The sequence below is a fragment of the Streptomyces sp. NPDC048636 genome, assembly GCF_040650655.1.
Taxonomy (GTDB): Bacteria; Actinomycetota; Actinomycetes; order Streptomycetales; family Streptomycetaceae; genus Streptomyces.
Genome location: NZ_JBEZHR010000004.1, coordinates 346,029 through 403,699 on the forward strand (window position 1 = coordinate 346,029; position 57,671 = coordinate 403,699).

At 69.6% G+C, this 57,671-nt stretch carries 36 protein-coding genes (2 of these 36 cut by a window edge); 16 read left to right on the forward strand and 20 right to left on the reverse strand.

What is annotated here, in order from left to right:
• The 9 genes from AB0C66_RS14385 to eccD all read right to left on the reverse strand — a co-directional run.
• Positions 1–11,125 carry the 5' portion of a lonely Cys domain-containing protein gene (locus AB0C66_RS14385; RefSeq protein WP_362437090.1) on the reverse strand. The gene continues 13,625 nt to the left of window position 1, outside the view, so 11,125 of the gene's 24,750 nt are visible here — the first part of the coding sequence; the start codon lies at positions 11,123–11,125; its stop codon lies beyond the left edge, outside the window.
• Between the two features lie 104 nt (positions 11,126–11,229).
• Positions 11,230–11,571 (reverse strand): hypothetical protein, encoded by a 342-nt coding sequence (locus AB0C66_RS14390; protein WP_362437092.1) that lies wholly within the window; start codon positions 11,569–11,571, stop codon positions 11,230–11,232.
• 5 nt (positions 11,572–11,576) lie between these two features.
• The gene (locus AB0C66_RS14395) at positions 11,577–12,065 is read right to left on the reverse strand and encodes a YbaB/EbfC family nucleoid-associated protein (RefSeq protein ID WP_362437094.1); all 489 of its coding nucleotides are present in this window, start codon (positions 12,063–12,065) and stop codon (positions 11,577–11,579) included.
• Positions 12,066–12,087: 22 nt separating this feature from the next.
• Positions 12,088–15,426: an AAWKG family protein gene (locus AB0C66_RS14400; protein ID WP_362437096.1), complete on the reverse strand. Its 3,339-nt coding sequence runs from the start codon at positions 15,424–15,426 to the stop codon at positions 12,088–12,090.
• Between the two features lie 71 nt (positions 15,427–15,497).
• Positions 15,498–16,046 (reverse strand): type VII secretion system-associated protein, encoded by a 549-nt coding sequence (locus tag AB0C66_RS14405; protein ID WP_362437098.1) that lies wholly within the window; start codon positions 16,044–16,046, stop codon positions 15,498–15,500.
• A 125-nt stretch (positions 16,047–16,171) separates the two neighbouring features.
• Positions 16,172–16,492, reverse strand: a complete 321-nt coding sequence (locus tag AB0C66_RS14410; RefSeq protein WP_362437100.1) for a WXG100 family type VII secretion target — start codon at positions 16,490–16,492, stop codon at positions 16,172–16,174.
• A 56-nt stretch (positions 16,493–16,548) separates the two neighbouring features.
• Entirely contained in the window at positions 16,549–16,890 is a 342-nt protein-coding gene (locus AB0C66_RS14415) for a hypothetical protein (RefSeq protein WP_362437102.1), read from the reverse strand.
• Positions 16,891–17,164: 274 nt separating this feature from the next.
• On the reverse strand, positions 17,165–18,640 hold the full coding sequence (gene eccB, locus AB0C66_RS14420) for a type VII secretion protein EccB (RefSeq protein ID WP_362437104.1): 1,476 nt from the start codon (positions 18,638–18,640) through the stop codon (positions 17,165–17,167).
• A 22-nt stretch (positions 18,641–18,662) separates the two neighbouring features.
• Positions 18,663–20,063: a type VII secretion integral membrane protein EccD gene (eccD, locus tag AB0C66_RS14425; protein ID WP_362437106.1), complete on the reverse strand. Its 1,401-nt coding sequence runs from the start codon at positions 20,061–20,063 to the stop codon at positions 18,663–18,665.
• Between the two features lie 430 nt (positions 20,064–20,493).
• Between eccD and eccCa the strand changes: the two genes are divergently transcribed.
• Together eccCa and AB0C66_RS14435 are read left to right on the forward strand one after the other, a co-directional pair.
• A complete protein-coding gene (gene eccCa, locus AB0C66_RS14430) occupies positions 20,494–24,465 on the forward strand; it encodes a type VII secretion protein EccCa (protein ID WP_362437108.1) in 3,972 nt (1,323 codons plus the stop codon).
• 50 nt (positions 24,466–24,515) lie between these two features.
• Positions 24,516–27,827 (forward strand): right-handed parallel beta-helix repeat-containing protein, encoded by a 3,312-nt coding sequence (locus tag AB0C66_RS14435; RefSeq protein WP_362437110.1) that lies wholly within the window; start codon positions 24,516–24,518, stop codon positions 27,825–27,827.
• Positions 27,828–27,872: 45 nt separating this feature from the next.
• Here AB0C66_RS14435 and AB0C66_RS14440 read toward each other — a convergent pair whose 3' ends face one another.
• Entirely contained in the window at positions 27,873–28,862 is a 990-nt protein-coding gene (locus AB0C66_RS14440) for a LacI family DNA-binding transcriptional regulator (RefSeq protein ID WP_362437112.1), read from the reverse strand.
• Between the two features lie 46 nt (positions 28,863–28,908).
• A complete protein-coding gene (locus AB0C66_RS14445; RefSeq protein ID WP_362437114.1) occupies positions 28,909–29,955 on the reverse strand; it encodes a LacI family DNA-binding transcriptional regulator in 1,047 nt (348 codons plus the stop codon).
• 428 nt (positions 29,956–30,383) lie between these two features.
• Between AB0C66_RS14445 and AB0C66_RS14450 the strand changes: the two genes are divergently transcribed.
• From AB0C66_RS14450 to AB0C66_RS14495, 10 genes are all read left to right on the forward strand, one after another.
• On the forward strand, positions 30,384–31,100 hold the full coding sequence (locus AB0C66_RS14450; protein WP_362437116.1) for an AraC family transcriptional regulator: 717 nt from the start codon (positions 30,384–30,386) through the stop codon (positions 31,098–31,100).
• A gap of 109 nt (positions 31,101–31,209) precedes the next feature.
• Positions 31,210–32,313, forward strand: coding sequence for a mandelate racemase/muconate lactonizing enzyme family protein (locus AB0C66_RS14455; protein WP_362437118.1), 1,104 nt, complete (start codon positions 31,210–31,212; stop codon positions 32,311–32,313).
• A gap of 40 nt (positions 32,314–32,353) precedes the next feature.
• Positions 32,354–33,895, forward strand: coding sequence for an ABC transporter substrate-binding protein (locus AB0C66_RS14460; RefSeq protein WP_362437120.1), 1,542 nt, complete (start codon positions 32,354–32,356; stop codon positions 33,893–33,895).
• Between the two features lie 10 nt (positions 33,896–33,905).
• The gene (locus AB0C66_RS14465; protein ID WP_362437122.1) at positions 33,906–34,853 is read left to right on the forward strand and encodes an ABC transporter permease; all 948 of its coding nucleotides are present in this window, start codon (positions 33,906–33,908) and stop codon (positions 34,851–34,853) included.
• Positions 34,853–35,725, forward strand: coding sequence for an ABC transporter permease (locus AB0C66_RS14470; protein WP_362437124.1), 873 nt, complete (start codon positions 34,853–34,855; stop codon positions 35,723–35,725). The genes AB0C66_RS14465 and AB0C66_RS14470 overlap by 1 nt, the downstream gene beginning before the upstream one ends.
• Positions 35,722–36,492, forward strand: coding sequence for an SDR family oxidoreductase (locus tag AB0C66_RS14475; protein ID WP_362437126.1), 771 nt, complete (start codon positions 35,722–35,724; stop codon positions 36,490–36,492). Before AB0C66_RS14470 ends, AB0C66_RS14475 begins: the two co-directional genes overlap by 4 nt.
• Positions 36,489–38,582 (forward strand): ABC transporter ATP-binding protein, encoded by a 2,094-nt coding sequence (locus tag AB0C66_RS14480; RefSeq protein ID WP_362437128.1) that lies wholly within the window; start codon positions 36,489–36,491, stop codon positions 38,580–38,582. The genes AB0C66_RS14475 and AB0C66_RS14480 overlap by 4 nt, the downstream gene beginning before the upstream one ends.
• Positions 38,579–38,764, forward strand: a complete 186-nt coding sequence (locus AB0C66_RS14485) for a hypothetical protein (protein ID WP_362437130.1) — start codon at positions 38,579–38,581, stop codon at positions 38,762–38,764. Before AB0C66_RS14480 ends, AB0C66_RS14485 begins: the two co-directional genes overlap by 4 nt.
• Positions 38,748–40,013: an ROK family protein gene (locus AB0C66_RS14490; protein WP_362437132.1), complete on the forward strand. Its 1,266-nt coding sequence runs from the start codon at positions 38,748–38,750 to the stop codon at positions 40,011–40,013. The genes AB0C66_RS14485 and AB0C66_RS14490 overlap by 17 nt, the downstream gene beginning before the upstream one ends.
• 75 nt (positions 40,014–40,088) lie before the next feature.
• Entirely contained in the window at positions 40,089–41,084 is a 996-nt protein-coding gene (locus AB0C66_RS14495) for an STM4015 family protein (RefSeq protein ID WP_362437134.1), read from the forward strand.
• Positions 41,085–41,195: 111 nt separating this feature from the next.
• On the opposite strand, the gene AB0C66_RS14500 is transcribed toward AB0C66_RS14495, so the two are convergent.
• The 4 genes from AB0C66_RS14500 to AB0C66_RS14515 all read right to left on the reverse strand — a co-directional run bounded on the left by AB0C66_RS14500 (position 41,196) and on the right by AB0C66_RS14515 (position 44,857).
• Positions 41,196–42,140: a DUF5996 family protein gene (locus AB0C66_RS14500; protein ID WP_362437136.1), complete on the reverse strand. Its 945-nt coding sequence runs from the start codon at positions 42,138–42,140 to the stop codon at positions 41,196–41,198.
• A 261-nt stretch (positions 42,141–42,401) separates the two neighbouring features.
• Complete coding sequence (locus tag AB0C66_RS14505; RefSeq protein ID WP_362437138.1) at positions 42,402–43,190, reverse strand: ABC transporter permease; 789 nt, start codon at positions 43,188–43,190, stop codon at positions 42,402–42,404.
• The gene (locus AB0C66_RS14510; protein WP_362437140.1) at positions 43,187–44,143 is read right to left on the reverse strand and encodes an ATP-binding cassette domain-containing protein; all 957 of its coding nucleotides are present in this window, start codon (positions 44,141–44,143) and stop codon (positions 43,187–43,189) included. The genes AB0C66_RS14505 and AB0C66_RS14510 overlap by 4 nt, the downstream gene beginning before the upstream one ends.
• A gap of 48 nt (positions 44,144–44,191) precedes the next feature.
• The gene (locus AB0C66_RS14515) at positions 44,192–44,857 is read right to left on the reverse strand and encodes a DUF4097 family beta strand repeat-containing protein (RefSeq protein ID WP_362437142.1); all 666 of its coding nucleotides are present in this window, start codon (positions 44,855–44,857) and stop codon (positions 44,192–44,194) included.
• 223 nt (positions 44,858–45,080) lie between these two features.
• Between AB0C66_RS14515 and AB0C66_RS14520 the strand changes: the two genes are divergently transcribed.
• Positions 45,081–45,884 (forward strand): helix-turn-helix domain-containing protein, encoded by an 804-nt coding sequence (locus AB0C66_RS14520; protein ID WP_362437144.1) that lies wholly within the window; start codon positions 45,081–45,083, stop codon positions 45,882–45,884.
• Here the strand turns inward: AB0C66_RS14520 and AB0C66_RS14525 are convergent.
• Entirely contained in the window at positions 45,872–47,032 is a 1,161-nt protein-coding gene (locus AB0C66_RS14525; RefSeq protein ID WP_362437145.1) for an amidase domain-containing protein, read from the reverse strand. The two genes, AB0C66_RS14520 and AB0C66_RS14525, sit on opposite strands and share 13 nt — an antisense overlap.
• 302 nt (positions 47,033–47,334) lie before the next feature.
• On the opposite strand from AB0C66_RS14525, the gene AB0C66_RS14530 reads away from it, so the two are divergent.
• Positions 47,335–48,318 (forward strand): peptidase, encoded by a 984-nt coding sequence (locus tag AB0C66_RS14530; protein ID WP_362437147.1) that lies wholly within the window; start codon positions 47,335–47,337, stop codon positions 48,316–48,318.
• Positions 48,319–48,530: 212 nt separating this feature from the next.
• Positions 48,531–50,546 (forward strand): tetratricopeptide repeat protein, encoded by a 2,016-nt coding sequence (locus AB0C66_RS14535; RefSeq protein WP_362437149.1) that lies wholly within the window; start codon positions 48,531–48,533, stop codon positions 50,544–50,546.
• 37 nt (positions 50,547–50,583) lie between these two features.
• On the opposite strand, the gene AB0C66_RS14540 is transcribed toward AB0C66_RS14535, so the two are convergent.
• From AB0C66_RS14540 to AB0C66_RS14555, 4 genes are all read right to left on the reverse strand, one after another.
• Positions 50,584–51,924 carry a cytochrome P450 gene (locus AB0C66_RS14540; protein ID WP_362437151.1) on the reverse strand — a complete coding sequence of 447 codons (1,341 nt, stop codon included), beginning with the start codon at positions 51,922–51,924 and terminating at the stop codon, positions 50,584–50,586.
• A gap of 63 nt (positions 51,925–51,987) precedes the next feature.
• Positions 51,988–53,853, reverse strand: a complete 1,866-nt coding sequence (locus AB0C66_RS14545; protein WP_362437153.1) for an acyl-CoA dehydrogenase — start codon at positions 53,851–53,853, stop codon at positions 51,988–51,990.
• A 13-nt stretch (positions 53,854–53,866) separates the two neighbouring features.
• Positions 53,867–54,397, reverse strand: coding sequence for an EF-hand domain-containing protein (locus AB0C66_RS14550; RefSeq protein WP_362437155.1), 531 nt, complete (start codon positions 54,395–54,397; stop codon positions 53,867–53,869).
• Positions 54,398–54,657: 260 nt separating this feature from the next.
• A complete protein-coding gene (locus tag AB0C66_RS14555; protein WP_362437157.1) occupies positions 54,658–55,260 on the reverse strand; it encodes a DUF4232 domain-containing protein in 603 nt (200 codons plus the stop codon).
• Between the two features lie 628 nt (positions 55,261–55,888).
• Between AB0C66_RS14555 and AB0C66_RS14560 the strand changes: the two genes are divergently transcribed.
• Positions 55,889–57,671, forward strand: partial view of an FHA domain-containing protein gene (locus AB0C66_RS14560; protein ID WP_362437159.1) — the 5' portion only. The gene runs 842 nt beyond the window's last position; the window shows 1,783 of its 2,625 coding nt (coding positions 1–1,783); it begins with the start codon at positions 55,889–55,891; its stop codon lies beyond the right edge, outside the window.

Below are 57,671 nucleotides of genomic sequence, written 5' to 3' on the forward strand. Positions count from 1 at the left end.
GCGCGGGCGAGCGAGGAGGGTCGTACGGCTGCGGTTCGACGGACTCGGAGCCGGGGAACCGCAGCTCCATCGTGGCCGGCACGGTGGCCGAGCTCCGGGGCCGGCCGTGCAGAACTCGGCGTATCCAGCCGGTCAGCCGCTCGGCCGGATTGCCCTCCAGGCCGGACAGGTTGAGCAGCCCGGCCTGGATGAGCCCGCCGGGGACGTTCATGGGCCAGTCGGTGCTCAGCGCGGAGGTGACCGAGGCGACCAGGTCGTAGTCGACGTTGTCGAAGTCGGCGGCGCTCCCCGCCTTGATCCGGGAGACATCGCCGACGGTGTGGCTTGACTTGCCCGTGACGGCCTGGTCGTCGGTCCGCATCAGCCGCAGGCCCTGTTGGTCCGTACCGGGGGCCGAAGGGCGGGTGTACCGGGAGTTGGGGTTGACCGCCGTCTGATGTGTCCGTTTGCGGGTGAGGGCCGTCGACCGTGTGTTGGTGCGCTCCTGGATCACTTCCAGACCACCGTCGACGGTCGGGCGGCCGCGCATCCGGCGCAGGGCTTCGGGGTGCGTCGTGGGCTCGGCCCGCACGGTCACCTCGACCAGTCGGGCACCGCCGTCGGCGACATGCAGGAAGTGGATGGTGATACCGCCCGAGCCACGTCCGGGCAGCGCGTGCAGCGTCGTGGGGTTGGTGAGACGGGCGATCTCGGACGCCACCCCGGGCAGGTAGGAACGGTGTCCGGGCCGGGTGGCACCCGGCGCCTCCCTCTCCACCAGCGCGGTCAGCTCCTCGTGCAGCCGGTCCGGCCGCTCCCGGAGCCTGGCCGGGTCGGTGAACTGACGGACCGACAGCACACTGCCGACGCCGAGTTCGCGGGTGCGGGCGAACCGGTCGGGCAGGGGGACGCTCGGCTCCGGCAGCGTCAGGGGCGGCAGGCCCGCCATGTTCCGGTACCACTGGGCGTTGCGGGCCAGCGACTCGACGGGGACCAGGTAGGTCACCGCACCGGGCAGTTCGATCGCCAGCGTCACCGGCTTGTGGCCGCCCAGTCCCAGCGAGTTGAGGAACAGATTGCCCGAGCCCCGGTGGACGTCGACCACCAGCACGCCATCGGCGGTCACCACGAAGTGGTCCCCGTCGTGGTAGCTGACATGGGTGATCTTCGTACCGACGGCCTTGGTGCCGGAGCTGTCCGTGTGCCGCCGGTAGACACGCTGTCCGCTCGGATTTGCCTGGTAGCCAAACTCGTTGGGCTGCCATTGCAGCGCGGTGAGGTTGAAACCGGCCTGCCCGGTACGGCCCACCTGCCGTTGCCGACTCGTCGTGTCCGCCGGGCTCACGAACCGGTCGGTGTAGACGCTGACGGGGTCGTCGACCACAAGCTCCGGGTTGGCCAGATAACCCCGCACATCGATCTTCACGATCTGGTCCGCCAGCATGCCGGACAGTGGCAGACCCTCGACGACCCTCCTGCCCCCGCGGAACATGTCCCAGGCCCAGGAGACGAGCTGGGCCGGGCTGAACCCGGCGTCCTGCACCTCGGGGGCGAGAGTCTTCGGGTCGTTGGGCGACGCGCCCGCGACAAACGTCGAACCCCACTTGTAGGCGGTGGCCATCCAGGTGTACGGCAGATGTGCGGCGCGTACCACGGGTCCGCCCGTCCCACGGGCGAAGGCCCCGGCCCGGTTCAGGGCACCGGCGAAGGACTCGGGGACGACGCTCTTGGCCGCGACCGCGGTCCGTTGGGTGCCACTGGCGATCAGGCCCGCGGCACCATGTGCGGTCCGGGTGAACGCTCCGGGTCCCGGGGCGCCCGGATAGGTTCCCGTATAGATCTGCTCCAGGGCGTCCACCAGCGCTTCCCTGGCCCGGAAGGTGTCCACCGTCGCGCCTTCCGGCAGCCGGGTCACCTCCGGCAGCGGGCCGCCGTCCTCGTCGACCAGGCCCAGCTTGCGGAAGTCGTCCTCCACCGCCGGGCGGATCACATGCCTCGGCGCGGAGGTGACGGGTGCGCGGTTCGGGTGGGGTTTGCGGGTGCGGTAGAGCGGAACGAGGAGCTTGACGGTGCCGCGCCCGGTGAGCGGGGTCCCGGCCGGATTCCACAGCACCGTGGCAGTGCCGGTGTCGCTCTCTGTGTCGGCGCCGGTGTCCGGGGGTGGCTCACCGTCCTCCGTACGGTCGTCGGGACGGGGCACGCCCTCGTACGCGGCCAGGGAGTACAGGGCCGGTACGGTCCAGAGCCCGCTGCCGCCACTCGCGACGATGAGTTCGTCGAGGCCGATCGCCGTACCGGCCGTCTCACCGGACGACTTCTGGCCCGAACCCCCGAAGCCGGGGCCGACATTCACCGTGGTGTCGTTCGGGGCCGGAATGGTGAATCCACCACCGGCTCCGCCGCCACCGCCCCATGACGTGCCGTGCTGTCTGCTGCCACTGGACCCGGCCGAGCTGTACCCCATCGTGTTGACATCCGGCAGCACACGGGTGTGCTCGGACGGCTGGTCCGTGTCACGGGCGACCGAGAAGACCAGCCGCAGCCGCCGGACACTGCCGGTGATGGTGTTGGGCTTCTCCAGCCAGAGGGAACGCTTCCCGTCGGAGGCGTCCGGCAACGAGGTGGCCAGCCCGAACCGGGTACGCAAGGTCCCCAGCTTCCGCAGATTCGCCAACTGCGCCTTGCGCAGCCGCTCGTCGATCCGGATGGGGAAGGACGGCGCACGGTGCTCGGCGGGTGGCAGGAAGCCCTCCGCCCGCAGCCACTCCGTCGCCTCGTCGAAGAGCGGATCGGCGCCTTCGACCCTCAGGGGCGTCTCGCCGTGTCCGATGGCGGTCAGGGTCTCCAGATGGTCGGGCAGTTCCCGCAGTTCATCGGGGCCCGGCCGGTGGCCCCGCACGGTCTCGCGCTGAGCCGCCAGCAGGCGCAGGGCGTCGTCCCAGGGCCCGAAGCTGCCACTTGTCCTCCCGCCTCGGGCGAGGTGGAGCGTCACCCTGTAGGTGACCCTGCCCGGCGTGCGCAGACTGCTGCTGTTGGTGTAGATGCCCTGCATCAGCGCGGCGCTGCTCGACCCGCTCAGCCCGTCGGTCATCTGCCGGTTGATGCCCACCTCGCCGAAGAGGTTGCCGGCGAACCTGGCCGTGGCGTCCGGGTGGCCCTCGCGGTGGTCGACGGTGAACGCCGGCCCGCCCGAGCCGGTGACATCGATCCCGCTGGTGTACTCCGCCGAGTGGCCCACGTCCACGCCGCGCGACGGCCACGTTCCCAGGCTGAACTTGCCCTCGGGGGTTATCGAGGTCGGTTCGGCCTGTTCGATGTCCGCGGCGAGTTCGAGCACGCCGATCGCGTTGCCGTCGTCATCCATCAGGGTGGGCGAGAACACCCCGCCACCGGCCTGGAGCTGTGCGGCACCACGCAGCATCTGCTCGGACAGGAACTCCTCCAGCTCCTCTGCCGAGCCCGTGCCGAGCCTGGCCAGCGGGCTGAAGTCGTCATGCTCGAGGAGCTCGGTCAGCAGCCGCCGCGGCTCCCCCACACTCTCCACGCCCCACAGCGGGACGTCGTCGTCCACGTCCGCCGACTCGGGCAGATCGGCCGGGTCGATGCCGTTGTCGAGGGCCAGGTGTTCCGGCACCCACACCGTGTCCGAGCCGTGCGACCGCTCCGGCAGCCAGTTGCCGCGGTCCTCGCGGGGGGTGTCCACCCGGACCTGCCATCGCCCCTCGAAGTCCACCGGGTGCGCGGGATCCTGGGCATGCTGCCACCCCGTCACCGTGAGGGTCTCACCGACCGAGTTGGATCGGGACAGCTGATTGTGCGTCGCGGACACCACGACCGTGACATCGCCCCAGCGCACCGGCCCCGGATCGTTCCGCAGCCTGATCAGCGTCCACGGCAGGGCGACACCGCGCACATTCGATGAACCGTCACTGGCCGAGGACGACTGGCTTCCGCCGGGACGGTGCTCTATCTGCACCTCGGGGAACCCCACCGCGTCCGGCGTGTACTTCGCCGACCTCTGGCCGTTCGCGTAGGCCAGCCGCACGTCGACGGTCCGGGTGCGGCCCCCGTGCCACACGGTGATCCGGTGTCCCTGGCCGCTGCGCAGATACGGCCGGTTCCGCTCGATGTCGGCCGCGCTGAGGACATCGTCGAGCTGGGTGCGCAGGGACCGGCCGTCCTCGCTGTCCACGTCGGCCCCGAGTGACTCGATGATCTGGCGGTACAGCCCCTCCAGGACGGAGTCGGAGGTGGGCTCGGTCCGGACCAGGCCGATGTGTCCGTCATGCCGCGCGCCGTAGGTCCCGATGAACTCCGACAACGGCGGCGCCGTGGTCAGCTCGTCCTGGTTCTGGTCCTGGTCCTGGTCCTGGTCGTCGGTGGAGGGATCGTCGGGGAGCCGCACTCCGTTGTGCCGGCGCCCACCGGGCGGGTGATCCGGCGCCGCGCCGGGCGGGGGTGGCGAGGCGGGTTCGTCGACGGTCACGTCATCGTGGGACAGGCCCCCGGTCCGCGCGGCGTGGAGCACCTGTCCCAACGCGTTCTCGGTCACCGTCGGGTCCCAGCCCCGCTGCCGGGCGAACGCACCGACGAGCGGTTCCAGCACCCGCCAGGTCAGCGGTCCCGTGTCCGGGTTCCCTGGGGCGGTCGACCGCAGCCGCTCCAGGGCCACGAACCCCCGGATCAGCTCCTGGAACTGCGCTGCCCGGTCGGGGTTGGTGTCGATGTCGACGCCATGGGTCCGCCGCAGCGCGCGCACCCATCGCAGCACCCGGGTGGTCCTGCGCGCCAGCTGCGGGGGCAACCCCGCCATATCGGCCAGTGCGGTGAGCGCCTCCGCCCGCGGCTCGGGACGGAACTCCAGCCAGCGGAAGGCCGGCTGGTCCGGGTCGTCAAATTTGATCAACCGCGGCGGCCACTGGCCCTCCGCCTTGCTCGACCCCTGCTCAGCATCGGTCGAGAACACCGTACGCCCCGTCTCGTTCGCGACGTCCTGTGCACCGGAGACCGCCTCCAACGGGTCCTTGCCCGGGGCCAGTCCGCCCAGCTCACACCAGAGCGCCCAGACCGGCGCCTCCTGCGGCATACGCCGCAGACTCTTGCGCCGCGTGAGCATCCGGCCGATCTCCTTGGGCCGCACCGTCTGATTGAGGCCCGTGCTCTTCCGCGGCAGCACGGCACGCCCATGCTGACCGTGGCCAACGATCAGATAGGCGTCGCGGAGCGGTCGCGGCAACGGCCGCAACGGGCTCTCACGGTTGCGGTCGACCCCTGGCAGCCCCTCATACAGGTCGGAGTAGAACTCCACCGCCGACAACGGACGCAGGTCATCCTCCCGGATGGCCATGTCCGTCTCGTTCAGGAAGGCCCGCCCCGTCAGCTCCTGGCCATCCGCCATGAGCAGCGTGAACGACTGGACATCCGCATCCGGGAACACCGCCCCGTCATTCGCCGTCACCTCGGCCGAGGGATCATCCGCGACCAGACCCGGATCGCTCGGTATCCAGATCCCCTGCGGGACAGAGCCCGGATGAGGGCTCTTCGTCAAGAACAGTATGTGCCTGCCACTGCCATCGGGCTTCGGAACCAACCTGAACTCACCGTCGGTGGCCCACACCCTCACCCCGGCCCGGTCCGCCACCAGCCTCGGTTCCATCCCCTGCCCCAGACCCGGGACCAGCAACAGCACCTGGGCATCCGCGGGACGCTCCGGGTCGTGCGCCACCAGTTCCGCGAACTCCTCGTCGTCCACCTCCACCGGATTCCCGTGACCATCACGCACCACGATCCGGCCCGAGTCCGCCCGCTCCGCCAGCGCCACATACGGCTCCGCGCCCCAAGGAGCCGACGGCAGCTCACTCGATCCCGCCACCGCCAGCCGGTCCACCAGCAGATCCAGACCCGTCCGACCCGTCCAGTTCCGGCCCATGAACCGGTCACCTGCCGAATTGCGCATCGCCGTCGGGCCCGACACCGCGCCCCCGATCTGCAACCCGTACGCCGCGATCTTCGCCAGATTTCCCGCCCGGCCCCGGCGCGCGGCGCTCCCCACCACCGACAGCGCGTTGAAGTACAGCTCGGGGGTCAGCGAAACCGAGGGATCCAGATGCAGCACCCAGCGGGCTATCCCCTCCAGGTCCATCGGCCCCGAACCGAATCGGGGATCACTCACGCGCGCCGATTCCAGCACCGCGAGCGACTGAAGCATGGGTTCGTAGGTCGGCTGACTGCCCACATCGGGACCGAACGTGTGACGCAGCACCGCCTCCAGCCGGGCCCGGAGAGATCCGGGCCACTGACCGGGCGGCGGCGGAGCGGGGAGCGGGGCCGGCGAGGCCGGGTCTCCGCCGGTCGCGTCAGGGTGGGATGGGCTCCCGGTCTGAGCCTGGTGGAGCATCTGTCCCAGTGAGTTCCCGGTCACGCTCGGGTCCCAGGCGCCGGGCTGCGGCTCCAGCAGCGATGACAGGAGCCCAGCCGTGTCCGTGGGAGCGATAGGCGTCATGGAGGGGGCGGGAGCGTGCGGTTGAGGGACGTGGACGCGCTCCGTCCGGTCCCACAGCGCCCGGAAGCCCTCGTAGATCTCGTTCTCCGCGCGTGTCGCCTCGACCGGATTGGCCTGTCCGGTGTGCTCTGCCCGCGGGTCGCCGCCGTACAGCCGCTCGAGGAGCGGCAGCAGCTCCGGCTCGTTCCTGCGCACCCAGTCCGCCCCGTTGTTCCGCGGCTGCTTCGTGTAGGCGTCCCTCCCCCGGTTCGTCCCCAGGTAGGTGTTGGTGAGCTGGGCGAAGAACTCCTGTACGTCGTGGGACGAGTAGTTGGCCCGTGTGCGGTTGCCATCGGCGTCGAAGCTGTACAACGGACCGTCGGGCCACGCTCCGCGGGGCCCCTCTGCCAGGTTGACCCGATACGCCGCCTCGATGAGCTGCTGGTCCGCCTCGCTCAGCCCGTACCTGTGGATGGTGTGCGCGAACTCGTGGGTGGTCGTGGAGTACCCGTCCGGATACGCCGAAGTGTCACTGGTCACGCTGGTGACCTCACCGATGAGGTTCTCCTCCGTGACGGCCGTCGTGCGGCCCCCGCTGCCCCGGACCTTGTCCCACGACCGGCCGTCGAGGCTGGTCGCCGCCCCCTTCATCTTGCGGAAGGCGTCCAGGGAGGTCATCGCCAAGTCCTTGGGAACCACCACCACCCGCGATCCGCCCTTGAGCAGCTTGGCCGCCACCTCCGGGTCACTCAGCATCCGCGCCACCCGCGCCAGCACCTCGGATCGCGCCGAGACCGGCTGATTCACCCCCACGGGCAGCTGCACCATCACCTGAGCAGCGGTCTCGGCGAACTCCGCGGAGGGCAGCTTGTCCCGCAACACATCCACCAGCGCACGGTTGGACGCGAGCCGCTCGCGTTCGGCAGCTGACACCTGGGACAGTTCCCTGGCCCGTTCGGCGCGCGACATGGTCGGCAGTCGCCATGCCAGGTCCCTGAGAGGGTCGGCCACGAACGGCTGGGCCGCGTTCAGGGAATCGTTCAGCTTGGTGAGGGCGTGGTCCAGCCAGGCGGTTTCGTAGTCCTCGAGGTCGAACGCGTCCTCCCACTCATCCTGGTGTGCCTCCAGGCGGTCCGGATCCCGCGTCAGCTCGCTCACGATCTGGTGGACCCGGGCGCTGAGCCACGGTAGGTCTCCGGACGAGGCACCCTGCCGGTACGCCTCGCCGCGCAGCATCTCCAGCTCATCGACCGGCAGTTCATTGGTGAATGGTGTTTCCAACAGACCCCAGATCAAGTCGAACAGGTCCGCCACGCGTCGTTCCGCATCGATGCCCAGGGCCAGTGAGTACGCGGTGTCCGCCAGCGACTCGGTGCGGCCGGGGACGGTGAAACCCTGGATGTCGGTCGTGGTGACATAGGGGGCGACCGCGGTGCCGACGGTGATCTCCACCCCATGGATCACACCGGTCAGCACCCGGCCGTCCGGGCCCGCACGCAGAGCCCCACCCGGCGCTCCGGGGAACCCCTGGGCGATGGCCGCGTTGATGGTGTCGGCGTACCGCCCAGCAGCCGCGGGCAGGTGGAAGTCAATACGGTCGAGAGCACGCGGGTTCCTGAACTGAACCTGGCCGCGCGCCGGGCCGGCGAGGACCACGGGATGGCCGAGGTCCCGCATGAGCGCGCTGAACCTCCGGCCCACCTCCAGCTTCGCTGTGTCGGAGGGCCCGACGCCCGGCGACGCGGTGGAGGGCTGGGGCGCGGCCGAGGGGGTGGCCGCCGAAGGGGTGGCCGCCGAGGGGGTGGCCGGGGACTGTGCCGGGACATTCCCGGGGGGCGGCGGGGGCGGCGCGGGGACGTCCGCAGGTGGCGGCGGGGACGGCTGATCCGGGTCCCCGGTGGCCAGGGTGTGCTGCGCCGGGGGCGGCGTGGGGTCGATCGCCTGCGGATCAGGAGTGCTGGAGGTGGGGTCGGCCGATGTGGTCGTGACCACGGTGGGCGGCGTGGCGATCGACTCGGCGTCCTGTCCCGGTTCGGTCAGTCCCTCGATGGTCCGGAGGTGTTCCGGCGAAAGGAGTGGGCCGTTCACGGCCTCGGGGTCCACGTCGATTCCCGCGTAACGCAGTATCTGACGCAGGGCGGTGGCGTCGTTCCGGGCCTGGCGACGGTTACGCTCGGGCGCGCCCAGCGCCGGGTCGTCGGGGGTCAGCCGGAGGTGGAACTGATCCGATGGGACAGGGTTGGCCGACGCGATGGCGGTCAGCTCGATGGACTCGGGATGGCCGGGGTCGTGCACAAGGTTCAGACCGATGTGGAGCTGGTCGTTGGAACCCGGCAGCGAGAGCCCGTGGTTGACCTGGCTGTCCAGCAGGCCGTGCATCCGCTCCTGCAACCCCGGGAGCTGGTCGACGGAGAACCCCTCACCGAACCGCACCGGAAGGTCCAGGGACAGGTCACGCACGGCACGGCCGTCATCGGTCGGGATGTACCGGACCTCGGTGCGGACCACCGTGTCCTGCTGGGGCTGGGGTGTGGCTGTGCCGTCCGGGGTGTGCTGAACCGCATCGGGCGCGGCGGGGAGCTGCGTATGGACCGATATCGGGGGTGTGTGCTGCCGCTGGGGCCGCCACTGGTCGGGGCGGACAGGGTCCCGGATCGGCTCCGTCGTCGCCGGATGGTGCGCGACGGGCGGTGCCGCCGGGTCGGCGGACGGGGGCGGGACGGTGTCCGCCTCCGGCGTCGTCTGCGGCGCCCCCTCCGAGGGGAGGGTTGCGGGCTGCGGGCCGGAGGACACGGTGGTCTGGGTGTGCGGCCGGGCCACGGGGTCCACGCTGCCGGGGGCAGGGGTGGTGGCATGGCTGGAGGGGTTGTGGGCTGCCGTCTGTTGGTCCTGGACGGCCTGGGGAGTCGCGGCGCCCTCCGGCAACGCGGTGGTGTCCAGGTCCGGCAGAGGGGTCGTATCCAGGTCCGGCTGGGGCGTGAGATCCGGCAGTGGCGACGGCTTGGGGAGCTGGGGCAGCGGGCCGGTCTGCGGCGACACGTTCGCTGTCCCGGTGGTGTTCTGATCAACCACATCGGGAACGATGTGCTCCGTGTCCACGTCCTGGAACGGTGTGATGTCGGGAATGGGGGAAGGCGTGGGCAGTGGCAGGGGATCGAAACCGTCGGACTTGGGCGTGGTCAGCGGTGTCCCTGCGGAGTTGATGTGCGTGTTCTGCCCGGTCTCCTCGTCCGGCTCCCCGTCAGTGATATCCGTGATGTCCGAGACATCCGAGTGACCATCGAATTGCGAGTCCACTGTCGAGGACCCATCGGTGTCCCAGTCGGTGTCCGAGTCGCTGTCCGGGATGTCGATACCGATGTTCGGGTCGGTGTCCGGAACGTGGCTGGGGATACCGGAAACGGTCGGCGGGACGGCCGTGATGGGCGTGGTCGGAGGAGTCGGCGCGGGGGTGGGGACGGGGGTCGGGGTGTTGAGCGCGGATGGGGCGTCGGGCGAGTCCGTGGTCGGGAAGCCGACGCTCGTCGGGGGGCCGGCCAGCGGAGGCGGGGTCGAGGTGAGGGGCGTCTCGCGGGGCGGGGTCGAGGTGAGGGGCGTTGTGGTCGGTGATGTCGAGGTGGGGAGGGTGAACGGTGTAGGGCCCGTGCTTCCGGTGGCCGGGGGCGGGGTGCTCAGCGAGAGCCCCTCCGGGCCCACGTCCACGGACGGAGGGGGGACGGACGCTCCCTTGCCCTCGGACGGGCCGGATGTCCCGATGATGTGCGGAGAGTTGTCGCTGTCGCCCAGCGACGAGCCAGAGTCCCACAGCGAGTTGAAGAGGTTGACCCCGCTCCCACCGCCAAGGAAGCCCTTGTTCAGACCCTTTCCGAGCCCTTCGCCGCCCTTGCCCAACGCCTCTTCCGAGACGGCGCTGACACCGGCACCCACAAAGTCATTCCACTTGACCTGCCAATTTCCGTCCAGAAGGCCATTGGTGAGGACGACCGCACTGCCCTCGCCGAGACCCTCACTGGTGAAAGCCCGGAACAGATCCCCGCCGAATTCCCGCCACTTGTTGTCGCCGAAGTTCTTGAATGCGCTCTTGAACGCCTTTCCGATGACGTCGGAAAGCCCCCCGGCGAAGAGTCCGGCCAGGGCACCGACCAAGGCGGCCCGGCCGACATCCGACCAGTTGATACCCGACGGACGGCGGCCGCCGTCGGTCATGCCCATATATGTCAGCTGCGCCGCGATGCTCGTCAGCGCCTCCTCCAGTGCCTCGGTGAGAGGCGCCAGCGGGGTTGACCCGAACAGCCGCTGGGAGATCGTCAGCAGCGCCACCGTGGTGCGGGCCTTCGCCACGGCCCCCTCGCTGAGGGACAGACCACCGGTGAAGAAGGACATGGCACTGATGATGGCGAGCTGCGCGATCAGCAAGGCGAGTTCAAACATGCTCTCGACCTTGGCCACCCCGATATTCGAGGCGTGCTTGGTCTGATTCGCCGCGTGCTCGGTCGTCAGTGTGTCGCCCAGCTCGGTGAGCATATCGGCGAGGCCCTCAATGACCTGCCCGGACCGCTCCGCGACCGTGGTGGGCAACGCGTCCTGCGCCTGGTACGCCAGATCGTACAACCAGTCACGGACGCCATATATCTGGTCGGCCAGGTCATTCAGCCGAAGGTTCATCTCGAACGCGAGGTCCGACGAGGCCTCAAGCGGCCACTCACCCGTCAGCACCCAGTTCAGAACACGTTCTTCCTGCGTGAACGAAACAAAATCCGGCAACTGCATTACGTAGAACTTCCGCCGTCGAAGCCCTGGTCCGTCGCCGCCTGCCCCGCTTGGATGTCCTCCATGATTCCTGACTGAGTCTTGTCCACCTGCTGCTGTTCCTGGGTCCGTCCCCCAATGATTCCGTACAGTGCCTCTGAAACGGACCCCAGCATCCCCTGGATGTCACCGACGGACTGCTGCCAATTCGGACCCACATCTGCCGCGAAGTCATCTGTGAACCCGTACCAGTTGGTGATGGAGCCGAGAAAGTCGTCCAGGATGGAGGTGAGCTCGTCGGACGCGGATTCCACATCGGACTTGAATGCTTCAAGCCGATCCTTACGGTAGTTGAAAGCCATCGCCGCTACCTCCTTTCCTCATCCTCATGGATCTCGTCACGCAGCCCGTCGCCCGCCTTGCGGCGTGTCGCCGTTCCCCGCTCCACCGTGCTGACCAGCGGACCGAAAATCCTGTCCCAGTCGATATCCACACCCTCCATGGCGGGCCTGCCGTCCTGGGTCTTGTCGGCCAGCGGCTGGAAGGTGTCCAGCACCAGGCGAGCCATCTGTGCATACGCCTGTCCGGCGGCCTCCAGCAGCGACGCCGACAGCTGAGCGGCGCCCATCGTGCGGTACTTGCCGTTGAGGAACTTCACCTCGCCAAGCTGCCCCTGGGCGTTGACCAGGACTTCCACACTGCCGTCACGCGACCGGGCCGTGGCCGATGCCGTACTCAGCTGCTCCTGTGCGCGGGCCGCCGCCTTCTGTGTCTCTTCCAGGTTGGCCCTCGCCTTGGCCAGCCTTTCGCCGATCGCTTCCCGCTTGCCGGGGCTTCCCATGTGCTGATCACTCATCGTTCGACTCCCCCCGTTTCGCTCAACGCCCGATCACGGCCGGTGCGCCGCCCTCGTCCGTGCCCCAGACGTCCTCGTCGTCGCCCATCCAGGAGGCCCGTTCACGGTCGGCGCTCTGGGTCTGCTGCTGACCTCCTCCCCCGGCGCCGCCCATCGGCGGCATGAAGGGCATTCCGCTGGAGGTGGTGGCACCGCCGCGCTGGGCGACGGGGATCCGCTCTTCCTCGTCCTGGTATCCGGAGCCGTTGCTCCTGCGCGCGGCGGGCATACGAGAGGTGCTCTGGCCGTCGTCCATCACGGCGCGGACGCGCTCGCCGTCGTTCGAGCCGCCACCCGAGCTCATGCCGTTGATGCGGGTGCCCTGGGGCAGCATCGGCATACCGCTGCCCGAACCATGGCCCGAACCGGATCCGGACGAACCTCCGGAGCCCGCGTTCTGGTCGTACAGCTCCTCCTCCTCGCTCCCGGGGGTGTACTCGGGCGAGTACTGCGAGCCGCCTTGGTCGGAGGGGTCCCCGATCCCCGATCCACCGCCGAGTTCATTGGGCACGGCCTGCCCCTGCTCGATCGGGGTGGTGACGGTGCTGCCGTCGGGCTGGTGATAGGTGACGGTGCCGTTGTCCGGGTCCAGGACGCTGCTGCTGCCGTCGGGGAAGTCGGTGGTGAGGGTGCCGTCCTGGTTCAGGGTCGTGGTGCTGCCGTCGCCGTTGGTGATCGATTCGCCGGGGTTCAGGCTGTCGAGGTCGGTCGTTCCGTCGGGGTGGGTCGTGGTGACGTCGCCGCCGGGCAGGTCGACGGTGCTGGAGCTGCCGTCCGGGAAGTCGGTGGTGACCGATCCGTCGGGGTTGAGTGTGGTCGTGCCGCTGTTCGGGTCGGGCAGTCCGCCGCCGTCACCGCCGCCGAGGCCGATCTGCTCGGCTTGCTGCTGGGCCTGATCAACCAATTGCTGTTGCTGATCTTCCAGCTGCTGCTGTTGCTGCTGTTGCTGTTGTTCCAGTTGTTGCTGTTGCTGCTCGGCCTGCTGCTGCATCTGCTGCTGTTGCTGTTCCAACTGCTCTTGCTGTTGCTGAGCCTGCTGCTGCGCCTGCTGTTCAACCTGCTGCTGCTGCTTTTCGGCCTCCTTCTGCATCTGTTCGGCCTGCTCTTGCTGCTGCTGGGCCTGCTGTTGCGCCTGCTGCTCGACCTGGTGTTGCTGCTGCTCCAGCTGCTCCTGCTGTTGCTCCAACTGGTTCTGCTGGTCCGGGAACGGGCTCTCGGTCTGCGGCCGGTGCTCCAGCTGTTCAGCCTGCGCCTCCTGTTGGGCGGCGATCTGCTCGGCCTGATTCTCAGCCTGCTCCTGCTGTTGCTGGATCTGCTGCTGGGCCTCCTTCTGCTGTTTCCGCCGCTGCTTCTCCAATTGCTGCTGAGCCTGCATCTGCTGCTTTGCCAGCTGTTCCTGCTGCTGTTGCATATGCTGCTGGGCTGCCAACTGCTGGTGCTGAAGCTGCTCCTGCTGCTCCTGCTGTTGCTTCTGCTGCTCCTTCGCCAGCTGCTCCTGCTGTTCTTGCTGCTGTTGCTGCATCTGCTGCTGTTGCTTCACCTGTTCCTGCTGAAGCTGCTCCTGCTGCTTCTGCTGCTCCTGCGCCAACTGCTCCTGCTGCTCCTGCGCCTCCTTCTGCGCCTGCGTCTGTTCCTTGACCTGCTGGGCCTGCTGCTGTGCCAGCTGCTCCTGCTGCTCCTGCTGCTGTTTCTGAAGCTGCTCCTGCTGTTGCTGCTGTTGTTGCTGCATCTGCCGCTGTTGCTTCAGCTGCTGCTGCTGAAGCTGCTCCTGCTGCTTCTGCTGCTCCTTCGCCAACTGCTCCTGCTGCTCCTGCGCCTCCTTCTGCGCCTGTTCCTGCTGTTGCTGCATGCGCCGCTGGGCCGCCAGTTGTTGCTGCTGAAGCTTCCTCTGTTGCTCCTGCTGCTCCTTCTGCATCCGCCGCTGCGCTTCCAGCTGCTGGTGCTGAAGCCTTTCCTGCTGTTCCTGTGCCTCTTTCTGTTGTTCCAGGGCCTCCTTCTGCATCCGCCTCTGGCGTGCCCGCTGCGCAGCCGCCTGGTCCTGAGCAAGGCCCTCACTCAGGCTGCTGGTGGTCTCCGTCTCGATGGAGTCCGGGAATTTCTGGTTGTTGAAGGAGTTCTGAATGTCGATGACGGCTCGTTTACCGGCCTCCACGAGCTGTTCGAGTACGGACCGCTGCCACCGCTTGATGGCCTCTTGGCCGATCGTCTTCCAGGTGGCCTTGTCGCCGAGCGGACCGTAGTTCCTGTCACCGCCGTAGAAACCACTCTTCTCGACAAAGTGATCGCCGATGACGTCCCCCGCCAGGGTGACCGACTGCACGTCGTAGCGCACCTTCAGGAGGTTGTTCTGCCATACCTCGTCGGTGACATCGAGCAGGACGTCATGCAGCCAGCGCAGGGGATTGCCCTCGTACAACTGCCAGCTGTACCAGGTGTTGTACAGATTTGTCGCCGCCGTCTCGATCGTCTGCCGGAAGGAGCGGAGGTCGGAGCCGAACTTCGACTCCAGGGACGAGGTGAGCGGAACCTGATGGCTGTAGGACTCATAGTTCTCGGCGAGCTTGTGAATCAGGTCCTTGAAGACCCCGGCCGCCTTCCCCCTCCAGGCCGCGCCCTGGTCACCGAGGTCCCGTTCCCAGTTCCGCAATTCCATGTGCTGGAGCTTGAAGAAGTAGGCGACCCGGTCGAACGCCGCTGCCGCCCGGTCGAAGGAATCCAGATCCACCGCATCGGCGAGGTGTTCCAGCCTGAGATCACCGTCCCAGGAGAACCCGACTGTGTTCCCGGTGCGGAGGAGCCGGTACAACGCCATGCCGCCGCCGTAGCTGTACCGCGACAGGTCGACATTGCTCCATGTCACGTCCGAGGACTGTCCCTCGAAGTCATGGCCGAGGCTACTGCCGAATTCCGCGCCGTGGACCACACCGCCGGCCGGGGGCTCATCCGTGCTTGTGGTGCCCAGCATCGTGACGCGACCCCGCATCATCTCCACCTCGGTGCCCGGTGGCGCGTCACCGATCGGGCCGTCGTTCCCGGAGAAGAAGGGGACCACGAAGTCGGTGTCCTCGATGCGCCAACCGGAGTTCTCCGTCCGCCACGACATGTCGATCCCGGCCTGGGTGATGGCCGTGGTCGGCTCGCCCTCGAATTCCGAGATCTCGACCCGCATCAGCGGGATGTCGTCGTTGCCGAGAAGCTCGTTGAAGAGGGTCCCCCGGAGCGGCAGATCAGCACCGGTCAGCACCCTGACGGCAATGCGCCAATAGTCTTCATCGGGAGCGGAGTACGCGGGGGGAACGTTGTCGTTTCCAGACTCGGCCACGGGACAGGACCTTCCGGGGGCTTCTCAGTGAGACGGGCGGGCGGCGATGAGGGCGGACTGCGACGAGCCGGTCAGACCGTCTCGGTTTCATCGCTGGTGGACGAGGTGCTGCTCAGGTCCTCATCCACGTTGTCGAAAATGTCCAGGAACTTCTGGCCGTTGATGCTGCCCAGATTGTCGTGCTGTGCGTTGAAAAGCTGGTGGATGGTGTCCCGCAGGTTCTCCGCGATGTCGCCGAAGAGCTCGGACTGCCCCTCGAAGATGGACACAAGGCTCTCCGCCGTGCTTTGCACCGCCTTCTGGAGACTGGCGCCATGTCCTTCGAGATAGCCGTCGTCCGCCATACATCCCATGGCCAGCGGCCTGAGCAGGCCAAAACTCGGACTGTCCGCCGAGACATCGGACTCACCGATCAGGCTCTTCATCGAAGGCGCGGCGCCCCCGTCGTTCAACTGGATCTCATGGACCTGGTCCCGGAAGGGCAGGACACGGCTGTCCAGGAATGTCTGGAGTCCGGCCTTGTCCAGCGTCATGGCGGGGGAATCCGGATCCGGACACCTGGGTATGTAATCAGGATCCGGTGCCCGTTTTCCCGAACCCTGTTCCGTGTCGTCAGCCACAGCGATGCTCCTTCCGTTGCGGATATACCGCCCGCCACCGAGGGAGGCGGGCCGGGGCAGCGGCCCGAGGGCCGGTGGCGGGCGGTGTCGCCCTGCGGCCGTGGGGGACGGCCACGCAGGGCGGGTCAGCGGCCGATCTTCACCGAGTCCCACATCTGGGTCAGCGAGCTCTCGCTGTACTGGTAGTTGCCGGAGACCGAGGTCAGAAGCGTGGAGTGCTTCGTCAGCAGGTCCTCCATGGCCTTGACGGCGTGGTCCCAGGCCCGCTGCTTCTGGTCATAGACGTCCCGGTCATCACCGACCCAGGAGTTCCTGAGCGCGTTGAGTTCCATCTCCAGGTTGGAGAGGGTGGTCGCGATGGCCCGCGTCTGCGTGATCATGTCGTCCGCGGCGTTGCTCATCTGCGAGTAGTCGACGTAGATAAAGCCGTCGGTGAAATCACTCATTGCCAGTTCTCATCTCACTTCGGGGAGGGACTGAGGGTGAGGCGCGTCGTCCGGACTCAGCCGGCCAGCGCGTCGAAGACGGAGTTCGACTGCGCATAAGCCTGGTTGATCGAGTCGTTCGAGGATCCCTGCTGCCTGCCGTGCTCGGTGAGGGTCTCGTTCAGGGTCTCGATCATGTCCTGCACGTTCCGGAGGATGACGTCGGCCTTTTCCTCCCAGGAGGTGACCAGATCCCGGAAGGCGCCGCCGTCGCTTCCCTGGTAGTGCGTCATGAGGTTGGTCTTGGTGGTTTCGACGTCCTGGCGGCACCTGAGCACACCGTTGAACGCCATTTCCAGCGCCTGTACGCCATTTCGTGTGGCGGATTCCTCCGACTGCTGCATGCCGTTGACGGCCATGCGTACCCCTTTCATCGTCCGGTCCTGAACGGCCGCCGGTCGACGGGGATACTCGCCGGCGGCGATTCAGGGATTTGGGCCTGCCATGGGCCAGGTTCCACCGCAATCACCGCTTGAGTTGGCCCCCGCGCGCTGACCGATGTCGGTTCATGACCTGTGCACGGGAAATGCCCGTACCGATGGCGGCTTTCGCGTCGAGCCTGTCAGGCGCGCAAAGCGGCTACAAGGGACATGGCGCGGGATTAATAGTGCGCGGCACCGGATTTATTGCGCATCAGTTGCCGCGCCCGGCCGACCGGGAGCAGTGCGGCGCGGTCACATGGGCCCGTCCCTTCTGTGCCGCCTCCGGGGACAGATCGGGGCCGGAGGGGAGCATCGAGAGCATCAGGGAGGGGAGTTCCCGCATGCTGCCGCTGTCGTAGCCCAGGGCCTTGACCGTGTCCGTGTCCACCAGCCGGTGTTTCACACCCGCGTCCGTGACCAGGTACAGCGTATTGCCGACCTCGCCGCCGCCCGCACCCAGCGCCCGTACCAGCGCACCGCGGCCCGGCGGTGCGGTGACCCGCTCCACGGGGAGGCAGGCCGGGGCCGCGGCCGCGCCCGAGGAGTGCTGGGCGGCCGGGCCGAGGTCCGGTTCGGTGACCAGCGCGACTCCGAACCGGGTGCCCTTGGTGCCCGGCGCCACGCGGGCGCAGGGGATCCGTCCGTGGGCGACGGTGACCGCCTTCGGCGGCGAACTCGGAACCGTACCGGGGCCGTTGTCCAGCGCGTCCTCGGCCGCGAGACTGCCTTTCAGCGCCTGGGAGGTCAGCGGCAGGGCGGTCGGTTCACGGCCGCCGTACGCCTTCTCGCGGGTCTGCGGATCGCCGAGTACCAGCGCGAGACCGGTCGCGGTGAGCGGCGCGAGACCGTCCTCGCGCAGCAGGTAGTAGCGGGCCGTGGAGCCGGGCACCGCGAGGGCGAAGGTCTGCCCGATCCGGGTGGCGCGGCCGCCCAACTCCGCCCCGCGGCCACCGATTCCCGGGTTGTCGGGCGGCGCGAGGTCGGGACCGGCCGGCAGTGCGCTCAGGAAACCGGCCGATACGGGCACCGGCTTGGTGGTGGCGTAGCCGAGGGCCTCCATGACACCGGAAGCGTCGTCGAGCCGCAGTCGACTGCCCTGCCACAGCAGATAGCGGGTACGGTCCGGGCCGGTGACGAGCACCCCCTCGCCCTTGCCGAGCGCGCTGCCACCGGCCTCGGTGGCGATCGCGAGCGTGGTGCTCGCCTTGCCGTCCTCGGCTGCCGACGGAGCGGAACACACCTGCCACGGCTCGTCGGACAGATCACCGGGGCCGGGCGGGGAGTCGGGGGCGCCGTCGATGCCGACGGGTGTGCCGTGCGGGGTGCCCTTGAGGGAGTCGGTGCCGACCGTGGTGGTCGTGAGGTCGGTGCCGCCCAGCAGCAGGGCCGAGGCGTAGTTGCGAACGGGGCGCAGCCTTCCGTCGAGGTACAGATAGCGGGCGCCGGTCTGCTTGTTGACGATCAGTTGGCCCGGACTGCGCCAGGAGTCCGTGGTGCCGGGCGAGATGAGGCCGAAGACAAAGGCACCTGCGCTGATCAGGACGGCGATGATGACGCCGATGGCGATACCGCGGTTGGTACGGCCCTGGGGGCTCTCGGACGCGTCCGGGTCGGAGCGCAGCATGCTGGAGGTCAACCGGCCCATGAGGAACATATGGGCCTGGACCTGGTCGCGTTTGTTCTGCATCAGCGGCTCTTCTCCTCAGGTGTCATCCGCCGTGGGCACGGAGGGCGCCGTAGACGCCGAGCACCCAGAGCGACAGGGGCAGCATGCTGATCGCCATGAGGGAGTGCAGCAGCTCCGCGGCGCGGCCCCAGTACGGGACGAGCCGACGGCCCGGGACCGTCCAGGAGGCGATGGCGAGGGCGGCGGCGGCCGCGAGCACCGCGCCGACCAGCAGGAGCTTGCCGGTGGGACCGGACGAGGCGGCCGCGTCGTGGGTGAGCAGGGCGCCGCCCCATACGCCGGGGACGACGAGCGAGAGGCGCTGGAGGGTGTTGCCCAGACCCCTGCTGTGCAACAGGAGCAGCACCGACAGGGCCACCATGGCGAGGATCTCGGGGAGGTCGGAGGCGCGGCCGAGGCCGAGCAGACACCCGGCGCAAATGGTGCCCGCCGCCGCGTAGAGGCCGGTCATCCAGCCGTCGGCGACGACGGCTCGAGCGGCGACGGCGGAGGGCGAGTGGGGTTCGATGCCCTCCTGGAGCTGCTGGGCGTTGGTGGGCAGGGGTGGCAGTCGCAGTCCGGACAGCCGGAAGGACAGTGTGGGCACGAACGCCCCGAAGATGACGGCGGCCAGCGAGACCAGTCCGGCGGTGTGCGGGGCCGACAGATCGGCGGTCATCATCAGGACGGCCGCGAGCACACCCGCGGTGGCGACCGCCACCGCGGCGAGGAAGAGCGCGGCGAAGGCGACGACCAGGGCGACGGCGAGCATCGCGCCGCCTGCCGCGGCGGCGCAGGCGGCGAGCAGCCGGGCGCCCAGCACCTCGTACGGGTGTGGTCCGCCCAGGTCGCCGCCGGGCAGCAGCCAGCCGGCCAGGGCGAAGTAGGGCACGGCCACGAAGCCCAGTGCCGCGCCCGCCTCCGCGTCGCCGACCGCGCGGCTGGCCGATCCGGCGCCACCGAGCAGCAGTGCCCCGGCGGCGGCCGCGGCCAGTGCCCGCAGTTCGGCGGAGGGGCCGGGGATCGCGAGGACGGCGAGCCCGGCGGCGAGGGTGACGGCCAGCAGGCCGAGCAGGAGACGGCGGCTGGTGGTCGCCGTCCAGCCGAAGGGACGGTCCGCCATGGTGGTGGCGATGCCGTCGACCAGGTCGTCGAGCTGGACTTCGGGAAGGGTGTCGGTGCGCGGCCTGAGGTAGAGGGTTTCCCCGTCGAGCAGGCCCAGGGATTCCAGGCTGCTCTCCTCGGCGACCGGTTCGCCACCGAGGCGCTGGAGGACCCATCCTCCGTGCTCAAGGCCCTGCTCGGCAAGGTCGTCGCCCGCGTACCGCACCAGTGTGGGCAGCAGGTCGATGACGGGGACGTCGGCGGGAACCGCGAGGTCGATGGTTTTGGCGGGCGCGCGCACGGTGACGCGGCAGAGCCCTGCCGTTGCGGTGTCTGTCATGGGGGTACTCACGCTTCATCGGGAGACGCTGAAGGTCTCCGGGGAGAATCGGTCGTCGGAGATGCGCCCGGGAGACGGTGAGGGTCTCCGGGGGAACCGGTCGTTGGACGTGTGCGCGGCGACGCGGCACACTACATGCGGAACCGCTGCTGGAGTCGCGGCCGTCGAACTGAACCGTTGAGACGGATCGTAGACTCTTCTCCACCGGCCCGGGTTGCTGCCCCCGGCCCGGTTCTGCTGCCGGCCCTCGTGGCCGCGCCACTCACACCTTGTCCGGCTTCTCCTGCCGTACGGGTCCAGCCCGTTCGCCGTCTCATGACATCCCGCCACGCCCGCGTGCGACGCCGCACTGGCACCGGATGCACGGACGTCGGGCACCCGGAAATCCCAGCACCACGGCAGCACACCGTTTCCGAAGGAGATCTCTCACTTGAGTACCGTCCTGTTCCGCAGGCCCGCGCGTCGCCGCGGTCCGGACATGCCCGAAGGAGAGCTGAGTCTCCAGGAGCCGCCCACACTGGCGGAGATGACGCCCGACAGCTCGGCGGTGTGGAACTACCTGCCGATGGCGATGATGTCGGTGTCGATGATGCTGATGTTCATGCGGCCGGGCTCCAAGGGCGCCTTCACCTATCTGGCGCTGGGGCTGATGCTGGTTTCCTCGGTGGCCATGATCCTGGGGCAGTTCATGCGCCGCGCCAGCGAGCGCAAACAGCGGCTGAAGGGTGAGCGGCGGGACTATCTGCGCTATCTGCGGCAGACCCGCAGGAAGGTGCGGACCGCCGTGGTGGAGCAGCAGCGGGCGCTGCTGTGGCGCCACCCGGAGCCGGACGCGCTGTGGTCGCTGGTGGGCACCACCAGGCTGTGGGAACGGCGGCCCGGCGACGAGGACTTCGCCGAGGTGCGGGTGGCGGTCGGCGACCAGAAGCTCGGACTGCGGCTGGCTCCGCTGTCCACCAAACCGGTGGAGGATCTGGAGCCACTGACCGCACACGCGCTGCGCAGTTTTATCCGCGCCTATGCCTCCGTCCCCGACCAGCCGATCGCGGTCTATCTACGCACCTGGTCGAAAGTGCTGTTCCGGGGCGATACGGAGCGGATCCGCGCGCTGAGCAGGGCGTTGCTGGCCCAGCTGGCCGTGGTGCACTCGCCCGAGGATCTGTGGATCGCGGTGGTCACGGCGGACGAGCGGCGTGCCGAGTGGGAGTGGGTGAAGTGGCTGCCGCACAACTTGCACACGCAGGACAGCGACGGCGCGGGCGCGGTGCGGATGGTCGTGTCGTCCGTGAACGAACTGGACGATCTGCTGGGCGTGGAGTTCCAGGAGCGGCCACCGTACGACCCGGACGGGGTGCCGGGGCGGGAGGAGCCGTACACGGTGATCGTGCTGGACGGGGTCGCTCCGCCCGGCGGACACCGGTTGGACGGGCCGGGCTGCCGTAACGCGGTGGTGCTGGATCTCGCCGGGGAGCTGACCTGGCGGCCGGGGCGCACCACGCTGCGCTTCGAGGTCGCGGACGACGCGATGAGCCTGGTACGTACGGACCGTGAGCGCAAGGAACAGCTGACCCCGCTCGGCCGCCCCGACCGGCTGACCACCACGGTGGCCGCGTCGCTGGCCAAACGGCTCGCCCCGTACCGGATGGGGGTGGCCACGCAGTCCGCGGAGCCGCTGGCGACGGATGTGGAGCTGACGACCCTGCTGGGGATCACGGATCTGTACCGTCATGAGCCGCCCTCGTTGTGGTCCCGGCGCACCGGCTCGGAGCGGCTGCGGGTGCCGATCGCGGTCGGCTCCGACGGGACGCCGGTGGAGCTGGACATCAAGGAGTCCGCACAGGGCGGCACCGGCCCGCACGGCATGCTCATCGGCGCCACCGGCTCCGGCAAGAGCGAGCTGCTGCGCACCCTGGTACTGGGGCTGGCGCTCACCAACTCCTCCGAAACACTCAACTTCGTCCTGGTGGACTTCAAGGGCGGCGCCACCTTCCTCGGCCTCGATGAACTCCCGCACACCTCCGCGGTGATCACCAACCTCGCCGACGAGGTGGCACTGGTCTCCCGGATGCAGGACGCCCTCCACGGCGAACTGATGCGCCGCCAGGAACTGCTGCGCGCCGCGGGCAACTACACCTCCGCCCTGGAGTACGAGAAGGCACGCGCCGACGGAGCGCCACTGGCCCCGCTGCCGAGCCTGTTCGTGGTGGTCGACGAGTTCAGCGAGCTGCTCGCCGCACACCGCGAGTTCATGGAACTGTTCGTCATGATCGGACGGCTCGGCCGCAGCCTCGGAGTACATCTGCTGCTCGCCTCACAGCGGCTCGACGAAGGCCGGATGCACCAGCTGGAAAGCCATCTGTCCTACCGGATCGGTCTGCGTACCTTCTCGGCGATGGAAAGCCGCGGTGTGCTGGGCGTGCCGGACGCGTACGAGCTGCCCCCGACGCCGGGCAGTGGCTTCATCAAGACCGGTGTGGAGGCGCTGACCCGCTTCCGCGCCGCCTATGTCTCCGGCCCGTACCGGCACCGCGGCGGCTCCGCCGCCCACCAGGCCCGGGTGGCCAGCCAGGTGGTGCCGTGGACGGCGGGCTGGGTGGTGCCACGCCAGCTGCCCGATCCGCCGGAGAACCAGCCGGACGGACCGGAGGAGGAAGAGAGCGGCGCGTCGCTGCTGTCGGTGGCGGTGGACCGGTTGCGGGACGCCGGGCCGCCCGCACACCAGGTGTGGCTGCCACCGCTGGAGGACCCGTCGCCGCTGGACGAGTTGCTGCCGCCGCTCGCACCGCATCCGGAGTACGGGTTCACCCTCACCGACCTGACCGGACGAGGACGGCTCTCGGTGCCGGTCGGGGTGGTGGACCGGCCCTTCGACCAGCGCCGCGACGACATGGTGGTGGATCTGTCGGGCGCCGGTGGCCATGTGGGTATCGCGGGCGGCCCGCAGAGTGGCAAGTCCACACTGGTGCGGACGCTCATCACCGCTCTCGCCCTCACCCACACCCCGCGCGAGGTGCAGTTCTACTGTCTGGACTTCGGCGGTGGCACTCTGGCCGGGCTCACCGATCTGCCACATGTCGGTGGTGTCGCGGCCCGGCTGGACCTCGAGCGGGTCGGCCGGGTGCTGGCCGAGGTCTCCGCGGTGCTGGCACACCGGGAGCGGTTCTTCCTGGAGAACGGCATCGACTCGATGGCCACGCTGCGGCGGCGCCGTGCGGCCGGAGAGTTCCCCGAGGAGAAGCACGGCGATGTCTTCCTCGTGGTGGACGGCTGGGCCACGGTACGTCAGGACTACGACCAGCACCTCCCCACGTTCAACGCCATCGCCGGCCGGGGGCTGAACTACGGCGTCCACCTCATCGTCACCACCGCCCGCTGGGTGGAGCTGTCGGCGGCCGTCCGCGACCAGGCCGCCACCCAGCTGGAACTGCGCATGGGTGACCCGATGGACTCCAACATCGACCCGCGCAAGGCGCGAAGTGTGCCGCGCTCCCCCGGGCGGGGGCTGACCGGCGACTCCAAGCTGCACTATCTGGCGGCGCTGCCCCGGATCGACGGCGGGACCGACACGGAGGACCTGTCGGAGGGCATCGCGGGGCTGGCGTCCGCACTCCGCGAGCACTGGACGGGCCCGCCCGCACCCCCGGTGCGGATGCTGCCGACGCTGCTTCCGGCCGCCGAACTGCCACCCCCGGACGGCGATGTGCGGGTGCCGCTCGGTATCGAGGAGGACCGGATGGACACGGTCTGGCACGACTTCAGCGCCACCCCGCACATGATCGTCGTCGGGGACACCGAAAGTGGCAAGACCAACCTGCTCCGGCTCACCGCGAAGGCCATCACCGCCCGGTACACCCCGGCCGAGGCCCGCATCATGGTGGTCGACTACCGCCGCGAACTGGTCGAGGCGATCCCCGACGACTACCGGCTCGGCCACGCCGTCTCCATCGACGCGCTCAGGGACCTGGTCGGCGGTGCCGCGCGGGCCGTCAAAACACGGGTACCGGGCCCGGACATCACCCCCGCGCGGATGCGGCTGTGCGACTGGTGGACCGGGCCGCGGCTGTTCGTCCTGGTCGACGACTACGACATGGTCGGTGGCGGCGGTCCGCTCAACCAGCCCTTCGAGCCCCTGACGGACTTCCTCGCACTGGGCTACGAGGTCGGCCTGCACATGGTGGTCGCCCGCTCCGCGGCGGGGGCGTCCCGCGCGCTCAACGATCCACTGCTGCGGCGGCTCCTGGAGGTCAACACCCCCGGGATCCTGCTGTCCTGCCCGCCGACCGAGGGCTACCTCTTCGGCAATGTCAAGGGCCGCAATCTGCCTCCCGGACGCGGTCAGCGCATCGCCCGCCGCAAGAGCGTCCAGGTCCAGACGGCCCTGCTCACCCCGGAGGGCTCATGAGCCGACCTACGGTCCGGGAAGCGCACCATGAGATTCCAGGAGGTCCGAGAGTGTCACGGCAGGTACTGACGGTCTGCCCGGATCAGCCGGAGAGCTACCGGACGATCGGTGAGGCGCTGGCCGCGGCGCGCACCGGAGCGGTGATCCGGGTCCGGCCCGGCCGTTACACCGAGAACCTCACCGTCCGCACAAGGGTGACCCTCGTCGGCGAAGGCGACCCGGGCAGTGTCGAGATCTGCCCGCGCCGGGGCACCGCGCTGACCCTGGTCGCCGACGCGGTGATGCTCACCGATCTGACCCTGCGCGGCGGCGGCGAGGATGTGGCGGTCGTCGACGCGCCACGCGGTCAGGTCGCCATGGACAGCTGCACGGTGATCGGATCGGGCTGGACGGCGGTGCTGGCCCGGCAGAGCGGTTCGCTGGCCATGCGCGGCTGCCGGATCACCAACCGTGAGGGCGCGGGCATCGTGGACACCTCGGAGAACGGCAGTGTCATCGAGGACTGCCTCATCGAGAACCTCGGCACCTCCGCCGTCGTCCTCGGCGAAGGCGCCCGGTCGACGGTGCGCAACTGCCGGCTGCGCGACGCCCGCGGCAACGGCGTACTGGCCAACGGCGAATCCCAGGGCTCCATCGAGTCCTGCGACATCACCACGACCGACAAGCCCGCGATCGCGCTGGAGGGCAACAGCACCACCCGCGTCTCCCGCTGTACCGTCCGCGACACCTCGGTGGGCGTCTACCTCACCAGCGCTTCCCGCCCCACCCTCGAGGACGTCGCGGTCTCCGGCACCTCCGGCCCCGCCATCGCCCTTGCCTCGGGGGCCGATCCGCTGCTGCGCCGGTGCACCACACTGCGGACGAAGGACAGCGGTGTGGTGGTCTCCGAGAGGTCCCGGGGCACCTTCGAGGACTGCGAGTTCACCATGGCCGCCGGTTCGGCGATCCGGGTCACGGGCTCCAGCTCGCCGTCGTTCCTGCGCACCGCCGTCCGGGGCTGCTCCGACGCCGCCGCGGCCGTGCTGCTCACCGAGGAGTCGACCGCGGAGTTCGACCGGCTGGAGGTGACGGAGTCGGCGGGCAGCGCGGTGGCCATCCGCGCGCACGCCAATCCGCTGCTGCGCGGCGCCCGTATCACCGCGTCCGGCACACATGGCTTCGAGGTGGCCGACGACGGGCGCGGACGGCTGGAGTCCTGCACCGTGGAGCGGGCGGGCGGCGACGGGATACGCGTCGCCGACGGCGGCACCGCCCAGATCGACGGCTGTGTGCTGCGCACATCCTCGGAGTCCGGGCTCTCGGTGGGCCGTGACGCCGTCGCCACCGTACGCGACTGCGAGATCGACACCTGCGGCGCCTCGGGCGTGGCCGTCGAGGACGGGGGCGAACTGTCCCTGACCCGCTCCCGCATCGCGCAGGCAGGGGCCCACGGTGTGCTCCTCGCCGCGGGCGCGCGTGCGGAGCTGCGCCAGTGCGAGATCACCGGGAGCGTCGGCGATGGCATCAGGGCCGACACCACCGGGCCGGTCGGCGTCATCGGCTGCACCGTACGCGGCAGCCGTGGCGCCGGTCTGACCCAGACCCACGGCGGCGACCGGCTGGAGGTGCTGGAGCTGACCAGCGCCGACAACGGCGAACCCGATCTGTGGGGCGCCGAGGCCGCCGCCCGGGCGGCCGACCGGCCCGGTGGCGGACCGCGTCCGGACCGCGACGAGCCACAGGAGCCGCTGGACGAGCTGGAAGCCCTCATCGGCCTCGTGGGCGTCAAACACCAGGTGCGCACCCTGGTCAACCTCAACCAACTGGCCCAGCGCCGCGTGCGGTTGGGTATGCCGGTGCCGTCGATGAGCCGCCATCTGGTCTTCGCGGGCCCTCCCGGGACCGGCAAGACCACCGTGGCCCGCCTCTACGGCTCCATCCTGGCGCAGCTGGGGGTGCTGCCGGAGGGGCATCTCGTCGAGGTCTCCCGCGCCGATCTGGTGGCGCAGGTCATCGGCGGTACGGCCATCAAGACCACCGAGGCGTTCAACAGGGCGATCGGCGGAGTGCTGTTCATCGACGAGGCGTACACCCTCACCTCCGGGGGCTCCTCGAACGACTTCGGCCGGGAGGCGGTGGACACCCTGCTGAAACTCATGGAGGACCACCGCGAGGACGTGGTGGTGATCGCCGCGGGGTACTCCGCCGAGATGGATTCCTTCCTGGGCTCCAACCCGGGCCTGGCCTCCCGTTTCACCCGCACCATCGAGTTCGAGAACTACTCCGTCGAGGACCTGGTGACGATCACGGAGAGCATGTGTGGCTCCCACCAGTTCGAGCTGGGACCCGGCACCTCCGAAGCCCTCGCGGCACACTTCGAAGCCATGCCGAAGGACGCCACGTTCGGCAACGGCCGGGCCGCCCGGCGGGTGTTCGAGGAGATGGTGGACCGTCAGGCGTTCCGCCTCGCCACCATGGCCGAACCAGCCCAGCGCGATCTGACACTGCTGCTGCCCGAGGACGTCAGCGACGCGGCGCGGGTGAAGGAGGCGGAGGCCGAGGACCGGGACACCATGCTGGCGAAGCTGACGGCCATGATCGGCCTGAACGCCGTCAAACGCGAGGTCACCGACCTGGTCAGCCTGCTGACCACGGCCAAGCAGCGGGAGGCCGCCGGGCTTCCCGCGCCCCGTATCAGCCAGCATCTGGTGTTCTCCGGCCCGCCCGGCACCGGTAAGACCACCATCGCCCGGCTCTACGCCCAGCTGCTCCACTCCCTGGGCGTGCTGAACCGGGGCCAGTTGGTCGAAGTGGCCCGCGCCGATCTGGTGGGGCGGTACGTGGGCCACACCGCGCAGCTCACCAAGGAGGTGTTCGAGAGCGCGATGGGCGGTGTGCTCTTCATCGACGAGGCGTACACCCTCACCCCCGAGGGGTCGTCCTCCGACTTCGGCCGGGAGGCGGTGGACACCCTCCTGAAACTCATGGAGGACCACCGCGACGAGGTCGTGGTCATCGTCGCCGGTTACACCGACGAGATGAGCCGCTTCCTGGCCTCCAACCCCGGCCTCGCCTCCCGCTTCTCGCGGTACGTGGAGTTCGAGAACTACACCACCGACGAGCTGGTCACCATCATGCAACGGCAGGCCGAGGAGACCGGCTACAGCTGTCCACCCGAAACCCTGGAGGCACTGCGCGCCGCCATCGAGGGACTCCCCCGCGACCGGTCCTTCGGCAACGCCCGGCTGGCGCGGCAGCTGCTGGAGACGATGGTCACCCACCAGGCCCGCAGGCTGTCGACGCTGCGCACCCCGAGCATCGAGGACCTGCGCAGTCTGCTGCCGGAGGACCTGCCGACGGAGGGGATGGCCACCACACGCTGAGGTGGCGGCCAGGGTGCGCGCCCTTCCGGGACCGGCCCCGCCGGATCAGCCGGAATGGCCCGAGGATTCCCGTTCCACCACACTGAACGGCACGTCGTAGCGGCGCGGAGGTTCGCTGTCGCCCGCGATACGGCCGAGCACCCACGCATGGGCCTGCCGGGCCATGTCGGCCACGTCGGTCTCGACCGTGGTCAGGGTCGGCGTCGCGTAGGAGGACTCCATCGCGCTGCCGATCCCGATGACCTCGACATCCGTCGGCACGGTGAGCGAATGATGCCGCAGCGCGTGCAACGCGCCCAGCGCGAGGGCGTCATCGAGGGCGACCAGCCCGTCGAACGGCACCTCGGGGCCGACGAAGGCGGCCATGGCGTGGTAGCCGGCACCGCGGGTGGCCGTTTCCGCCACCACGCCCAGATGTGCGTCGGTGAGCAGGTCGGCGATCGACCCGCCACCTCGCGCACTGGCCGAACCGATCGGCAGCGGCAGGCCGAGCAGCTCCCGGGTCCCCAGGATGGCCACGCGTCGGCGCCCGTGCGCACGCAGCAGGGCCACAGCGGCTTCCGCCATCCTCGCGCAGTCCGCGATGACCTGGTCGAAGGGCAGGGGCAGTGCCCGTATGCCCATCAGCACGACCGGAGTCGCCGCGACCGCCCCCGCTGCCGCCTCGCCCAGCGCGACCGGTGCGAGGATCGCGCCGTCGGCGACGCCCGAGTCATTGCGCAGGATCCCGAGCTCACGCTCGGGGTCACCACCGGTCGGTTCGAGCACCACGTCCTTCCCGCCGGTTTCCGCGACGTCGATGAGTGCGGCGGCGAGGGCGGCCTGGAAGCCCGACGCGAGCTGGGGCAACGCCAGTGTCAGCACACCGGTGCTCTCCGAATTGAGCCGCCGCGCGGCCGGGTTCGGCCGGTAGTCGAGCTCTTCGATGGCCGCCAGAACGCGTCGGCGGGTGCTCTCGCGCACCTGCCCCACACCGTTGACGACCTCGGAGACCGTCTTGATGGAGACCCCGGCTGCCGCCGCGACGTCGCGCATGCGGGTGACACGTCCCGGTCCCGCCCCCCGTACCGGGCCCGCGTCCTCACCCCGTGACACGTGTGGACTCCCTCTCGATCAGGCGGAAGTCGACCGTGGAACGCCGTGGCGGCACCTTCTCGGCAGCCGTCCGCTCCACACGGTCGGCGATCAGGGCCACGGCCTGTTCGGCGATCGCCTGCCCGCCCGGGTCCACGGTGGTGAGCGTGGGGTAGCTGTACGCACTCTGCTCGATATTGCCGAACCCGACGACGGCCAGGTCCTCGGGCACCCGGCGCCCCGCTGCGTGCAGCGTGCGCAGTGCGCCGAGGGCGAGTCTGTCCCCGAGCGCGAAGAGGGCGTCGACCTCCGGCAGATCCAGCCGCAACGTCCGCAGCGCACCGGCGTCGGACCCGAAGGCGACCACATCGGTCGAGACGATGTGGCTCTCCGGAAGAGTGATCCCCGCATCCGCCAGACCGGCCATGAACCCCCGGTACCGGCCGTCGTACTCGGCGGGCCACTGGGTGTCCCCCGGTCTGATCACCGCGGGCCGCCGCCGTCCGGTGGCGAGGAGGTGCTGTGCCACACACCGCCCCGCTGCGAAGGTGTCCGCGGTGACCGAGTCGATGGCGTCCGACCGTACGGAGGCGCTGGCCAGCACCAGGGGTGCCGTACCCGACATGGCCCGGAAGTCCTCCTCGGTCAGGGAGACCGCGGCCAGGATGATGCCGTCCACATGTCTGAGCTGAGGACTCGACGGGACGGAACGCTCACGTTCCAGATCACCCTGCGTCTGCACGACGACGACGGACATCCGGCGGCGCCACGCCGCCGCGAGCACGGCGTCGGCGAGCTCCCGGAAGTAGGGCACGGTCACATCCGGCAGTGCGAGGCCGATCACCTGTGTCCGGCCCGAACGCAGCCTTCTGGCAGCCACATTGGGGTGGTAGTCGAGCCGCTCGATCGCCTCCGCCACCCGGGTACGCGTCGACTCGCGGACCGGCACACTGCCATTGACCACGTTCGAGACGGTGCGGATCGAAACCCCCGCCAACGCGGCCACATCACGCAGGGTGGCCGTGCGGTGCGCCCGTTCCGCTGCGGACCGCATCGGCCATGCACGCTCCACGGACGTCAAGCGCGCCCCTTTCTCCCGAGTAGCGCCACCACCATAAGCGACGCCGGACCCGCCACGACCCGGTGGGTGACGGTGCGGCGTCGGCCCCTCAGGGCCACCGTCCCGCATCCGGAGGGTCAGTGCTCCTTCTCACGGTCTTCCGCGTTGCGTTGACGATCCGTGAAGCCGTGTCTAGGGTCTGCCAACGGTTACCGTAACCGTTGCAATCCTCCAGGGGAGCCACCCCGATGAGCAACCAGACAGACGCAGGGGCCCTGAAAGAAAGGTCCTCGATGATCGATGTATCCGCAGCTGCGAGCAGTGGGAGCTGGCGCGCCCTTCATGTGGAGAAGCGAACACTGCCCGAGGGGTCACACATCATCCACCTGCCGGCCCCACCGGGGATCAGGATCAACATTCACATGAACGTGGTGGGCATCCGCGACTATCAGCGGCCGGCGAAGAAGGAGATCATCGCTCTGCCGGACCAGGTGTGCATCACGCCTCCGGAGCAGGAGCGAACCGTGATCGTCAGGTCGGTGGAGAACAGGACCACCACACTGGCCAGCCTCACGGTGCCGGTCGAGTGGTTCAGCCACCTCTCCGAGGACGGAGGTGATGAACCCAGCACATCAGAACTGCAACGGCTGCGGGCCGAGGGCAGGACCGATCCCGTCCTCGCCGCGGTGGTAAAGGCAACCCTGACGGCACACGAGGCCGGCGCGGACGATCTGTACGCGGGCTCGGCCGCGCAGTTCATCGCCGCGCACCTCACCGCCCCCCGTGCGGCGAACGACACCAAGCCGGCCGGTCCGCTCGGCCAGGGGCAACTGGACACCGTCATCTCCTACATGCGGGAGAACATCACAGACCCCATCACGCTCGACGATCTGTCCTCCCTGATCTCCTACAGCCGTTCACACTTCGCGCGCTGCTTCAAGGCGACCACCGGATGTACGCCCTACCGGTACCTCACCAACATGCGCATCGACATGGCGCGCGGATACCTGGAGAGCGGTGGCGACACCATCCTCCACATCAGCCGACGCTGTGGCTTCTCCGACTCCAGGAACTTCGTCCGAAGTTTCCACCGAACCACTGGATGCACACCGTCGGAGTACCGATCGGCGCGCGCCTGAGGGAGACCTCCCCGATCGGCCCCCTCACCCCCCTCACGTGGATCCCGGCACGGAGGTTGACATCGCCCAGACTTAATTTCTACTGTTTAGCAACCCCGAGGAGGACGCCATGAGCCGGACCTTGGAGCTCCTGGAGTCGCGGGTGAACGACCGTACGCAGTGGCATTTCGTGGTGCTCAGGGATGCCGATCACCTCGCGGTGGGCGAGTGCTCCGACTCCCTCCATCCCTCGAAGTTGGTGGCCGAACTGGCTCTTCTCGCTCCGCGGTTGCGCGGGCGGGACCTGCTGGCCGAGCGCACCGACATCGTGGACACGCTCGCCCGGCGGGTCGGTACACAGGCCCGCCCGGGGGCGTTCATCACCGCGACACTCATGGGCGGTGTGGAGCAGTTGCTCCTCGACCATGCCGCACAAGCGGCGGGTCAGCCGGTCTGGAAGTGGCTCGGCGGCTCGGCCCCCGACCCGGTGAGTGTCTATGCCAACATCAACCGCGTACCGGGCGGACGCGAAGCGTGGGAAGTGGCCGCGACCGCGCTCCGGGCGGTGGCGGCCGGCTACTCGGCGGTGAAGTGCGCACCGTTCGATGTCGCGGAGAGCGGTCAGCCGCTTCCCGCCACCGGGCTGGGCCGACTACGGGCGATCCGCGAGGCGGTCGGTGACAGCGTCGAGCTGAAGGTGGACTGTCATGAACGGCTTTCCGCCGAGGAGGTGCACGCCCTGCTGCCCGCGCTGGAAGATCTCGGCATCGGATGGCTGGAGGACGCGGTCGCCATCGACCATGTGGAGGAGCTGCGTGCGTTGCGGGCCGCCACGACGATCCCGCTGGCGGGCGGCGAATTGATGTTCCACCCCGCGGAGGCCGGTATCGCCGTCTCCGAGCACCTGGTCGATGTGCTGATGCCTGATGTGAAACACGCGGGCGGCATCACACAGGTGCTGTCCATCGCGCGATCCGCACCACAGCTCGCCATCTCGCCGCACAACCCCTCGGGGCCGGTCGCCACCGCGGCCAGCGCCCAGCTGATGGCCGTCTGCCCCAACGCCACCGAGTTGGAGTACCAGTTCGGCGAGACGACCTGGCGGTCCGATCTTGTCGGGGGTCTCGAACACGTCGCGGACGGCCGACTGCACCTCGATGACCGCCCGGGCCTCGGCCTCACTCTCGACACAAGACACCCCAGTCTTCGCGTCCTGTGGTCTTCCACCCTGTAGAGGGAGCGTGATGTCCATGCCCCAGCCACTGTTCCGGCGCGTGCCCGTGCGACGAGGCGCGCTCGCCGTGGCGGTCCTGACCTGCACGGCGCTCACCTCGAGTTGTCGATTGGCCGTCGATGAGGAGGGGGCCGGAAGCCCCGGTGGAGGCGGTGTGCTGAACATCGTCCAAAGCGCCGACGTCGCCCCGAACACCTTCCTGTCCCAGAACAATCCGAACTTCGCGGTCATCAGGACCGTGTTCAACACCCTGACCGAGTACGACCACACCACTCTCAAGCCCAAGCCGCAGCTGGCGACCGGCTGGAAGATGTCCGCCGACCACACATCGGTCACACTGCGGCTGCGGGACGATGTGACCTTTCACTCCGGGCGCGCGTTCTCCGCCGATGACGTGATCTTCACCATCAAGGCGATGCGACGTGACGATGTGACCTCGCAGTTCAAGCATGTGGCCAAGGCGATCACCACCATGAAGGCCGACGATGACCACACAGTCACCCTTCATATGGCGAAGCCGGTGTCGAACCTGTTCAACCTGTTCGAGGTCATGCCCATCGTGGACAAGGCCACCTTCGACGATCTCCTGGCCGGGAAGAAGTTCATCGGGACGGGCCCCTTCAAAGTGGCCAAGTACACCCCCGGTGCCGGACTGGAGCTCAAGAAGAACGACCACTACTGGAAGAGCGGACGACCGTATCTGGACGGGGTCAACATCAACGTCCAGAGCCAGTCGCAGTCGATGAAGTCCTCCCTCAGGTCCGGCCAGAGCCAGCTGGCCCTTGATCTCGCGCCGCTCGACACGGTCTCCCTCAAGGGCGACCCGAACTTCAAGGTCGTCGCCTCCGACGCCGCCGATGCCGCGTATTACATCGGCTCCAACGTCACGACCCCGCCCCTGGACAAGCCGGAGTTCCGGCAGGCCATCGCGTGGGCCATCGACCGCGACCGCATCCTCGAACAGGTGCTCGCCGGTATCGGTCAGACCAGCTCCCTGCCGTGGTCGCCCTCCTCCCCGGCGTTCGACAGGAGGAAGGCCCACACCTACCACCGCGATATCGACAAGGCCGGAAAGCTCATCGCCCGGGCCGGTGCCAAGGGCGCGTCGGTGAACATCGCCTTCAACTCGGGTCTGCCGACGAACCAGTCCATCGCCGAGATTGTGCAGTTCGATCTGAGGAAGGCCGGTCTGAAGGCGAAGCTCATGCCACTTCAGGCAGCCGACTTCTTCGGCAAACTGGCCGGTGGCGGGCTACCGGGCCTGTTTGTCAACGTCCATGGCTTCGGCCAGCTGAACCCCTCGACACTCGTCAAGGGCGCGTTCCCGTTCAACGCCGACAAGAACGCCTCCAACTTCGACTCCGACGAGTACCGCGCCCTCGCCGAGCGGCTCTGGACGACACCGCCAGGGCCAAAGGCCGACGCCGCTCACACCGCGATGAACGACTTCCTGCTTGACCAGCAGTTCGTCGGCGATCTGGTGGTCAGCTCACACACCTTCACGATCTCCACGAAACTCAAGGGCCTCACCTACAACATGTACGACTACCTCGACCTCGACGACGCGTATCTGACGAAGTGAGTACACCGCGATGCTGCGATACGCCTTCAAGCGACTGCCCTCGGCGGTCCTCGTGCTGGCAGTGGCGTCGGTGCTGGTCTTCACCGTTCCCCGGCTCGCGAAAGGCGACGCGGCGGACGTCCTGGCCGGGCCCGACGCCACCCCCGCCACGGTCACGGCGGTACGCCATGACCTCGGCCTGGACCAGAACGTCGTCGCCCAGTACCTCGGGTGGATGCGCGGTCTGCTCACGGGCGACCTCGGAACCTCCTACGTCCGCCGGCAACCCGCGGCCGAGGCCATCGGTGCCGCACTCGGCCAGACGGTCACCCTGACCCTCGGCGCACTCGCCGTGGCGGTCCTCCTCGGTGGCGCCGCCGGGATCGTCCTCGGTGTCAGCCGCAACCGGGTGCTGACCAAGCTCACCAGTGCGCTGGTCTCCCTCGCCTTCGCGATCCCGCCGTACGTCAGTGGTGTGCTTCTGGTCCTGCTCTGCGCCGTGACGGTCAGAGTGCTCCCCGCGGGTGGCTATATGCCCCTCGCCCAGGATCCCGAGATCGCCGTCCAGTACCTGCTGATGCCCGCGGTGTGTCTCGCCCTGCCCACCGCCGCGGTCCTCGCGAGATTCCTGGCCGCCTCCATCCGCCAGGTCCAGGACGAGGAGTTCATCCGCACCGGCCTGGCGAAGGGGCTGCGGAGAGGTCGGCTGGTCCGGGCACATATGATTCCGCATGCACTGCCCCCGGTCCTGACCGTGCTCGGCATCCAGGTCGGCCAACTCCTCGGCGGCGCCATCGTGGTCGAGGCCATCTTCGGCTGGCACGGTATCGGGGACCTGCTGGTGACCTCGGTTCTCAACCGCGACTACGTCCTCGTCCAGGATCTGCTGCTGTTCACCGTCGCCGTGTTCGTCGTGGTCCAGACCCTCACCGATCTCGCCCAGGCCGCCGTTGACCCGCGCGTCCGACTGGAGGCGTGATGACCGCCGTACCCACCACCCCGACCGCCACCGCCACCGCCCCGATGGCCGCCGAACGGTCCCGCTGGGCCAGGGCGCTGCGCCATCCCGAGACGATCGCCGGGATCACCCTTGTCGCGGTGCTCTTCGCCCTCGGCTTCCTCGCGCCGTGGACAGCGCCGTACGGCGTCGACGCCCAGAGCGGCGACAGCTTCGCCGGGGTCAGCTCGGCGCATCTGCTCGGCACCGACGAGTTCGGACGAGATGTCTTCAGCCGCGTCCTCTACGGCATCCGGCAGGATGTTGTGGTCGCCGGTGCCGCCGTTCCGCTCGGCGCCCTGCTCGGCACCCTCCTCGGCCTGCTGTGCGGGCTTCACCGCTTCGTGGACTCCATCGTCCAGCGGCTCTTCGACGTCATGCTCGCCTTCACCGCCCTCGTCCTGGGGGTCGCCGTGTCCGCCACCGCCATCGGTCCCGGGATGATGGCGATCACGGTCACCGTGGTCCTCGTCAACGTCCCGGTGTTCGGGCGGCTGACGCGGTCGGCGGTGCGGTCCCAGCGCGGCCGCGACTACGTGGTCGCGGCCGAGGTCGTCGGCGCGGGCCGGGCGCGGGTGCTGCTGCGCCACATCCTTCCCAACGCGCTGGACGCACTGATCGTGCAGGCGGCCCTCAGCCTGTCCATGGCGGTGTTCATCGAAGGCGCGATGAGCTTCGTCGGTATCGGTATCCGCCCTCCGGCGCCCTCGCTGGGATCGCTGCTGCGGACCAGCGCCAGCTTCCTCAACCAGAACCAGTGGTACGCGCTCGGCCCCATCGTCGTGGTCACCGCGCTGGTGCTGGGGTTCAACCTCATCGCCGACGGCCTCAACCGAGGGTTGCTGCGCCGATGAACACGTACTCACGCGGAGCCGAGATGGCCACCCTGGACGGCATCACCAGCATCGTCACCGGCGCGGCACATGGGATCGGCCGCGCCATCGCCACCCACCTCCAGGAGCTGGGCAGCCAGATCGTGGCCGTCGACATCGACGACGCGGTCACCGCCGACACGTCGTGGCGCGCGGTCGTCGGGGACATCGCCGACACCGGCGTGCAGGACGAGTGCCTCCAGGCCGCCACGGCCCTGCCCGGCACCCTCGGCGTACTGGTCAACTGCGCGTTCGCCGAGGAGCGTGCGACTCTGTTGGACAGCACCGGCGAGGGCTGGGAACGCACCCTGGCCGTCTCGCTGCACGCACCGGTCGCGCTCAGCCGCCGGTTCACGGCCGCCCTGGACTCACGTCCCGGCTCCATCGTCAACGTCACCTCCGTCCACGCGTTCGGTGGTGTACCGGGCTTCGGCGCGTATGCCGCGGCCAAGGCGGGACTTGTGGCGTTCACCCGCAACGCGGCGGTCGAGTGGGGGCCACGGGGGGTGCGGGTCAACGCCGTGGCACCAGGTTTTGTCGCGGTCGAGCGCAATGCCCGCATCTGGCGCGATCCCGCGCGGCTGGCCGGTGTGGTGGACCGGTATCCGCTGCGCCGGGCCGGTGAACCGGCGGAGGTGGCGCGCTGCGTCGCGTTCCTCGCCGGGCCCGGCGCCTCGTTCGTCACCGGAGCGGTCCTTCCCGTGGACGGTGGACTGCTCGCCCGGCTTCCCGAGGAGGATCGCTCATGACCGACCCCGTACTCCACGTACGCGACCTCGCCACCCACTTCGGTACGGAGCGCGGTGTCGTCCGAGCGGTCGGCGGTGTGACGTTCGACGTCCGGGCCGGTGAGACGCTCGCCCTGGTCGGTGAGTCCGGCTCGGGCAAGTCGGTGACCGCCATGTCCCTGATGCGCATCGTCCGGCCACCGGGGCGCATCGTCTCCGGTGAGGTGATCTACCGCGGGCGGGATCTGCTGGCCCTCTCCGACCGGGAGATGCGCGAGGTCCGCGGGGCCGGTATCAGCATGGTCTTCCAGGATCCGATGTCGTCGCTGAACCCGGTGATGCGCGTGCGTGACCAACTCGTCGAGGCGATGCTCGCCCACGGCAATTTCACCGGTGCGGGGGCCCGGGCCCGCGCCCTGGAACTGATGGAGCGCGTCGGCATTCCCGACCCCGGCGCCAGGCTGGCGGACTATCCGCACGCCTTCTCCGGCGGGATGCGCCAGCGGGTGATGATCGCGATGGCACTGGCCAACGAGCCGGACGTCATCGTCGCCGATGAACCGACCACCGCGCTCGACGTCACGATCCAGGCGCAGATCCTCGAACTGCTCGCTCAGCTCAACCGCGATCTGGGCACGGCGATCGTGCTCATCACCCATAACCTCGGTGTGGTGGCACGCTCCTGCCAGCGGGTGGCGGTGATGTACGGCGGCCGGATCGTGGAACAGGCGCCGGTCGACGAGCTGTTCGCCCGGCCCCGGCATCCCTACACCCGGGCTCTCCTCGCGGCGACACCGCACCTCACCACCTCCCGCCACTTCCCGCTGGTGCCCGTCGAGGGGCGCCCGCCGGACCTCATCGCCCCCATACCGGGCTGCGCCTACGCACCACGCTGCGTCGCGGCGGTGGAGCGGTGCCACGAGCAGCCACCTCTCTTCGGCGATGAGGACGGCCGGGAGTGGGCCTGCTGGGTCTCCGGTCAGGAGGGTGTACTGCCACCACCTCCCCCGGTGACACCGGCCGCGCACCACCTCGCCGACCGCGGTGGCGAAAAGCCACTGCTGGCGGTGGAGGGCTTGGTGAAGACGTTTCCGGTGAGGACGCGCACCGGATCACTGCGCCGGAAGACCGTCCATGTCAGCGCGGTCGACGGCATCGACTTCTCGATCGCACCCGGTGAGACACTCGGCCTGGTGGGCGAGTCGGGCTGCGGGAAGTCCACACTCGCCAAGACCCTGCTGGGGATCCATCCGGCCACCTCGGGGACGGTGCGCTACGAGGGCCGGGACGTCGGTGTGCCGCGCGGTGGCGACCTGCGGTGGTACCGCGGCCGGACACAGTTGGTCTTCCAGGATCCGATGTCGTCTCTGAACCCGCGCCTCACCGTCGCGGACGCCGTCGGCGAACCTCTTGTGGTGCACCGGCTCGCGCGGGGCGACGAGGCGAAAAAGCGAGTGGCGGACCTCCTCGAACTGGTGGGTCTGGACCCGGGCGTGGCGTCGCGCTACCCCCATGAGTTCTCCGGCGGCCAGCGGCAGCGCATCGTCATCGCCCGCGCTCTCGCGGTGAATCCGCGGCTGCTGGTCTGTGACGAGGCGGTCTCCGCACTCGATGTGTCGCTGCAAGCGCAGATCGTGAATCTGCTCCAGGACCTCCAGCGGCGTCTGGGGCTCGCCTACCTCTTCATCGGCCACGACCTGGCGACCGTACGGCATATCTCGCACCGGATCATGGTGATGTACCTGGGCCATATCGTTGAGTCGGGTCCCTCCGAGGAGGTCACGGCGGACCCGCGGCATCCGTACACCGCGAGTCTGCTGTCCGCGGTGCCCGAGCCCGATCCGGTGCGTGAGCGGAACCGGGAGCGCATCGTGCTGACCGGCGACGTGCCGAGCCCCCTCAGCCCGCCGCCCGCCTGCCGGTTCCATACCCGCTGCCCGATCGGGCCGCGTGCCAGGCCGGAGCGGACCATCTGTGCCACCGAGCGCCCGTCCCTCACCGAGGTGGCGCCCGGCCGGTACACCGCGTGCCACTTCCCCGGTGAACTGACCGGCGGCGGGGCCGCTATGACGCGGACTCCGGTGGCGGCCCCGTCAGGAGAGCCGTCATGACGGCGGCCGCCGCCGTACGCACCGTCCAGGACGCACATCTGGAAGGGCGCGGTATCGTGACCGTCGACCTGATCACATACGGCGAGACGATGGTGTCTTCGAGAATGGGCCGTGGCGACTGGGAGGGGCTACCCACCCGTGCCGAGATCGACCTGATGCGGGGCGATGATGTACTCCGCTGACGCCGACGGCCAGGAGCACCCCGCACGCCCCGACGGCGGCCCGCCGCCCAAGGTGGCGCGCTCCTCCGACACCGGTCCCGAGAGCCTGCGCCGCCGCAACATGGCACTCGTCGCCAGGACACTGCTGCACCGCGGCCCGGCGGCACGCTCGGAGATCGCACACGCCACCGGGCTCAGCGCGACAAGCGTCACCAAGATCACCGCCCAGATGGCACGCGCCCGCATGGTGGTGGAACTCGGCGCGGTGTGCGGAGGCGATATCGGGCGACCCCGCGTACCCGTGGCCCTCGACACCTCCTACTACCGGTTCGTCGGTATCCACATCGGTATGCGGCGCATCACCGGCGGCCTCCTCGACCTCGCGGGCAATGTGGTCGTGGAACACGCGGTCACACACCGTGGACGCACACGGAAGGCCATCCTGCGCGAGGCCCGGGAACTGCGCGACCAGCTCCGGGTACTGGCCGGGGGGCCGGACCGGATCCTGGGCACGGGGGTGGCCACCGGTGGCCGCGTCGATCCCCATACGGGGGTGGTCGTCGACCACCCCCTCATCGGTTGGAAGGACGTCCGGCTGCGTGACGAACTCGACATCGGGGATCATCCGGTGTTCGTCGACAGCAGTGTCCGCGCGATGGCCCTGGCCGAGACCTACCTCGGTGTCGCGCGCGACACCCGTTCCTCACTCTTCCTGTTCATCGGCAACATCGTGGGCGCGGGTCTGATGGTCGACGGGCGTCCACGGCTCGGCCACGACGCCGCGGCGGGGACCATCGACCACCTCCCGTTGGGGCGTTCCGTCGACGGCACACAGTGTCGGTGTGGACGCGGCGACTGCCTGGCGGCGTTGGGCAGCGACGTCGCCGTGCTCGAACGGGCGCGCCGGGCGGGCCTCGTGCGGCCGAACGCCTCCTTCGAATCACTGGTCGCGAAGTCCCGGTCCGGGAGCGCGGAGGCCGCGGAACTGCTCCGGGAGCGCGCCGAGTTCGTCGGCATCGCCGCCGGTATCGTGCTGGATCTGTTCGACCCCGATCTGCTCGTCCTCGGCGGCGGTCTGCTACAGACCCCGGAACATCTCGACTCGCTCCGTGCCGCGGCGGCCGACCGGCTGAGCCGCCCCGAAGCGGCCGACCGCATCGTGCCCACCGGTCTGGGCGAAGGCGCCCTGGTCCGGGGATCGGGCAGCCTGCCGATGCACTCCTTCTTCTCCGATCCGGTAGCGATGCTGCGCACTCCGACCGGCGGTTGACGCCGCAGCCGAGGGACCCGCTGCCCGACCGCCACAGACCATCCGAGATGACCCGACAGAAGAGGCTCGTTTCCCGTGTACTTCCAGGAGCTCGGTACCTTCGCCTCCCTTCCGCTCGCCGAATTCGAGCCCGGCTCCACCGACCTGCCGCCGACGGACACCGTCGCCTGGCGGCTGTCCTACGACTGGAAGGCGGCGCCGGAGCCGTTCGCGTGGCTGTGGCACACGTTCCTGGACACCGTGTCGGCCGCCGAGGTCCGCGCGGTGGTCATCGGGCGCTGGTGGCACGATGCGGTGATCGACGATCGCGAGGCGTACGCGTACCACGAGAGCGCACGATCGGTCGTCGACCTGCTGTGTGCTTCCGCCCCTCGGCTGCCGGCGCTGCGGGGGATCTTCCTCGGCGATGTGACCCCCGAGGAGAGCGACCTGTCCTTTCTGCGGATGTGCGATGTCACCCCGCTGCTGGAGGCGTTCCCGCTGCTCGAGGAGTTCACCGTGCGCGGCTGCTCGGTGCACCAGGAGGACATGGGGCAGCTGTCCTTCCGTCCGGTGCGCCATGGGCGGCTGCGGGCGCTGCGGTTCGAATCCGGTGGACTCTCCGGTGAGCTCGTACGGAACGTGGCCGCCAGCGAACTCCCCCGGCTGGAACATCTCGCGCTGTGGCTGGGCGAGGAGTACTACGGGTGCGACGCCACCATGGCCGACCTCGCTCCGATCCTGGCCGACGGCCGCTTCCCCGGACTGCGCCACCTCGGCCTCCAGAACAGTGAGTTCCAGGACGAGATCGCGGTCGCGGTGGCCTCCTCCCCGGTCGTTCCCCGGCTCACCGCCCTCGATCTGTCCCTGGGCACACTCAGCGACGCGGGCGCCGAGGCGCTGCTCGGCGGTCAGCCGCTGAACCATCTGAGGCGGCTGAACCTCCATCACCACTATCTGAGCGCGGAGATGGCGGACCGGGTGCGCACCGCGCTGGAGCGGCACGGCGTCCAGGTGGATCTCTCGGATGGGCAGGAGGCGGAGGTGTTGCCGACCGGGGAGGTGTTCCGCTACGTCGCCGTCGCCGAATGACGCGCGCCGCGCCGTGCGCGGCTTCGAGCCCGGCGAGAACTGGTTCTGGAACATCGGGACGGCGAGTACGGCGCCGGGCCGCGGTTGCGCCCGGCCGTCGGCCCGAGGGGTTCAGCCCCGGCCTCCGGCCAGCTGCGGGTCCGTCACTCCGCCGGGGCAGGCCAGCCGCTCGATATCCCATCCGGCCCGCCCGGCACCGGCCCGGTACGCGCTTTCGTAGAAGGCGAGGACGGCGGCGCGGGGATCGCTCTCGGCCCGGGCGTCGTCGTACCGCAGTACGGCGAGGTGGCTGCCGTCCCGCGCGGCCCAGCGCGCCGCCGCGGGCTCGAGGGGCTCCTCGGCCAGCCGCGCGGGCTCCGGAGCGGTGTAGGAGTAGAACGCGGGCTCGGCGAAGACGTCGTCCCCGAACCAGAAGCCGAAGCTGATCACGTCCCGGGAGTACGCCTCCCGGGTCACCGGGTCGACCTGCGGCGGCTGGTCGACGTGGTGCTCGGAGAAGCGGGTGTGGGCGATATCGAAGGTGTGCCAGAAGTGGTGCACCGGGCTGACCTTCCCCGAGAAGCGCGCCGCGAATTCCTCCAGCACCGAGGCCACCTGGCTGAGCACCTGCCAGTAGCGGTGGGCGTGCCGGGCATCGTAGGTCCGGTGCTCGGTGTCCTCGGCGAATGGCCGGGCGGTGTCGGGCAGGTCGAACGGCCTGGGGATGTCGAGCCGCACCCGGACGCCGAGCGCGCCCAGCGCGTCCAGGAGCGTGTGGTGGAAGGAGGCCACCGACTGGCCGATGAGCGGGATGGACATCGTCCGGCCGTCCAGCGTCGCGACGATCAGCTGATGTCCGACGAAGTCGAAGTCGATGGTGAAGATCGGGTTACCGTCGAGCTGTCCCATCGGCCGGGTGGTGGTACCGCGCCCGGTGAGATGGAACGGTACGTTCCACCAGTGGTTGCGCCGGGCGCTCGCCGCGAGGCGGATCTTCCCGACGACCTGTGCGAAGCGGTGGACCGTTTCCTTGGTGTCACGCCACTCGGCGAGCGGGATCGGCGGGAACAGCTCCATCGTCAGCACCTTCCGCTTCCCGCCCGGCGCTCCTGACGGCCGGCCCGGGGCCTGATGACCATCATGACCACGCGGGACGGGCACGGCACTTCGTCCAGCTGGACCGGGTCACCCCGATGCCCCGGCGTTCCCACCCGGTCGGACCATGCCACTGGCCCCACGGCGTGGACGCCGACGGGGCGGCGTACGCCGACGCGGTGTCGGGGTACGCCGCCCTCGGGCGGGACGGTTCGCGGGAGGCGGCCCGCGCTGCCACGGCGGCTACTTCGGGTCGCGGTTGTACTTCGCGGCCGACCAGAAGTAGCCGAGCACCGCGAGCCCCAGACACCAGACGACCGCGAGCCACCCGTTCCCGCCGATCTCGCTGCCGAGCAGCAGCCCCCGCAGCGTCTCGATGGCGGGTGTGAACGGCTGGTACTCGGCGATCGGCTGGAACCAGCCCGGCATCGCGTCGACCGGGACGAAGGCGCTGGAGAGAAGCGGCAGCAGGATCATCGGCATCGCGTTGTTGCTGGCGGCCTCGGCGTTCGGGCTGATCAGGCCCATGCCGACGGCGACCCAGGTGAGCGCCGTGGCGAAGAGCACGAGCAGCCCGAACGCCGCCAGCCACTCCAGGACTCCGGCATCCGTGGACCGGAAGCCGATGGCCACGGCGACGGCGCCCACGAGGACCACGCTCATGACCGACTGCAACACACTGCCGACGACATGTCCGACGAGCACCGCACCGCGGTGGATCGCCATGGTGCGGAAGCGGGCGATGATGCCCTCGGTCATGTCGTTGGAGACGGACACCGCGGTCCCGACCACGGTGCCGCCGATGGTCATCAGCAGGATGCCCGGGACGACATACGCGATGTACTCGGAGCGGTCCGCACCGCCGCCGATGCCCGCGCTCATCACATCGCCGAAGACATAGACGAAGAGCAACAGCAGCATGATCGGGGTGAGCAGCAGATTCAGCGTGAGGGACGGATAGCGGCGCGCATGCAGCAGGTTGCGGCGCAGCATCGTGGTCGAGTCGCGTACGGCGAGGGACAGGGCACTCATCGGACGGCCTCCTTGGGCTGGTTGGTGACGTCGGCGCCGCCGGTCAGGGCGAAGAACACATCGTCGAGATCGGGGGTGTGCACGGTCAGCTCGTCCGCCTCGATACCGGCCGAGTCCAGCCAGTCGAGGAGGGAGCGCAGCTCACGCTGGCTGCCGTCGCTGGGGATCTGGAGGGCGAGGGACTCGTCGTCCCGGGTGACCTCGCGCAGGGCGACGGCGGCGCTCTGATAGGCGGTCGGGTCGGTGAAGCGGAGGCGGACATGTCCGCCGGGGATGAGCCGCTTCAGCTGCTCGGCGGTGCCCTCTGCGGCGATCTCGCCGTCGTTGAGCACGGCGATCCGGTCGGCGAGTTCATCGGCCTCCTCCAGGTACTGCGTGGTGAGGAGGACGGTGACGCCGTCGGAGACGAGTTCGCGGATGATCCGCCACATGTTGTGGCGCGAGCGCGGGTCGAGGCCGGTGGTCGGCTCGTCGAGGAAGATGATCCGCGGGTTGCCGACCAGCGTCATGGCGATGTCCAGGCGGCGCTTCATTCCGCCGGAGTAGGTGGCGGCCGGCTTCGACGCGGCCTCGGCCAGGTCGAAACGGTCCAGCAGTTCGGTGGCGGTGCGACGGCCCTCGCGGCGGGAGAGGTGGTGCAGGTCCGCCATGAGGAGCATGTTCTCCTCGCCGGTGATCAGGCCGTCGACGGCGGAGAACTGGCCCGTGACACCGATCGAGGCGCGCACCGCCTGCGGATCGGCGGCCACGTCGTGGCCGCCGACGCGCAGTTCACCGGCGTCGGCGGTGATGAGCGTGGAGAGGATCTTGACGGCGGTGGTCTTGCCCGCGCCGTTCGGGCCGAGCAGGGAGAAGATCGTTCCCTCCGGGACGGCCAGGTCGACTCCGTCGAGTACCACCTTGTCGCCGTAGGACTTGCGCAGCCCGTTCGCCGCGATGGCCAGGTTGGTCATGATGGGTGCTCCTCAGTGGCTGCTCAGTGGCCGCTCGGTGGCTTCGGGTCAGAGGCTGCGGGCGGCGATGTCGCCGTAGGCGGTGGTCGCGTGGATGGTCAAGTCGGCGGCGCCCTCGGTGTTCTTGAGCGCGTTGTGGATCCGGCCGTAGCTGGTGCCGGCGTCCAGTGAGGCCGAGACTCCGTGGGCGGCGCCGACCGATACATCACCGGCCTCGGTGCGCAGGGTGACCATGCCGCGCATGGCCTCGGCGATACGGATGGCGCCTCTTCCGGTGGTGATCTCCGCGGGGCCGTTGAGGCGGCCGACCGAGATATCGCCGTCGAGGGTGGTGAGGCGGGCACTCGCGGCCTCGTCGAGTTTGATCGAGCCGTGCGAGCCTTCGAAGACGAAGTCGCCGAACCGTCCGACGGCCCGGAACTCGGCGCTGGCCGCCTTCGCCTCCACCCGGGAACCGGCGGGCAGCCGCACTGTCACCTCGATGGATCCGGAGGGGCCGAGGTACTGGTTCTTCGCCGAGGCCTCGATCCGCAGGACGCCGTCGGCGTATTCGACCCTGGTCTGCTCCGCCACCTTCACATCGCGGCCCTTCGAGGCATCCGCGGGCACCACCTCGACCACGGTGTCGGCCCGGTCGGCGGCGATGAACTGGACGCGTCCCGCGGGGATGTCGAGGACGGCGGTGATCGGGGCGGTGGTGTCGAAGGTCTGCATCGTGCTCTCCCGTTGCTCGTTGTTTCGAACACCAGAAACGCTACGTTGCATTCACGAATCCCTCAAGCTCTTCGTTGCATGCAGCCTATATATTTCCAGCTCACAGCCTTGCAATCGTTGCAATAGGTCTGGAGATTAACGCAACAACGGCGCACCGTTTCGTTGCAACGAGCAGAAGTGGACGCTACGCTGAGGGCATTGCGGAGCGCGAAGGAGATACACGATGCCGGGAGGCAGGCTCACCCAGCAGGAACGTCAGCAGATCGCGCTGGGGCTGGCCGACGGCCTCCCCTACGCGGAGATCGCCAGACGTATCGACCGTCCGACCTCCACCGTCACGCGTGAGGTGATGCGGAACGGCGGCCCCACCGCCTACCGCGCCGATCTGGCCCATCGCGCCACCGAACGCCGCGCCCACCGCCGCCGGCAGGCCACGCCCCAGGGGGCGGAGGCGCCCGCGCAGGCCCACGGGCGCGACGCCGAGGCCGTGCGCGAGTACGAGGAGGTCTTCACCACTGTCCTCATGCAGTCGGGCGTGCCCAAGATGATGTCCCGGGTGCTGGTCTGCCTCTACACCACCGACGCGGGCAGCCTCACCGCGTCCGAGCTCGTCCAGCGTCTCCGGGTCAGCCCGGCGTCCATCTCCAAGGCGATCACGTTTCTGGAGAGCCAGAGCCTGGTCCGCCGGGAGCGCGACGAACGCCGCCGCGAGCGCTACATCGTGGACGACGAGCTCTGGTACCAGGCGATGCTGGCCAGTGCCCGGTCCAATGCCCAGCTCGTCGAGACCGCACGGCAGGGCGTCGGCATCCTCGGCCCCGACACCCCGGCCGCCGCCCGCCTCGAGAACATCGCCCGCTTCCTCGACTTCGTCAGCGAGAGCATCACCCGCGCCGCGGAGCAGGCCCGCGAGGTCCTCTACACCAACGCCGAAACGTCCGCGGATCACGGCGCGGGCCCCGCCGCCCGGACCGGTGACGGAGCCGGGCGGAGGGACTGGCAAGAGGACGCGGATCAGGTGCGGTAGGCGTAGTACGCGGAGTTCGGGTAGGACGCGATGATGCTCGCCAGCGACCGGCGGTAGGTGTTGCTGGAGTGGTACGTCAGATACGGCACGCCCTGCGCGCTGCGCTGCGTGACGATCATGGTGTGGTCCTTGGACCCGTCCTTGTCGAAGTCGACCTGGAGCACATCGCCGACGTCCATCTGGTAGACGTTGGCGAGGCTGGTGACGCGCTTGGAGTTCAGCGCGAACCAGGACCACTCGTTGACACCGACGAACGAGTCGGACTGGATGTCGGCGTTGCCGAACCACTTGGTGTAGTCGTACACATAGCCGGGCGCGTGCTTCCAGCCGCCCGCCTTGAGGGACTGGCTGACGAAGTTGGTGCAGTCACCGCCCGCGCCGTGCCCGTTGAAGTTCGGGTAGGCCGGGTTGTAGTTGCTCCAGTACTTCTCCGCGTAGGCGGCCATCGCCTTGTAGTCGTAGCCACCGGCATTGAGGTTCTTGGGCTTGGCGGGCGCCGGCCGGGTGGTCGCGGCCCGGGGGGCCGACGGCATGTCGTCGTCGGCGGTGGTGGCGGCCACGCCCTTCGGCTTGAGGGGCTGGTTGACGGCGAGGTAGCCGTCGTCGGTCTCCCGGATACCGGTCAGCCGCCAGTCGCCGCCCTCATTGGCCCGGAAGGTCAGCTCGTGGTGCGCCTGGAACCCGGTGGTCTTCGGCTCATCGCCGCGGACCTTCTTGTACACCAGCTTCGTGGTCTCCGTGACCCTGACGACGGCCTTGCGGCCGTGGACCCGGGTGCGGTCCAGGGTGACGGAGGTACCGCCCTCGCTGTACTTCTCGCCGTACTTCGCGAGCCGGTCCCTGCGCTCACCGAGCTGGCCCAGGGCGCTGTCCTCGGTGCGGGCGCTCCCGGAGGAGAGTGCGACCTTGCCGGAGAAGCCGTCGGTCAGCGGCCCCTTCCCCTTGCCCGGCTTGTCGACCAGCGCGTTGGTACGGTCGGTGAAGACCGCGTCGGCCAGCCGCTGGAACGTGGCCTTCGTCTTGGCGTCCACCTCGGGCTCGGCCGTGGTGGACGCACCCGCGCTCCAGTTGGGCAGCAGGGCCGCTCCCGCGACGACCGAGGCGGCAGCCGCCGTGACTATCGTCGCTCGGCGCCGCGTGTGGCTCAATCTTGTTGACTTCACTGAAGTTTCTCCTCTATCCCCCGGCGCAGGTATGCCTGGGTAGAGGGAATATTGCACGCCGTGTGTGGCTTATGTGAAGGGGTCACCGCCCTGGCCGCAAGGGAGTTACCCGACCGTCATCACCACCTGCCGCACCGATGACGTCCGGCCAGAAAAGTATTGACGCGCGCCTGACAAGTCAAGATTCCCGTGGCACGCTGCCTCACGCACGTCTATCCGCACCGCTCTTCGTTCCCCCACCCTGCCCGGACGCGCGACCGGTCCTGGCACGGCAGAAGGAGACATGCGTGAGACGCCATCGCACCGCCGCGGGCATTCTGCTGGCCGTCGGAGCCCTGTTCGCAGGCGGCCTCCTCAGTCCCGGCGCGGCCAACGCGGCACCGCCCGAGCCGGTCTCCGGACCGTCGGTGGCGGCCCGTACCGCCTCGGCCGCCGAACAGCACAAGGCCCGCACCTTCTGGACCCCCGAGCGGATGCGCGCGGCCACCCCGCTCGATCTGCTGCTGACCCCGCGGGCCGCCAAGCGCCTCAGGGCCCCGGAGACCGGCGGGCGGTCGACGACCGTCGAACCCACCGCCGCCCCCGCCTCCTTCCCGCAGGCCGGTGGCCCGTGGACCGGTGGCGGGACCGTCGTCTCCACCTCGGGCCGGGTGTTCTTCAGCTTCCAGGGGCGGACCGCCTCCTGTACCGGCAACGCCGTGACGAGCCAGAACTCCAGCACCGTCATCACCGCCGGGCACTGTGTGAAGTACCAGGGCAGCTGGCACACCAACTGGGTCTTCGTGCCCGGCTACAACAACGGCAACGCGCCGTACGGCCAGTGGGCCGCGGCCAAGACACTCACCACCCCGCAGTGGGAAGCGACCGAGGACATCAACAACGACGTGGGCGCGGCCGTCGTCGCCCCGCTGAACGGCCAGAAGCTCACCTCGGTCGTCGGTGCGCAGGGAGTCCAGTTCAACGGTGGCTACAACAAGAAGATGTACTCCTTCGGCTTCCCGGCCGCCGCGCCGTACGACGGTACGAAGCTCATCTATTGCAGCGGCAACAGCGCGAAGGACTTCCTCTTCACCCAGGACCACAGCCTCGGCTGCAACATGACGGGCGGCTCCAGCGGCGGCCCCTGGCTCACCGACTTCAGCGAGACCACCGGCACCGGGTTGCAGGTCTCCGTGAACAGCTTCGGCTATGTGTTCCTGCCGAACACGATGTTCGGGCCGTACTTCGGTGATGTGGCGAAGGCCCTGTACGAGAAGGCCCAGACCTCCTAGGCAACCGATCGCGGGTCACCACGGATCGATCGCGCTCCGAGGGGTTGCGGTCCTCTGCCGCACCGTGCGTCGCGTCTCGCGTGGCGTCGGCAGCTGATCGCAACCCCACCCGGTGACCGCCGCGACGGCGCAGATCAGACATCCCTTAGTCTGCGGGAGAACGCTCGCTCCGGCGGGTGCGGCCATGCCATCTCCAGACCAAGGAACAGTCGTTGAGTGCGGACACCCCGGCCCAAAGCCCCGAAGAGCTCCTCGCCGAGGGGCGCCGGCTGCTCGATGCCGCCGACCACGACGGGGCCGAACCACTGCTCTGTGCCGCGGCCGGGTCCGGTGCGCCGGAAGCCGCCGCGGCGTACGGCGACTTGTGCGTCGCCACCGGCCGGATCGACGAGGCCGTGCCATGGCTCGAACGCGGCGCCGAGGCGGGACTCGCGGCGGCCGCGCGCAAGCGTGCCGTCATCGCCAAGGACCGTGGCGAGTGGGAGACGGCCGAGCGCTGGTACCGCGGTGCCGCGGAACACGACGGCGACTGCGCCTTCGGCCTGGCCAATCTGCTCGAGGAGGGCGGAGACCTGGCGGGGGCGGCGCAGTGGTACCGCCGTGGCTCGGCACTCGGCAGCCTGGCCTGCACCACCAATGGCGCGATCCTGATGGCCAGGAGCGGCCTCCGGGACGAAGCCCGTGAGCAGCTGTGGGAGGCGGTCGCCGCCGGTGATCACGTCGCCGAGCACGCGCTGGACGCCATGGACGACGCCGAGAGCCGGATCGCCGCGTACGAGGACGGTGTGGCGGACGCCGACGACCCCGACGAGGCGTTCGACGCCATCGAGGACCTGCGGTACGAGACGGAGATCTTCCGCGCCTACCCCTGGCTGCTCGACGCCGCGGAGAAGGTCTACGAAGAGGCCGCGGAGCTCGGCTGTGACGACGCGCTCGTGGATCACGCGCTGCTGATCGAGGGCGAGCAGGGCCGCGTCGAGGAGGCGGCCGCCTTGCTCCTGCGCGCCTTTGAACGGGGCAGCATGCGCGCGGCCCGCGTCCACGCCGTCGGATACGCGGGCCGTGGCGAGCTGGCGGCGGCCGAGGAGTGGTACCTCAAGGCGGCGGAGGGCGGTGACGCAACGGCCCAGCGGAACCTGGGATCGCTCTACACGTACCAGCGCCGCCTGGACGAGGGGTACGTCTGGCTGGAGCGGTCCGAGTGCGAGGGCTACGAGGAGCGGCTCGCACATATCGAGGAACTCCGGGACGAGCCGGACAACATCCTCGGTGCGGAGGACGAGGCGCGGCTGCTCGCCCTGCGTCCACGCGCCGCTGACGGTGATATCGGCGCCGCCACCGAGCTGGCCGGTCTGCTCGCCCGCAAGCGGGAAGTGCCGGAGGCCATCGCCTGGTACGAACGGGCCTTCGCGGCCGGTGACTCCGGGGCCGGGCTCGCCCTCGGCCGGATACTCGACGCCCACGGCGCCCGGACCGAACACCTGCTGAGCTACTACCGGCCCGCCACCGAGAACCCCGGTCTGGCGCGGGAAGCCACCGATGAACTCGGGCAGCTCCATCTGCGCAGCGACGACACGACCGGGGCGGAGCGCTGGCTGCGCCGGGCCGCCCGGCTCGGCAGTGGTCAGGCGGCCTGGTGGTGCGGCGACCGCTCGGAGGACTACGGCGACAAGCAGGAGGCGGTCCGCCTGTGGCAGCGGGCGGGCCGGGCCGGACACGGTATGCCCGCCTTCAAGGCCGGCCGCGCGCTGTTCCTGCGCGGTGACACCGCCGACGCGGAACCCATGCTGCGACTCGCGTACGAAGAGGATGTGCCGGAGGGCGCGTACTGGCTCGGCCGCACCCTGCGTGCGCTCGGGCGGCTGGACGAGGCGGAGACCTGGCTGCGTACCGCCGTCGCCATCCACGGCCATGTCCGGTCCCGCTACTCAGGATTCATGCTCACCTCGCTCTTCGACCCCCGGCTGGCGCTGGCCGAGCTGCTGTACGAGAAGGAAGCGGATGACGCCTGCCGTCAGCTGCTCGACACGATCCTGGAGGGCACTCCCGGCCACCGGGCGGCGCACCGCCTCTACGCCCGGGTGATGGCGCGCCACGGCGACACCGAAGCGGCCCGCGCCCATCTGCGGGAGGCGGGCGCACAGGACCCGGAGGCCCTCGACCGTCCCGGGGTCAGTGCCGAGGAGGTCGTACGGATCGTACGTGCCGCCGCCAACGGGGGCGTGTGACCCGGCGGTTCGCCATGCCGCGTGATCACCCCGGGCGCTACGGGCGGCGCTCGCGGAGCCGGACCCGGCCGCCCCGGGCGGGGACGAGCGTCACCGCCACGAGCCGCGCCGGTTCCAGGGGGCCGGCCGGCTCGGGGACGGCCGCCGCGAGGATCTCCCTCAGCACGGTCTCGATCTCGAGCTGGGCCAGCGACACCCCGATACAGCGCCGCACACCGCCGCCGAACGGTGTGAGTGAGTAGGGCGCCGGATCGGTGCCCAGGTGGCGCTCGGGCCGGAAGTCGTCCGGCCGCGGCCACAGTTCGGGGTCGAGGTGGGTGAGCGGGAAGAGCGCCGCGACGAATGCGTGTCGCGGCACCGGGTGGCCGCCGAGCTCCGTGTCCTGGGCCGCGGTGCGCATGGCGTTGTAGACGGCGGGGCGCAGTCGGCCGGACTCCTTGACCGTGGCCTTCAGCAGTCGGTCCGAGCCCGCGTCGAGGTCGGCGATGAGGTCGTCTCGGACGGCGGGGTGGTGGGCGAGGAGATGCAGTGTCCAGGCGATCGTGGTCGCCGTGGTCTCGTAACCGGCCAGCACCAGACCGGTCAGCTCGTCCAGGAGCTGTGCGTCGTCCAGCCCGGCCCCGTACTCGTCGCGCGCGTCGAGCAGCATGGACAGCACATCGTGGCGCCGGGCCCGGTCGGGCGCGGCCCGTCGTGCGGCGATCTCCTCCCGGGTCAGCTCCCGTACCGCCGCGCGGAGCCGGTGGAAACGGCCGCCCGGGGAGAGCGGCCCGAGATCGCGCCGCATCGGCCCGGGCAGGAAGAGCACGGCGAGATTGCCCGTGCCGACGAACGCGTTCAGCGCGTGCCGGAAGGCCGCGGCCCGGCCCGGGTCCGTCAGGCCGAAGACGACCCTGAGGATGACGTCGAGCGTCAGCCGCTGCGCCCACGGCCGCACCGGCACACCGTCGCCGGACAGCAGATCGGGCAGTCCGGCGTGCACCATGTCCCGTACGCGCTCCGTCCAGCAGGCGATCCGCGCCCCGTGGAAGGGAGGCAGCAGAAGCTTGCGACGGCCCAGATGCAGGGGTGGCGGTGTGCAGATCAGCGATCCGGCGCCGACCGCGGGCGCCAGCAGCGCGGCGGCGTCACCGCCGGTGAACCGCTCGTGGTCGGTCAGCACCGCCCGGTTGGCCGCGGCGTCGGCCGCGCATACCAGGGCGCCGCGGTACGGGTACGCGCGGAGCGAGAACACCGGCCCGAACCGCCGCCGCAGGGAGCGCGCGTAGCCCTGGGGGTCCAGCAGCATCCGGGTCGTCTGCACGGCCCGCGGCGCACCGGCGGCGGGTGGGAAGCGCCGGGGGTCCCACAACGGCTCCCGGGTGAAGGCATCGCTCATGGCCGGTGGCGCTCCTCGGAACGGACGGTGGACACGGGGAAGGTGAGGCCGGTCCGGCCCGGCTCAGCCGACCGGGACGGTATGCCAGGGTCCCGCCGGGTCGTCGTAGACGGCGGCATAGCGGTCGGTGGCGATGGGGGCCTGGAGGACCGGGTCCGGAATGGCGAACGCCGCCACGAGGGTGAGCGCGTGGGGGGCCAGTCCGGCACTGACACGGTCGACGGCGGGCGCCAGATCGCGGACGGCTTCGGCGGTGAGGTGCCCATCCGCCAGCAGCAACCCCGCGTAAGGGGTGAGCCGTTGGAGTACGAACAGCTGGAAGACCTGCTCGAGCAGGCTCCGCGTGGCGTGGTCGTCGACGCGCCCGGCGGCGGCCAGGAACGCCTGGGCGGCCCGCCGGGCGGCATACGCGTCGACGAGGTCCAGGGCCGGGTTCACCGCGTGGTTCCAACGGTCCATCGGGCCGGCACCGGACATGCTGAGGCGGCCGCGGGCATGCCGGAGGCAGTACAGCTCATGGCGCACGAGCAGATCGAGCAGGAAGGCGCGGTCGGTCAGCTCGCCGGTCCGCGTGGCGGGGGCCGCGGGCGGGCTGTAGCCGCGCCCGGTCAGCATGTCGGCGGCGGCCTTCGTCCAGATGACCAGGTTGTCCCCTTCGGCCGTGATGGTGCTCTCGATCGGGGTGAGCAGATCGACGATGCGGTTGGCCGACAGCAGCCCCTGGGCGCCGCAGCGTTCTCGGCACTCGATCACGATGTCCCGGGCCTGCCAGGTGATCCAGCCCTTCGCCACCGCGACGAGCACCTCCGCCTCGGCCGACTCGGTGTCACCCCGACCCGCGCAGCGCCGGGTGGTCTCGCGCAGCAGGAACGTGGCCGCGTAGGCGCGGGCCACCGCCCCGATGAGCCTGGTCTGGTGGCAGCGGTAGGCGAAGACCGGGACGCCGGATCTGCTCGCCGGAGCGAAGGTGTGCCGCCGATGGCCGTACCGCACCGCGATGGCGAGGGATGCCCGGGCTCCGCCCAGCGCCGCCGCGCTCAGGCAGAGTTTGCCCGTGGTGACGCGCTGGATGGACCGCAGGAACCGGCGGCGCCGACTGCCGATCCTGCTGTGGAACGCCCCTTCGCCGGTCAGCTCCGCGTGGTCGCCGGCCAGCAGCGCCGTACGCGGAAGCGTCACTCGGTCGAACGAGGTGATGGCGTGGTCGACCGCCGACCCGGGCGTCTCCGAGAGAGGACGCACCCTGATACCGGGCAGCGGCCCCTGTGCATCGCGCAACGGCACAAGGAACAGGAACACGCCGCAGTTCTCGCCTCGCACGATCAGCCGGGCCGCGACCAGCCCGCTCTTGCACCCGCCGACGGGACCGGTATTGGGCATGAACTTCTGGGCGGCGAACGACGGGGTGTGCAGGACGAAGGTGTCGCTATCCGGCCGGTAGGTGGCCGTGGTCTCCAACTCGGCGGCATTGTTCCCATAGCCGAGCTCGGTTATCAGCACGGTGCCGTACCGCCGCAGCCGGGTGAATGGTACGAGGTCCACCGTGCGTCGGGGGTCGAGGCGGAGCAGGCTGCCCAGGAACAGGTTGTAGTGGATGGTCGCCAGTGTGGTCAGTGTGCCGTCGACCACGCCCAACCACTCATGGAGTGATACCAGTCGATCGGTTTCCGAGACCAGATCCTCGACGGAATCGATTTCTTCGTTCACCATCCGCAGCCGCCGATAGGCGAGTTCGGAGCGCTCTGCGGGCGACAGTCCGTCGCGGTAATGGAAAATGTCCCGACGGAAAAGCTCCGTCCAGGGTCGGTGCAGATCGTCGAAACGTCTGTCGAAGAGCACCTCGGTGAGCAGCGGTATCCGTACCCGCTCCGCCGGGACCGCGGTGCCGTCGGCCGTGGCGCCCGTTTCCGCCACCGCGATCACGTCCACAGCGGGCTCTACCTCACAGTGCGCCGAAGAGCAGATGGCTGGCGGTGTCGGCCGGGTCCTCATTGCGGTAGTAGTGCATGGCGGCGGTCATCAGCTGGTCCTTCGTCAGCTCCCCGCCCCGCGCGGTCAGCCGGTCGTAGGCCGCCTCGGCCTCGGCCGCGGGAACCCCGATGGCGACGAGAACGACGACGAAGTCGTCCTTGCCGACCAGACCGTTGTCATCGCGGTCGGCGAGGTGGAAACCGGCCTGGTAGAGCGGGCCGATCAGGGTGTCGAAATTGTCGCTCACCTGGCGCAGGGCCTGACGGAACTCGGTCTTGTCGATCCGGCCGTCGCCGTCGGCGTCGGCGGTGTCACGCAGTGCCCGCCAGTAGTTCGTCATCTCGTCGGCGTACTTCTGCCCCTTCGCCGTACGCTCCTCGTTGAAGGCGGCGAGAACGCGCCCGGCCATCACGTCGAAGTCGTCCGCGGCGATCACACCGTCGCCATTCGCGTCCAGCAACGAGAAGAGCTTTTCGTACTTCTGATCCAGCAGTGCACCCATGTAGCCCTCCAGTGCTCTCAGTTCGCCCGAAGCGGATTGAGAATATCGGCGGGCGATCGGATGAATCCACCCGTCATGGAGCCTCATTCGAGTGAAAAGCGGGTGCCCCGCGTGACGCCGTGGAGAGAGGGATCGCCACGCTCACCGGCGAGGGACTTGACGGGACGGCCCCCGCGGAGGTCGCGGGGGCCGTCGGTCGTCGGGCAGCCGCAGGGGAGTCGGCTGCCCGGGTCCCTGTGTGGTGCGGGTGTTTTCGTCGCTTACCAGTCGAGCGCGTCGGCGTTGACACTCTGCCAGTAGGTGACCTGTGCGCTGCTGTCGATGTACACCGAGCCGCCGGGCAGCGAGACGGTGGTGGCGGCGTCCGAGCCCTGGAGGCTCACACCCAGCTTTGCGACCTTGGTGCCCTCGCTGCCGGAGCCGTCGGCGCTGGAGGTGAGGATGCCCGCGTAGCCGGACTTGCCGGGCGCGAGGGTGACGACGGCCTGCGGCTTGGTGGCCTCGGCGGCCGGGGTGGCCGCCTGCGCCTCATCGAACCGCAGGAGGGGGTAGCCCGGCAGGTTGCAGGTGGTACCGGAGTTGTTGGTGGCCTTGAGCAGCAGGTGGTTGACCGGCCGGGAGACCTTGCTGACGCTCATCGACACCTTGCCTGGATCACAGGTCTTGGCCTTGGCACCGGAGTCGCCCGAGCCACCCTTGGAGTCGGAGCCCTGAGCGGCGGCCGAACTCTCGGCGGAGCCGGAGCGCTTGACACCGTCCGCGTCGTCGTTGTTGCAGGCCGTGAGGGTGATGGCGGCGGCCATCAGGGTCAGGCTGGCGACGGCGGTGCGGATGGTGCGGGCGTTGGTGGTGGTGATCGACATCGGTCGTTCCCCCTGTGGGTTGTGGTCGTCCTGCGGTACGTCTCAAGACTGTCCGGCCCCGCTGGCGTACGACTGCCGTACCGCTGCCGAACCGCTAACGCCTCACTAACGCGCCCCGCCGACAGCCGCTCAGGGTGTCAGTGCGGCGCACGCCCCGCGCCCTCGGGCCGCGGGATTCCCCGCCGCCGGAGGGCCCGAACCAAGCAACACGCAACCTCCGCACGTCTCGCGCCCTCTTCCATGCCGGCCATGACCGTACGCACCGGCGTGCCCGGTCCGGGCCGCACACCGACGGACCGACGCCACGAGGACACACCGCCGTGACACCCGAGGAACACTTCGCCCGCATCGCCGTTCGCAGGGAATCGGCCCACCGTGCCTCGGCGAAACCGGATACGCGCCCTCGCCGGCCGGCCCACGGCCCGCCGAGGAGTCGGCTCACTTACGGGGCGGTGCTGGTCGGCCACCTCGCGCCGCCGGCCGGATGACGCTCCCCGGCGCCCGGACCGCCCGGGCGCCCGCCGGAATCGCCGGAACCGCCGGAACCGCAGGAACCGCAGGACCCTTCCGAGCCGTCGCCTGTCCTCGGACACACGGCCTCGATGCACACGATCGACTGGGGGCAGACGTGCCGGAACTTGTACTGCATGCCAATGGACGCGCCTGGACCCTGGACGCGTCCCGGAGCTACACCATCGGGCGCGACCAGCAGGCCGACATCTCCAGCCTCGACCGCCGGGTCTCCCGGCGGCATGTCACGATCCACTGCGACGGCGGGACATGGTTCATCGAGGACCTCGGCAGCGCGAATGGCACGTTCACGGAGGGACGCCGGATCCAGCGGATCGAGCTCGCCCACGGTTCGATCGTCCGGCTGGGGGACGTCTCCAGCGGTATGCGGCTGGACTTCACCGGGGCCGCGGCGGATTCCGTCCCCTCCGGCCCGTCGGCCCCCTCGGCAGAACCGGCTCAGGCCCCGGCACCGGCCTCAGCCCCCTCCGCCGCCCGGCCACTTCGCGCGCCGAAGCCCGCCATGCCCACCACGCGGAGGCCGGAGCAGCAGGCCGCCCCCGGCGACGGTCTGTTCCGCCCCGTCCCCCACCGCCACGCCGCCGACCTCAGCAGCCCCGCCCTGCTCGGGGCTCCCGCGGGCGCGGCGGCCGCCAGGGACCCCCACCGGCCCGACGACGGCGACGCGGACGGGCCCCGTGGGGCCGCCGCGGCCCTCTCCTTCGACCGGGGCCCGTCGGGCGTTCACCGGCTCGAGCTGGGGCGGCCGCTGCGCATCGGCCGCGCGCCCGACAACGAGCTCGTGGTGGAGGGTCCGCATGTCTCCCGCCACCACGCGGAGTTCCAGCCCCTCCCCGGTGGCCGCTTCGAGATCGTCGACCTCGGCAGCCACAACGGCACCTATGTCAACGGGCAGCCCGTGGACCGCCGGCTCATCGGCCCGTACGACATCGTCGGTGTCGGCCACTCCACCTTCCGCCTCGCCGGGGACCGGCTGGAGGAGTTCGTCGACACCGGTGGAGTCTCCTTCGCCGCCCGGAACCTGACGGTGACCGTCGGGCGCGGCAAAACCATCCTGGACGACGTGTCCTTCGGTGTCCCGGAGAAGTCGCTGGTGGCGGTGGTCGGGCCCTCGGGTTCGGGGAAGTCCACCCTGCTGCGCGCCCTCACCGGCTACCGGCCCGCCGACCGCGGCCATGTCCTCTACGACCACCGCGATCTCTACACCCAGTTCGCCGAGTTGCGCCGCCGTATCGGCCTCGTCCCGCAGGACGACATCCTGCACAGAGAGCTGACCGTCGACACCGCGCTGAAGTACGCCGCCAGGCTCCGCTTCCCCGGTGACACCAAGGCCGCCGAGCGCCTCGCCCGTATCGACGAGGTGCTCCAGGAGCTGAAACTCGACGTCCACCGGCACAAGAAGGTCGTCTCGCTCTCCGGTGGTCAGCGCAAGCGGGTGTCCGTGGCCCTGGAACTGCTGACCAAGCCCTCCCTGATCATCCTGGACGAGCCCACCTCCGGGCTGGACCCGGGTATGGACCGCGACGTCATGCAGTTGCTGCGGACGCTCGCCGACGACGGCCGCACCATCCTGGTGGCCACCCACTCCGTCGCCGAACTGTCGGTCTGCGACCGGGTGTTGGTGATGGCTCCTGGCGGTTCCGTGGCCTACTTCGGGCGACCGGACGAGGCCCTGGACTTCTTCGGCCAGAGCAGCTGGGCCGATATCTTCTCCGCCTTCGAGAACCACCGCGACGATGACTGGGGCGGCCGCTGGCGGGCTTCCCGGCAGTACGAGCGGTGCCTCGCGGAGATCGACTCGGCCGTACCGCCGCAGGAGCCCGGCATCCCTCCGGTACACCCGCCCATACGGGCTTCGCAACCCAAACCGCAGCGCTGGA

What these genes read in the sequence shown, in the direction of transcription:
- AB0C66_RS14540 (WP_362437151.1), bottom strand. Translation starts at nt 51,924, where the DNA reads ATGAGCGATGCCTTCACCCGGGAGCCGTTGTGGGACCCCCGGCGCTTC.
- AB0C66_RS14505 (WP_362437138.1), bottom strand. Translation starts at nt 43,190, where the DNA reads ATGAGTGCCCTGTCCCTCGCCGTACGCGACTCGACCACGATGCTGCGC.
- AB0C66_RS14395 (WP_362437094.1), bottom strand. Translation starts at nt 12,065, where the DNA reads ATGAGTGATCAGCACATGGGAAGCCCCGGCAAGCGGGAAGCGATCGGC.
- AB0C66_RS14465 (WP_362437122.1), top strand. Translation starts at nt 33,906, where the DNA reads ATGCTGCGATACGCCTTCAAGCGACTGCCCTCGGCGGTCCTCGTGCTG.
- AB0C66_RS14550 (WP_362437155.1), bottom strand. Translation starts at nt 54,397, where the DNA reads ATGGGTGCACTGCTGGATCAGAAGTACGAAAAGCTCTTCTCGTTGCTG.
- AB0C66_RS14445 (WP_362437114.1), bottom strand. Translation starts at nt 29,955, where the DNA reads ATGCGGTCCGCAGCGGAACGGGCGCACCGCACGGCCACCCTGCGTGAT.
- AB0C66_RS14470 (WP_362437124.1), top strand. Translation starts at nt 34,853, where the DNA reads ATGACCGCCGTACCCACCACCCCGACCGCCACCGCCACCGCCCCGATG.
- AB0C66_RS14440 (WP_362437112.1), bottom strand. Translation starts at nt 28,862, where the DNA reads ATGCGCGACGTCGCGGCGGCAGCCGGGGTCTCCATCAAGACGGTCTCC.
- AB0C66_RS14480 (WP_362437128.1), top strand. Translation starts at nt 36,489, where the DNA reads ATGACCGACCCCGTACTCCACGTACGCGACCTCGCCACCCACTTCGGT.
- AB0C66_RS14515 (WP_362437142.1), bottom strand. Translation starts at nt 44,857, where the DNA reads ATGCAGACCTTCGACACCACCGCCCCGATCACCGCCGTCCTCGACATC.
- AB0C66_RS14450 (WP_362437116.1), top strand. Translation starts at nt 30,384, where the DNA reads ATGAACGTGGTGGGCATCCGCGACTATCAGCGGCCGGCGAAGAAGGAG.
- AB0C66_RS14415 (WP_362437102.1), bottom strand. Translation starts at nt 16,890, where the DNA reads ATGGCCGTCAACGGCATGCAGCAGTCGGAGGAATCCGCCACACGAAAT.
- eccB (WP_362437104.1), bottom strand. Translation starts at nt 18,640, where the DNA reads ATGCAGAACAAACGCGACCAGGTCCAGGCCCATATGTTCCTCATGGGC.
- AB0C66_RS14485 (WP_362437130.1), top strand. Translation starts at nt 38,579, where the DNA reads ATGACGGCGGCCGCCGCCGTACGCACCGTCCAGGACGCACATCTGGAA.
- AB0C66_RS14500 (WP_362437136.1), bottom strand. Translation starts at nt 42,140, where the DNA reads ATGGAGCTGTTCCCGCCGATCCCGCTCGCCGAGTGGCGTGACACCAAG.
- AB0C66_RS14490 (WP_362437132.1), top strand. Translation starts at nt 38,748, where the DNA reads ATGATGTACTCCGCTGACGCCGACGGCCAGGAGCACCCCGCACGCCCC.
- AB0C66_RS14520 (WP_362437144.1), top strand. Translation starts at nt 45,081, where the DNA reads ATGCCGGGAGGCAGGCTCACCCAGCAGGAACGTCAGCAGATCGCGCTG.
- eccD (WP_362437106.1), bottom strand. Translation starts at nt 20,063, where the DNA reads ATGACAGACACCGCAACGGCAGGGCTCTGCCGCGTCACCGTGCGCGCG.
- AB0C66_RS14510 (WP_362437140.1), bottom strand. Translation starts at nt 44,143, where the DNA reads ATGACCAACCTGGCCATCGCGGCGAACGGGCTGCGCAAGTCCTACGGC.
- AB0C66_RS14390 (WP_362437092.1), bottom strand. Translation starts at nt 11,571, where the DNA reads ATGGCTTTCAACTACCGTAAGGATCGGCTTGAAGCATTCAAGTCCGAT.
- AB0C66_RS14475 (WP_362437126.1), top strand. Translation starts at nt 35,722, where the DNA reads ATGAACACGTACTCACGCGGAGCCGAGATGGCCACCCTGGACGGCATC.
- AB0C66_RS14555 (WP_362437157.1), bottom strand. Translation starts at nt 55,260, where the DNA reads ATGTCGATCACCACCACCAACGCCCGCACCATCCGCACCGCCGTCGCC.
- AB0C66_RS14455 (WP_362437118.1), top strand. Translation starts at nt 31,210, where the DNA reads ATGAGCCGGACCTTGGAGCTCCTGGAGTCGCGGGTGAACGACCGTACG.
- AB0C66_RS14410 (WP_362437100.1), bottom strand. Translation starts at nt 16,492, where the DNA reads ATGAGTGATTTCACCGACGGCTTTATCTACGTCGACTACTCGCAGATG.